Annotated in this window: 29 protein-coding genes, 3 tRNA genes and 1 pseudogene; 28 read left to right on the top strand and 5 right to left on the bottom strand. The window is 64.3% G+C overall.

Features of this window, described 5'->3' with window-relative positions:
- Positions 1-120 precede the first annotated feature (120 nt).
- The 7 genes from H582_RS0109340 (at position 121) to H582_RS0109310 (ending at position 7,820) form a co-directional block, all read left to right on the top strand.
- Positions 121-197: transfer RNA gene (locus tag H582_RS0109340), tRNA-Met, on the top strand.
- Between the two features lie 33 nt (positions 198-230).
- A tRNA-Asp gene (locus H582_RS0109335) sits at positions 231-307 on the top strand.
- Positions 308-314: 7 nt separating this feature from the next.
- A tRNA-Gly gene (locus H582_RS0109330) sits at positions 315-389 on the top strand.
- 641 nt (positions 390-1,030) lie between these two features.
- Positions 1,031-2,986: a glycosyl hydrolase family 18 protein gene (locus tag H582_RS0109325; protein WP_028598339.1), complete on the top strand. Its 1,956-nt coding sequence runs from the start codon at positions 1,031-1,033 to the stop codon at positions 2,984-2,986.
- 121 nt (positions 2,987-3,107) lie between these two features.
- A complete protein-coding gene (locus H582_RS26760; protein WP_052333102.1) occupies positions 3,108-5,570 on the top strand; it encodes a glycosyl hydrolase family 18 protein in 2,463 nt (820 codons plus the stop codon).
- Positions 5,571-5,671: 101 nt separating this feature from the next.
- The gene (locus H582_RS32350; protein ID WP_028598338.1) at positions 5,672-6,583 is read left to right on the top strand and encodes an NAD-dependent epimerase/dehydratase family protein; all 912 of its coding nucleotides are present in this window, start codon (positions 5,672-5,674) and stop codon (positions 6,581-6,583) included.
- A 121-nt stretch (positions 6,584-6,704) separates the two neighbouring features.
- Positions 6,705-7,820 (top strand): SPL family radical SAM protein, encoded by a 1,116-nt coding sequence (locus tag H582_RS0109310; RefSeq protein ID WP_028598337.1) that lies wholly within the window; start codon positions 6,705-6,707, stop codon positions 7,818-7,820.
- A gap of 28 nt (positions 7,821-7,848) precedes the next feature.
- Here the strand turns inward: H582_RS0109310 and H582_RS0109305 are convergent, their stop codons facing one another.
- Positions 7,849-8,082, bottom strand: a complete 234-nt coding sequence (locus H582_RS0109305) for a hypothetical protein (protein WP_028598336.1) — start codon at positions 8,080-8,082, stop codon at positions 7,849-7,851.
- A 115-nt stretch (positions 8,083-8,197) separates the two neighbouring features.
- Between H582_RS0109305 and H582_RS0109300 the strand changes: the two genes are divergently transcribed.
- The 11 genes from H582_RS0109300 (at position 8,198) to msrB (ending at position 22,518) form a co-directional block, all read left to right on the top strand.
- Entirely contained in the window at positions 8,198-9,142 is a 945-nt protein-coding gene (locus H582_RS0109300; RefSeq protein WP_028598335.1) for a helix-turn-helix transcriptional regulator, read from the top strand.
- 439 nt (positions 9,143-9,581) lie between these two features.
- Positions 9,582-10,019 (top strand): MarR family winged helix-turn-helix transcriptional regulator, encoded by a 438-nt coding sequence (locus tag H582_RS0109295; RefSeq protein ID WP_028598334.1) that lies wholly within the window; start codon positions 9,582-9,584, stop codon positions 10,017-10,019.
- Positions 10,020-10,050: 31 nt separating this feature from the next.
- A complete protein-coding gene (locus tag H582_RS0109290; RefSeq protein WP_028598333.1) occupies positions 10,051-13,242 on the top strand; it encodes an efflux RND transporter permease subunit in 3,192 nt (1,063 codons plus the stop codon).
- A gap of 173 nt (positions 13,243-13,415) precedes the next feature.
- Positions 13,416-14,420, top strand: coding sequence for an aldose 1-epimerase (locus H582_RS0109285; protein ID WP_028598332.1), 1,005 nt, complete (start codon positions 13,416-13,418; stop codon positions 14,418-14,420).
- Positions 14,421-14,520: 100 nt separating this feature from the next.
- Entirely contained in the window at positions 14,521-15,306 is a 786-nt protein-coding gene (locus H582_RS0109280; RefSeq protein WP_028598331.1) for an SDR family NAD(P)-dependent oxidoreductase, read from the top strand.
- A 68-nt stretch (positions 15,307-15,374) separates the two neighbouring features.
- The gene (locus H582_RS0109275) at positions 15,375-18,188 is read left to right on the top strand and encodes a CHASE3 domain-containing protein (protein WP_052333101.1); all 2,814 of its coding nucleotides are present in this window, start codon (positions 15,375-15,377) and stop codon (positions 18,186-18,188) included.
- Positions 18,189-18,292: 104 nt separating this feature from the next.
- Positions 18,293-18,595 carry a LapA family protein gene (locus H582_RS0109270; RefSeq protein WP_307719986.1) on the top strand — a complete coding sequence of 101 codons (303 nt, stop codon included), beginning with the start codon at positions 18,293-18,295 and terminating at the stop codon, positions 18,593-18,595.
- Between the two features lie 118 nt (positions 18,596-18,713).
- Positions 18,714-20,162 (top strand): nicotinate phosphoribosyltransferase, encoded by a 1,449-nt coding sequence (locus H582_RS0109265; RefSeq protein ID WP_028598328.1) that lies wholly within the window; start codon positions 18,714-18,716, stop codon positions 20,160-20,162.
- Positions 20,140-21,294: an alpha/beta hydrolase gene (locus tag H582_RS26755; RefSeq protein WP_052333100.1), complete on the top strand. Its 1,155-nt coding sequence runs from the start codon at positions 20,140-20,142 to the stop codon at positions 21,292-21,294. Before H582_RS0109265 ends, H582_RS26755 begins: the two co-directional genes overlap by 23 nt.
- Positions 21,269-21,496, top strand: coding sequence for a hypothetical protein (locus H582_RS0109255; RefSeq protein ID WP_127464505.1), 228 nt, complete (start codon positions 21,269-21,271; stop codon positions 21,494-21,496). Before H582_RS26755 ends, H582_RS0109255 begins: the two co-directional genes overlap by 26 nt.
- Before the next feature lie 59 nt (positions 21,497-21,555).
- The gene (gene msrB / locus H582_RS0109250; protein ID WP_028598326.1) at positions 21,556-22,518 is read left to right on the top strand and encodes a peptide-methionine (R)-S-oxide reductase MsrB; all 963 of its coding nucleotides are present in this window, start codon (positions 21,556-21,558) and stop codon (positions 22,516-22,518) included.
- Positions 22,519-22,641: 123 nt separating this feature from the next.
- Here msrB and H582_RS0109245 read toward each other — a convergent pair whose 3' ends face one another.
- On the bottom strand, positions 22,642-23,235 hold the full coding sequence (locus tag H582_RS0109245) for a TetR/AcrR family transcriptional regulator (protein ID WP_028598325.1): 594 nt from the start codon (positions 23,233-23,235) through the stop codon (positions 22,642-22,644).
- A gap of 245 nt (positions 23,236-23,480) precedes the next feature.
- Here H582_RS0109245 and H582_RS0109240 point away from each other — a divergent pair.
- From H582_RS0109240 to nrdF, 6 genes and pseudogenes are all read left to right on the top strand, one after another.
- A pseudogene (locus H582_RS0109240) lies at positions 23,481-24,983 on the top strand (YhgE/Pip domain-containing protein); the annotation flags it as partial.
- Between the two features lie 132 nt (positions 24,984-25,115).
- A complete protein-coding gene (locus H582_RS33330) occupies positions 25,116-25,757 on the top strand; it encodes a YhgE/Pip family protein (protein ID WP_373864124.1) in 642 nt (213 codons plus the stop codon).
- Positions 25,758-26,033: 276 nt separating this feature from the next.
- Positions 26,034-26,678, top strand: a complete 645-nt coding sequence (locus H582_RS26750; RefSeq protein ID WP_228551680.1) for a TVP38/TMEM64 family protein — start codon at positions 26,034-26,036, stop codon at positions 26,676-26,678.
- Positions 26,679-27,233: 555 nt separating this feature from the next.
- Positions 27,234-27,593 (top strand): class Ib ribonucleoside-diphosphate reductase assembly flavoprotein NrdI, encoded by a 360-nt coding sequence (gene nrdI / locus H582_RS0109230; RefSeq protein ID WP_028598323.1) that lies wholly within the window; start codon positions 27,234-27,236, stop codon positions 27,591-27,593.
- Positions 27,580-29,664 carry a class 1b ribonucleoside-diphosphate reductase subunit alpha gene (nrdE, locus tag H582_RS0109225; protein WP_028598322.1) on the top strand — a complete coding sequence of 695 codons (2,085 nt, stop codon included), beginning with the start codon at positions 27,580-27,582 and terminating at the stop codon, positions 29,662-29,664. The genes nrdI and nrdE overlap by 14 nt, the downstream gene beginning before the upstream one ends.
- An 81-nt stretch (positions 29,665-29,745) precedes the next feature.
- Positions 29,746-30,702, top strand: a complete 957-nt coding sequence (gene nrdF / locus H582_RS0109220; RefSeq protein ID WP_028598321.1) for a class 1b ribonucleoside-diphosphate reductase subunit beta — start codon at positions 29,746-29,748, stop codon at positions 30,700-30,702.
- 94 nt (positions 30,703-30,796) lie between these two features.
- Here nrdF and H582_RS0109215 read toward each other — a convergent pair whose 3' ends face one another.
- From H582_RS0109215 to metE, 3 genes are all read right to left on the bottom strand, one after another.
- The gene (locus tag H582_RS0109215) at positions 30,797-34,582 is read right to left on the bottom strand and encodes a DUF11 domain-containing protein (RefSeq protein WP_028598320.1); all 3,786 of its coding nucleotides are present in this window, start codon (positions 34,580-34,582) and stop codon (positions 30,797-30,799) included.
- 134 nt (positions 34,583-34,716) lie between these two features.
- The gene (locus tag H582_RS32795; protein WP_043111142.1) at positions 34,717-35,034 is read right to left on the bottom strand and encodes a hypothetical protein; all 318 of its coding nucleotides are present in this window, start codon (positions 35,032-35,034) and stop codon (positions 34,717-34,719) included.
- Positions 35,035-35,266: 232 nt separating this feature from the next.
- Entirely contained in the window at positions 35,267-37,585 is a 2,319-nt protein-coding gene (metE, locus tag H582_RS0109205) for a 5-methyltetrahydropteroyltriglutamate--homocysteine S-methyltransferase (protein ID WP_043111141.1), read from the bottom strand.
- Between the two features lie 256 nt (positions 37,586-37,841).
- Between metE and H582_RS26740 the strand changes: the two genes are divergently transcribed.
- The 4 genes from H582_RS26740 to H582_RS0109185 all read left to right on the top strand — a co-directional run.
- Positions 37,842-39,536 (top strand): PucR family transcriptional regulator, encoded by a 1,695-nt coding sequence (locus tag H582_RS26740; RefSeq protein WP_084136958.1) that lies wholly within the window; start codon positions 37,842-37,844, stop codon positions 39,534-39,536.
- A gap of 22 nt (positions 39,537-39,558) precedes the next feature.
- A complete protein-coding gene (locus H582_RS26735; RefSeq protein ID WP_052333099.1) occupies positions 39,559-40,797 on the top strand; it encodes an XdhC family protein in 1,239 nt (412 codons plus the stop codon).
- A 242-nt stretch (positions 40,798-41,039) separates the two neighbouring features.
- Positions 41,040-41,720 (top strand): nucleotidyltransferase family protein, encoded by a 681-nt coding sequence (locus H582_RS29945; protein WP_164820157.1) that lies wholly within the window; start codon positions 41,040-41,042, stop codon positions 41,718-41,720.
- 525 nt (positions 41,721-42,245) lie between these two features.
- The coding region (locus H582_RS0109185; protein WP_028598317.1) for a transposase at positions 42,246-42,427 on the top strand (182 nt) is incomplete at its 3' end.

The raw sequence follows: 42,427 nt of genomic DNA, 5'->3' as shown, positions 1-42,427 counted from the left end.
GTGCAGCTGACGAGTACTAATCGGTCGAGGGCTTATCCTACTTAGCAAGAACAGCCGGTCAGCACGGCATTTCGTTCGATCCAGTTTTCAGGGCGCAAGTCCTGAAGAGATGATCACTGGCGCGGGGTGGAGCAGTCCGGTAGCTCGTCGGGCTCATAACCCGAAGGTCACAGGTTCAAATCCTGTCCCCGCAACCAATCTCTTTCTACATAAGAACTGATTCTTCATTCGGAGCTGTGGTGTAGAGGCCTAACATGCCTGCCTGTCACGCAGGAGACCGCGGGTTCGAATCCCGTCAGCTCCGCCATTTATTTGCGGAAGTGGCTCAGCGGTAGAGCATCGCCTTGCCAAGGCGAGGGTCGCGGGTTCGATTCCCGTCTTCCGCTCCATTGAAATCAACTAGCTGCCCATGAGGCGGCTTTTTTTTGTCTACAACTAAAATTTCCCCCTCCTGGTTCTTTCAGACATGGAATCGGTTGATGCAGCCAAGCCAAACAGCTAGGCGTGGAGCCGTTTTCTCAAACTCCTTCTTATATTTATCTCCGAAATGATTCAATTCGCGTTATTTAAAGAATTTCACGTTCGCGCTACAATCTTTCCCCTATTGCCGCGCTTTGAGTGCCCGATTAGAAAAAAATTCCCCCGCCCGCTCTGATTTGTCCCCCTAGCGGATTCGCTGCTTTTCACCGACAATTAGAACTACCTTCACCGCTCCCTATGTCATAAAAACTACCCAAGAAGATGGACTGTAAGAACGGGAGATTTATGAGCTCCCGGATGCTTGAATCAATGCCGGGTTCGGCAAGCGACGGATCCGGCTGATTCCAAAAAGGAAGCGATACCAATTGCCGTTTCTCTACTTGCCGCTACGAGTTGTGGCTGCATCAATTGATTTTGAAATTACATGATTCGTTATGTTCATGAGAGGAATCAAGGTGAGGGAGAAGCTGGAGCACGGAGGTGGACTGGATTTTATCGCTCTTGTAAAACGCTTTCATAGATTGAAATTCATAAGGGAGGCAAGACATGAATGATCATCAAATCTCGTAAATTCCGCAGAAGCTATGCATTGGCAATGGTCGCGGCATTAGCCCTTTCGATTATCCCTTCTTTCAGTGCCGGAGTGAAGCAGGCCGACGCCGCATCAAACTACAAGATCGTAGGGTATTACGCCTCATGGGCGGCGTACGGCCGTGCGTACAACGTGACGGATATCGATGCCAGCAAAATGAATGTCATCAACTACGCCTTCGCCGATATTTGCTGGAACGGAAAGCACGGCAATCCAGATCCGACGGGGCCGAACCCGACGACCTGGTCCTGTCAGAATGAAGCGGGCCAAGCGATCAACGTTCCGAATGGTACGGTCGTGCTGGGCGATCCATGGATCGACGCTCAGAAGAGCTTCGGAGACGACAAATGGGACGACCCGATCAAAGGCAACCTCAAGCAGCTGTGGAAGCTCAAGGACAAAAACCCGGATTTGAAAACGGTCATTTCGATCGGAGGCTGGACGTGGTCGAACCGCTTCTCCGATGTAGCGGCCACCGCGGCGACTCGCGAAGTATTCGCGAATTCATCGGTCGACTTCATTCGCAAATACAAGATGGACGGCGTCGATCTCGACTGGGAATATCCGGTCAGCGGCGGCCTGGACGGCAACAGCTACCGGCCGGAAGACAAGCAGAACTACGTCCTGCTGCTCCAGAAAATCCGGGAGAAGCTCGATGCGGCTGAAAAAGCCGACGGCAAGGATTATCTGCTGACGATCGCTTCCGGAGCAGGCCCGACCTACGTCCAGAACAATGACCTGGCCGGAATTGCCAGCATCGTCGATTGGATCAACATCATGACGTATGACTTCAATGGCAGCTGGAACAAGACAAGCGGCCACAATGCTCCGCTGTACTATGATACGGCGGCCGCAACCAGCGGCTTGACGGATCCGCAGAACTTCAACATCGACAAGGCGGTCACGACCTACCTTGCCAAAGGCGTACCGGCAAGCAAGCTCGTGCTCGGCATGGCCTTCTACGGTCGAGGCTGGGGCGGCTGTCCGACGGCAGGAAATGGACAGTACCAAGTCTGCGCGGGCATTTCCTCTACGGGAACTTGGGAGAAGGGCAGCTACGACTTCTATGATCTGGAAGCAAACTATATCAACAAGAACGGCTACACGCGCTATTGGAATGATGCCGCTAAGGTGCCTTACCTGTACAATCCGACCAACGGCACGTACATCAGCTATGACGATGTTCAATCCTTCGACTTCAAGACGAGCTACCTGAAATCCAAAGGTCTCGCCGGCGCGATGTTCTGGGAGACGAGCGGCGACCGCAACAAGACGCTGCTGAACAAGCTGGCCTCCGATCTCGGCTATGCGGGCGCAACGCCGACGCCGGTACCGACGGCTACGCCGAGCGCGACGCCGACGCCAACCGCCACGCCGAGCGTCACGCCGACACCGACGACAAGCCCAAGCGCAACGCCTACGCCAAGCGCGACGCCGACTCCGGGCACGTGCACGGTGACGGCATGGAGCTCGACGGCGGTTTATACGGGCGGACAAAAGGCTTCCTACAACGGCACGATTTACGAAGCGAAGTGGTGGACCCAAGGCGATCGTCCGGATCTGAGCGGAGCGAACGGTCCTTGGAAGGCAGCCGGCACTTGCGGAACGACAAGTCCGACACCGAGCGCGACGCCTACGCCAACGCCGACCGCGACGCCTACGCCAAGCGCAACGCCGAAACCGAGCGCAACGCCGACGCCGACGGCAACGCCTACGCCAAGCGCGACTCCTACACCTACGGCAACGCCGACGCCGTCCGCAACGCCAGGCGCCTCTGCCTGGGCTGCAGGCGTAGCGTATAAAGCGGGAGATGTCGTGACTTACAGCGGCAAGACGTATGCCTGCCTGCAGCCTCACACCTCGCTCGCCGGCTGGGAGCCGGCTACGACTCCCGCTCTTTGGAAGCTGAAATAAGCTGTCCAGCCTGCAGCCCCTTTTCGCGGCATTCCGAACCGAACCTGGAATGGACGAAAAGGGGCTTTTTCAATGCTCAGCCTCAACGAATCTATCAATCCGCATGGAGGAATCGAATCGCATGAACGCCATGAGCTATCGCAAAGCTAAGCCGGCGGCCCGCCTGCTCGCCGCTCTGATGACCTTGATCGTCCTCGTTCCGCTTTATGGACCAGGCATCGCGCTGACGAAGGCCGCGGCTGGGACGGGCCCGTCGGCACCTGCCCCGGCAGCCGACCATCCCCGCAAGATCGTCGCTTATTTTCCGGAATGGGGAGACCAGGAAAACAAAGGCTTCTACACGGTCGACAAGATTCCGTGGGGAAGCATTACGCACATCAACTATGCCTTCGCCAAAGTAAACGCTCAGAACAAGATCGAAATCATGGACCGCAAGGCGGCTGTCGAGAAGGATTATCCGGGGCAGCTCGCCGAGCTTCCGTTCAAGGGACACTTCAACCAGCTCGTGAAGTACAAGCAGCTCTATCCGGACGTGCGCACGCTGATCTCGGTCGGCGGCTGGGCGGGCTCGGGCGGTTTCTACAATATGGCGAATACGGAAGCGGGCCGCGAGACGTTCGCAAACAGCGTCATCGACTTCCTGCGGACGTACAAGTTCAACGGCGTCGACATCGACTGGGAATATCCGTCGGGCACGGGCCAATCGGGCAATCCGAATGACTTCTCGGTCGCCGAGCCGCTGCGCAAGGTGAACTACGACAACTACATCCTGCTGATGAAAAAGCTGCGCGAGAAGCTGGATGCGGCAGGCGCTCAGGACAACCAGAAATACGATCTGACCGTCGCCGCGACGGCGTCGAGCTGGATTCTCGGCGGCATGAAGCTCGGCGAGGCGAACCAATATCTCGACTGGGCGAACCTCATGACCTACGACTTCCACGGCGCCTGGAACGGCTATGTCGGTCCTCATTCCGCCTTGTATCCGGACGCCCGCGACACGGAAACGGCCGCGCTCGGCACGCCGGTGCTGAACACGGACTGGGCGACCCGCTACTACCTCGGCACGCTGCCGCCGGAGAAGATCGTCATCGGCGTCCCGTACTATTCCCGCGGCTGGAAAAACGTGAACGGCGGCATCGACAACACCGGCTTGTACGGAACGGCGCCGACGACCGGAGGAGGGGCGGACGGCGAGTTCGGCATCTGGAACGATCCCGCGCCGGAGCAGCCGGCCGGAGCGAATCCGATCTGGCATATCCTCAATCTGCTCAAAGACCCGGCCAACAAGCGCTATTTCGACCCGGTGACAAAAACGCCTTACCTGTTCAACGCGAGCAAAAAAGTGTTCCTGACCTATGAGGACACGGAATCGCTCGGATACAAGCTGGACTACATCAAGGAAAAGGGCCTGGGCGGCATGATGTTCTGGGAGCTGACCGGCGACTACTCGCAGGCGGCCGACGGAACGTACACGTACGGCAATACGCTGACCGAATTCGCCTACAACAAGCTGAAGACGGCCGGACTGCCCGGAGGAGCCGCGAAGCCGCAGCTGCCTGCGCCGAAAAACTTCAGCATCGCGTTCAGCGGCAATTACGATCATCCGAACTACACATACTCGCTCAAGATCACGAACAACACCGGAGAGGATATCGCCGGGGGATGGAAGCTGGAGTTCGATCTGCCGACGACGACGACGCTGACCTCCGCGTGGGGAGCCGGTTCGGTCGAGCGGATTTCCACGGCGTGGGACTTCAACCGCTACCGTCTGACGGGAACGGCGACGCAGACGATCGCGAACGGCGCGACGCTGGACATTCCGGGCATGATGAAGCTGAACTTCTCCGGCGGGCCTCAGCGGGTGACGTTGAACGGAAGCTCCTCGAAAGCCGAGTATGAAAAGCTGTACGGCACGGCGCCGAGCCCGTCGCCAGGAGCGACGCCGACGCCATCGCCAAGCGTGACGCCGACAGCAACGCCGACGCCGAGCGCGACACCGACGCCAAGCGCAACGCCGACGCCGACTCCGGGCCTATGCACGGCGGCGGCTTGGAGTGCGACGACGGTGTATGTCGGCGGCCAGAAGGCTTCGTACAACGGTTCGGTCTACGAGGCGAAATGGTGGACGCAAGGAGATCGGCCGGATCTGAGCGGAGCCAATGGACCATGGAAGGCGGTAGGAGCCTGCGCGACGCCAGCGCCAAGCGCGACGCCGACGCCGAGCGCGACGCCGACGCCAAGCGCGACGCCGACGCCGAGCGCGACGCCGACGCCAAGCGTGACGCCGACGCCGAGCGCGACGCCGACGCCAAGCGCGACGCCATCGCCGAGCGCGACGCCGACGCCGAGCGCGACGCCGACGCCGACGCCAAGTGCTACGCCAACGCCGAGCGTGACGCCATCGCCGAGTACGGCGCCAACGCCGAGCGCGACGCCGGGAGCTGCGGCCTGGACGCCGGGCACGGCGTACAAAGCCGGGGACAAAGCAACCTACGGCGGCAAGACCTATGCGTGCCTGCAGCCTCATACCGCCTTGGCGGGATGGGAGCCGGCCACGACGCCCGCTCTGTGGAAACTGGCCTGAGCGGTCCCAATTGCAAGCTGCCCTGCCTCCATCGCCGGAGGCAGGTTTTTTTGCGCGTGGGAACGAATACGACAAGGGAGGCAACAGGAAAGGATGAGGACATGAGGATTCTGGTGCTCGGCGGAACGAGACTCATGGGCAAGCATCTGGTCGACGAGCTGCTGCGGGAAGGCCACGAGGTGACGGTCGGCTCCACCGGCAAGACGGAGGTGACATACGAGGGCGAGCCGGAAAGGCTGGTGTTGGATCGGGGCGAGGAAAGCTCGCTGCTGCCGGCCGTCCAGGGCCGGGAGTGGGATGTCGTCTACGACATGATCGGCTACTCGCCGGATGAGGCTCGGCTGGCATGCAAGGCGTTCGCCGGAAGGACGGGGCGGTTTGTTTTCGTCTCCTCGCTCGCGGTCTTCGAGCCGTCCGAACAGGCTCAGCGGGAGGAGGACTGGCTGCCGGAAGGCTATCCCGTGACCGGCACCGACCGCCACTCGCTCAGCTATGCGGAAGGAAAGCGCCAGTCGGAGGCGGTGCTCGCGGCTCAGGCGGACATGGAATCCCTCTTTGTACGGCCGCCTTTTGTCGTCGGGGAAGATGACTACACGCGCAGGCTGCACTGGCATGTGGAGCGGGTCGCTGCCGGCTTGGAGATCGGCATGCCTTCGCCGGACGCGAGGGTGCAGTTCATCCGCTCCGATGAGGCGGGACGGCTGCTGAGCTGGCTCAAGTCGGCGCCGCTGAGCGGTCCGGTGAACGCCTGCTCCGGAGGCAGCATCCCGCTGCGGGAGCTTGCCGGAATGATCGGCTCGGCGACCGGCAGGCAGCCGCGGCTGACGACGGAGGTGACGGAGCAGAACGGCTCTCCTTATGGAGTCGAAGGCTCTTGGTATATGGACGGCGGCAAGGCGGCAAAGGCCGGATTCCGGTTCGAGCGGCAGGAGGACTGGCTGCCCGGACTGATCGGGCGTCTGGCCGAAGAGCGGCTCGAGCGAGCCGGCCGCAGCGATTCCGGCCTGTCCTGATTTTGAGCGAGACGAGCTGCTCCGGCAGCTCGTTTTTGCGTTGAAGCGGGTTGCCGCAGCCGGAGGGGCGTGTTATACTCCACTATATAGAACAAATGTTCGCTTGTAGGGGGTGCAGGCCATGACGGCAGCAAAGGCGGAGCTGATACGAGTCAAGCAGCTGCTGACGAAGGTCAAGGAAGAGAAGATGCCTTTCCGCTGGTCGATCAATCCCTATCGCGGCTGCATGCATGGCTGCAGCTTCTGCTATGCCAGGGCGTTCCACTCCTTCATCGGCATGGGAGCGGACGAGTTCCAGAGCCGCATTCTCGTCAAAGAGAACGCCGCCGCCGCGCTCGAAGGGCAGCTGCACCGGATGGCGGCGCGGCATCGCTTCGACCTGGCTGCGATGGCGCGGGATATCGGGCATGTGGCGATCGGCACGGCTACCGATCCGTATCAGCCGGCCGAGGGCGCTCACCGAATTACCCGGGAGTGCCTGAAGGTGCTCGCCCGTTACCAGGTTCCCGTCTCGATTACGACGCGCTCGCCGCTCATCCTGCGGGATCTGGACCTGCTCGCGCAGTGCCGGGTGCTGTCGGTCAACATCAGTCTCCATACGCTGGACGACCGGCTCATCCGCAGTCTGGAGCCGGGCTCTCCGCTCTCAGCGCCGCGCCTGCAGGCGCTTCGCGAGCTTCGTGAGGCCGGCCTGCCGGCCGGCGTATTCGCCGCCCCGATCCTGCCGCTGCTGTCGGATTCCCGAAGCGCCCTGCAGGAGCTGATGCAGGCGAGCCGCGCTTGTGGCGCTCTCTTCCTGATGAGCTCGCTGCTGCGGCTGACGCCCGAGGTGAAGGGCTGGTACTACGGCGTGCTTCGCGAAGCGGCTCCGGAAGTGGTGCCGGAGTATGAGCGGATCTTCCAGGGAGCGTATGCCATTCGCAGCTACGAGGAAGAGCTGCGAGCGCGAGTCGAGGAGCTGAGGCTGCTTTACGGGCTGCCGTGCTCGCTGCCGGCCGTGGAGAAACCGGGGCGGTGGAGCGGGGAGGCCTGCGCCTGGCCGCCGGGCGGCGGCCCTACGGGCTGCGGCCCGGCGGACGGATGCGGTCCTACGGACGGCGGCCTCGCCGCGTTCGAGCCGCAGCGCAGCTCCGTTTCATTAGGGCAGCGGCTGGCCGCGCGCAGAGAAGACCCCGCGGCCGAAGCGAGCCGGGGGCCAGTCAAGGAAGTGCTGGAGCAGATGGCGCTCCCCTTTTAAGCTCGAGCCGGGGGCGAGGACAAGCGCCTCAGAAGCCCGTGCGATACTTCCGGGCGCTGGACGAGTCATCCTTCGTATGCGTCTTGTCCTTCTCATCCTGCTGCTCGATCGTCAGGTCCTCGACGGGGATGGGATCGACGTGCTGCTGGGCGGGATCCTGATCCATCAGGCTTTCTTTTTCCGTCGGGTACTGCTCGGGATGGTCCCGATCGGCCACGGACGGAGTCGTGGATCGGAGCGACTTGTCTTTCGGGTCGGTCATTTCGAGCACCTCTTTTCGATGTTGTCTCCGCTGCCGGATCGGCTAGGAGGGGGTTGTCTTCCTTACCCCAAAGCAAGGAAGCACTAACGCAGGTCGCCAAGGAGGCGAAAGAGAAATGAAGCTGGCGAGGCTGCTCGGCATCACGATGCTGCTGCTGGGCAGGCGCAGGGTCGGCGCCCAGGAGCTCGCCGAGCGCTTCGAGGTGTCGGTGCGCACGATCTATCGGGACTTGGAGGCGCTCTACGCGGCCGGCGTGCCGGTCGTATCCTATCCCGGCCTGGACGGCGGCTACGAGATTCTCCACACGTTCCGGATCGACCGGCAATACCTCAGCATGGAGGAGCTGCGCTCCATGCTGATCGCGCTCAAAGGCGTTCAGGCCGCGTGGAGCGAGCAGCAGCTCGGGCGCCTGCTCGACAAGGTCGGAGCTTTGCTCAGCCGTACCGAGGGAGGCGCCGAACGGGAGAAGGACGCCGGCCAGGTCGTGCTGGACCTTAATCCGTGGCGAGGCGGAAAGCGCGAGAAGAAAATGCTGGAGGAGCTGGGGCAGGCGCTGGAGCAATGCCGTGCGATTCATATGGCTTATATGAATTGGGAGGGCAAGGAGTCGGAGCGGGAGATCGAGCCGATCGGGCTGGTGCTGCGGGATATGGTCTGGTATTTGTACGGCTTCTGCCGGCTCCGGCAAGATTATCGGACGTTCCGGCTGAACCGCATCCAGCGGCTGGAGCCGCTGGAGGAGCGGTTCGAGCGTCATGCGATGACGATCGAGGAGCTGGACCGGCGCTGGGAATCGGATGGAGAGCAGCAGCTCGAGCTTCGCCTGCTGTTCCATCCCTCCGTCCGGACGCGCGTCCGGGACGAATATCCGCCGCAGGCGATCCGGCAGCGCGAGGACGGCTGGCTGGAGGTCGCCTGCACCCGCCACAAAGGCTATTGGCTGTACTCCCGGCTGCTCAGCTACGGTCCCCGCGTCAAGATCCTCGATCCGCCCGAGGTGGCGCAGGAGATGCTGCGCATGGCTCAGGACATGGTGGAGCTTTATGAGGATCGCTCCTGAGCGGCGGAGCGCCGCAAGTTCCGCGAAGAAAGGCATGGCAAAAGGAAGGTCGCGCAAAGCGAGGATTGCCGCGCGCCGCTTGAGAGATCGCAGGCATAGAAGGCGCGCGATGGCGCGCAGGACCTTGAGGCTGCGCGGGGATCCTGGGGCTGCGCGGGGATCCTGGGGCTGCGCGGGGATCCTGGGGCTGCGCAGGAATCGTGGGGCTGCGCAGGAATCGTGGGGCTGCGCAGGAATCGTGGGGCTGCGCAGGAATCGTGGGGCTGCGCAGGGACCTTGGGGCTGCATGACAAGCTGGCCGCGAGCAGCTAGGCCGCGAGCCGCTTGGCTGCGACCGGTTCGGCATGCCGCCTGTCGGTTTGACAGGCGGCTTTTTCTCGTGATAAAGTTCGATTATCTAATTGTTCTATATTCGAACTTGTACGAAAAGGAGAAGCGAATGCAGGAAACCAAGCTGAAGGAAATTATTGAGCGCTACGAAAGAGCGAGCTCTCAGGTCAACCGAAGATTCGGAGCGCTGATCCAGAACAAGCTGCCGGAAGGAATCACGCAGGAGCAGTTCGGCATCATCCGCTACTTGAGCGCGCATCCGGACAGCACCTCGACGGAGCTGGCGGATACGTTCTGCGTCGGCAAGAGCAGCATCACGTCCATCACGACGAAGCTGGTCGACAAGAAGCTCGTCCGCCGGCGTCCCGATGACCGGGATCGCCGGGTGACCTATCTGTCGCTGACGGAGGAGGGGCGGCTGGTCGCCGAGCAAGCGGGAAAAGTCATCGGCGAGACGCTTGGAGCCTATATTTCTCGCTTTACGGAAGAAGAAGCCATGCAGTTCATCGAGATGTTCGAGGATCTGGCGGCCAGGCTGAAGGACTAAAGAGAAAACAAGCCGGGAGAGGGCGTGGAGCATGAAAACGATTCTGAAATGGCGGTGGGCGGTCCTCGCGCTATGGATCGCGCTGGCGGCAGGCTTGATGCTGCTGGCGCCGGATATGCAGCAGCTGGTTCGGGAGAAGGGGCAGATCACGGTGCCGGACGGCTATTCGTCCTCGACCGCTTCGAAGCTGCTCAAGGAGAAGGAAGCGCAGAGCCGTGCGGCCGGCGACGCCGGAGACGAGAAGTCGGCCGTGCTCGTCTTTCACCGGGACGAAGGACTGAGTGATGCCGACCGGCAGGAGATCCGGAGCGGCCTCGCGGAGCTGAAGGGCAAGGAGAGCCTCGGCATCGCATCGGTGACGGGGCCGTTCGACCGGAAGGAGCTGGAGGATCAGCTCGTCGCCAAGGACGGCAGGACGATGCTCGCTCTCGTCTCGATCGAGGCGGACGGCAAGGAGCCGCAGGAGCTGCAAAGCCTGCTCGTCGAGGCGGCTTCGACGATCAAGGTCGAGCACTACTACACGTCGGAATGGATGATCAACGAGGATCAGATCCGCAGCTCGATGGAAGGACTCGCCAAGACGGAATATATTACGGTCGTGTTCATTCTCGTCATCCTGTTCCTCGTTTTCCGCTCGGCGGTCGCGCCGTTCGTGCCGCTCGTCGTCGTAGGGCTCAGCTACCTGCTGTCGCAGTCGGTCGTAGCCTTCCTCGCGGAATACGCCGGCTTCCCGCTCTCCACGTTCACGCAGATCTTCATGGTGGCGATCCTGTTCGGCATCGGGACGGACTATTGCATCCTGCTGATCAGCCGCTACAAGGAGGAGCTGGCGAGCGGCCTCGATCGGACAGAAGCGATCGTACGGACGTACCGGAACGCCGGCCGGACCGTGCTTATCTCCGGGCTCGCCGTGCTGATCGGCTTCGCCTCGATCGGGTTCTCGACATTCGGCCTCTATCGCTCGGCGGTCGCCGTCGCGGTCGGCGTGGCAGTGCTCCTGCTCGCGCTCGTGACGCTCGTGCCGTTTTTCATGGCGGTGCTCGGGAACGCGCTGTTCTGGCCGCAAAAAGGCTCGCTCTCGCATAGCGAGAGCCGGCTGTGGGGGCGGATGGGCCGCTTCTCGCTGCGCCGCCCGGTCTGGGCGCTGCTCGTGCTGGCGGTCGTCGCCGTGCCTCTGCTCCTCTCGTACCGCAACGCGATTTCGTTCAACTCTATGGAAGAGATCGGCGACAAGTACGATTCGGTCAAGGCGTTCAACCTGATCTCGGACAGCTTCGGGCCTGGCGACTCGATGCCGAGCACGGTCGTGCTGAGGGCGGATAAAAGCTTCGACGGCAAGGAAGGGCTGGCCGCGCTGGAGCAGGTCAGCCGAGAGCTGGCCAAGGTGCCGGGCGTCAAAAGCGTGCGCAGCGCGACGCGCCCGGCCGGCGAGCCGCTGCAGGAGCTGGAGGTCGCCTCCCAGGCGGGCACGCTCGAGAGCGGCATCGACCAGAGTACGGAAGGGCTCGACCGGATCGGCCAAGGGCTGTCCGAGGCGAGCTCGAGCCTGGCGGCCAACGCGCCCAAGCTGGAGAAGGCGGCGGCCGGAGCCGGCGAGCTGGAGCAAGGCACGGCGAGGCTGCAAGGCGGCGTAAAGGAGCTGGAGCAAGGCTTGCGCCGCATCCAGCAAGGCTTGCAGGACGGCTCCGTCGGAGCGAAGGAGCTCAGCGCCGGACTGAAGCAGGCCCAGGGCAGCGCCGTGCAGCTGGCTGAAGCGAGCGACCGGCTGCTGCAAGGCTATCGCGAGGCTGCCGGCGGGTTGGATCAGCTGCATGGCGCGTATGAGCGGCTGGCGGCGAGCCAGCGGCAGCTTGCCCAAGGGCTGGGCGGCGTGCAGCAGGCGTTCGAGGCGCTCGCAGAAAAGTATCCGGAGCTCGGCTCCGACGAGCAATACCAGGCGGCGCTCCAATCGCTCGCCGGACTGCAGGGCGGCGCCGAGCAGGCGGCTGCGGGGCTGGAGCAGGCCAATGCCCAGCTGGCCGGAGCGGCTGCCGGCATCGGCAAGGCGAACGGCGGCCTGGAGCAGGCAAGCGCCGGCCAGGCCGCGCTCGGCGGCGGACTGCGCGAGCTGGCCGCAGGTCTCGACGCGCTGCAGAAGGGCATTCAGCAAGCGGCGGACGGCCAGGGCCAGGCGATCGGAAAGCTGCCGCAGGTGGCGGCCGGCTTCGAGCAGCTGCAAGGCGGACAGCGGCAGCTGTCGCAAGGCTTCGCCGAGCTGAACGAGCAGCTCGGCCAGCTGACGAGCGGCCTCGACCAGAGCGTCGACGGCATCTCTCGGGTGAGCGGCGGCCTCGCGGAGGCGAAGTCGTATCTGACGGAGCTGTCGAAGTCGCCGAGCCGCAGCCTGACCGGCTGGAACCTGCCGGATGCGGCGCTTCAGGACGAGTCGTTCCGGCAGGCGGTGGCAACCTATCTTTCGCCGCAAGGAACGATGGCGACGCTCGACGTCGTCTTCGACTCCAATCCGTACGAGGAGCAGACGCTCCGCCGGATCCCCGAGCTGGAGGCCGCGATCGAGCGCGGGCTGGAGGGGACGGCTTACGCGGGAGCGCAGCATGCGATCGGCGGCATCACGAGCGTGCAGCATGACCTGAACACCATCTCCCAGGCCGATTACTCGCGCACGGTCGTGCTCATGATGGCAGGCATCTCGCTCATCCTGATCGCGCTGTTCCGCTCGCTTGTCATCCCGGCCTACATCATGGCCTCGCTGCTGCTTACCTACTACACGTCGATGGCGGCGGCGGAAGCGATCTTCAGCCGGGCGCTCGACTACTCCGGCATCAGCTGGCCGGTGCCGTTCTTCAGCTTCGTGCTGCTGATCGCGCTGGGCGTCGACTACAGCATCTTCCTGCTCGACCGCTTCCGCGAGTACCGGCATCTGCCGCCGCAGGAGGCGATCCTGCTGTCGATGCGCCATATGGGCTCCGTCATCCTGTCGGCCGCGGTCATCCTCGGCGGCACGTTCGCGGCGATGCTGCCGTCCGGCGTGCTGTCGCTGATGCAGATCGCAACGGTCGTGCTGATCGGCCTGCTCCTGTATGCCGTGCTGATCCTGCCGCTGTTCATCCCGGTCATGGTGCGCCTGTTCGGCGCGGCCAACTGGTGGCCGTTCATGGGCGGACGCGAGGAGCGGGAGCAGCCGCTGCCCGCGCCGGCGCCGAGCCTGTCGGCCGACCGCTAGTCCGTCTCCCGGCCGCTGCCGCGCTCGGCGCAGATCGCAGCCAATAGCCCCGAAGCTTCGGCTTCGGGGCTATTGCCGCGTTGCGGGGAGGACGGCGTCCGTCTCTTTTCATAGTAAATCGCGACGACGTTATGGTACTCTACTACTAGAGTAGAGAGAGGAGCGGTCGTGTCATGGCAACGAGCAGTGCGTTCGAAGGAATCTACCAGGGCCAGAGGGCGATCTATCTGAGGGCGGACGCCTATGAGGCGGTCATGCTGCCCGAGACCGGAGGCAACCTCATCGCCTTCCAAGACCGCATCACCGGCTGCCGGTTTTTGCGAGAGCCGTCGCAGGAGGAGCTGGCCCGCTTCCGCGAGAATCCCGTCGTCTGGGGAATTCCGGTGCTCTTTCCGCCCAACCGCTACGAGGACGGCCGTTTTCCTTGGCGAGGACGGATCTACCAGCTGCCGGTCAATGAAGGAGAGCGCGACAACCACCTCCACGGCTTCCTCCATGCGATTCCATGGGAGGTCGAGAGCTTCGGCAGCAAGGGCTCCGAAAGCTTCGTCACGGTGGCGGTCCGCATCGACGAGGATCATCCGGTCTATCGGCGCTTCCCGTTCCGCTTCACGATCCGCCTGCGCTATGCGCTGAGTCCGGACGGGCTGGCGCAGCAGGTGGCGGTGCGCAATGACGGCGACGAGCCGATGCCTTGCCTGCTCGCCTTCCATACGACGTTGAACGTGCCGTTCGCGCCCGGCAGCAAGGAGAGCGACTACAGCTTCAAGCTGACGGCCGGCCGCCGCTGGGAAATGAACGAGCGCATGCTGCCTACGGGAGCGTTCATGGAGCTCGCTCCGGAGGAAGAGGCGATGAAAGGAGCCGGAGCCGATCCGTTCTGGACCTCGCTCGATCATCACTATACGGCGGAGCCGCAGATGGGCCGCAACCGGATGGAGCTGACCGACCGCAAGCGCGGCATGACGCTTGTCTACGACGTCGGCACCTCGTACAAGCAGTGGATGCTCTACAACAACGGCGGCAGGGGCGAGTTCATCTGTCCGGAGCCGCAGGTCAATCTGGTCAACGCCCCGAATTCGAACTTGCCTGCGGAGGAGATCGGACTGTTCGGCCTGGAGCCGGGAGAGATCTGGGAGGAGCGGGCCCGCCTGTATGTGAAGTTGCGCCCTTCCTGAGCGGCAGGAAGCGCGAATGTCGATTTCCCGGGAAATGCCCCGGATCGGCTCGAGCGCGAGCCGGCCGCGAAGGAAGTTCATTCCGAAGGAGGAACCGCAAGTGAAGCTGAAGCTGGAAGGCAAGAAGGCGATCGTGACCGGAGGCAGCAAGGGAATCGGCTATGCGACGGCGCTGGAGCTGTCCCGCCAAGGGGCGAAGGTGGCGCTCGTCGCCCGGACGAAGGAGGAGCTTGAGGATGCGGCTGCCCGCATCGTCGCGGAGACGGGCGGCGAGGTGCTGGCCGTGCCCGGCGATGTCTCCCGGGAGGAGTCGGCTGCGGCAGCGGTGCGCGGCATCGCGGATCGCTGGGACGGCGTGATCGACATCCTGGTGAACAATGCCGGCACGGCCGCCGCCGCTCCGTTCGCGGAGGTCGGCCCGGCGGCGTGGAAGACCGATCTCGACCTGAAGCTGCTCGGCGCGGTGCATATGACGCAGGCGGCCCTGCCCGCCCTCAAGGCGGCAGGCGGCGGAGCGATCGTCAACGTGACGGCGATCGGCGGCAAGACGCCGCCGAAGGCATCGCTGCCGTCATCCGTCTCGCGGGCGGCGGGGCTCGCGCTGACCAAGGCGATGAGCCGCGACCTGGCGCCGGACGGCATCCGGGTCAACGCCGTCTGCATCGGGCTCATCCGCAGCGCCCAGATCGAGCGGCAGTGGCGGCGGACCAGCCCCGACCAGACGTGGGAGGAGTTCGCGCGCGATCCGCGCCACGACATTCCGCTCGGACGGATCGGAGACACGGAGGAAGCCGCCAATGCGATCGTGTTCCTCGTTTCCGGAGCGGCTTCCTATATTACAGGGACAGCCATCAACATCGACGGGGGCAAATCGCCCGTCGCGTGAGGCGTCCCGGATTTCATTTTCAAGCAGATGCGACTTGCCTCTGCAGCAGATAGGAGCTTGCCCATCCGATGGAAGTCAATCGCAGCGGACGGCCGGACCGACGGGGCCGATTCACGATCCGCTTCAAAATCATTTCCGGCTATGCGGTCATCCTGGCCTGCCTGGCCGTCTCGATCCTGATCGTCTTCCTGCAGCTGTCGGCGGTGCAGGAGGAGACCGAATATGTGACCGAGCACGACATCTCCGTCATGAATCTGACCAACGCGATCGAGAAAAACCTGCTCGACATGGAAACGGGACAGCGGGGGTTCATCATCACCGGGGAAGAGGCTTATCTCGATCCGTACCGCTCGGGCTTCTCCCAATGGCAGAACAACTACAGCGAGCTGCTGGCGCTCGTGAGCGACAATCCGAGCCAGACCAAGCTGCTGGAGCTGGCGAGAGGCTCGATCGAGCAATGGCTCGCCATCACGATGCCGGTCATCGAGGCCAAGCAGAACGGCGACGAGGCGAAGGTCGGCGATTTTTACGCGATCGACCGCGGCAAGCAGAACATGGATCAGCTGCGCGGCAGCTTCGACGCGTTCCGCCAGACGGAGCATAAGCTGGCGGGGCAGCGGCTGGAAAGGCTGGACCGGAGCAACAGCCTGCTGCGGACGACGCTGCTTTCCCTGTTCCTCGTCTCCATCGTCCTGTCGGGCCTGTTCGGCTGGCTGATCTCGCGCTCGATCGTGCGCACGATCGGCAGCGTCACGGAATCGATCGCCGGCATGGCGGATTCGCGCGGCAGGGACCTGGCTCAGCTCGCCAAGCGGATCGAGATCCGCTCGCGCGACGAGATCGCCGATCTGGCGGCCGCGACGAACCGGCTGCTCGACGAGGTCGAGGGCCACGACTGGAAGCAGCGGCAGGCGCTCGCGATCGGCTCCGCGCTGCAGCAGACGGGCGGCGCGGCCGAGACGCAGGAAGCGTTCCTGCGCTTCGCTGCCGAAGCGCTCCGGGCGCCGTTCGCGGTGCTGTACGCGGTCGAGTCGCTCAAGCCGAGCCGCCGGCTGCAGCTCGCCTGCTCCGTGACGGGCAGCGGCGACGGCGCGGCTGCGCTGCCGCCCGCCATCGAGCACGGCGAAGGCCTCGTCGGCCGCTGCTTCGCCGAGCAGCGGATGCGGCAGTATGACGTGCCGGAATCGTACGTGAAGATCGGCTCCGCCCTCGGCGAGGCGAGTCCGCCGCAGCTGCTGCTCGTGCCGGCGGTCTACGAAGGCCGTACGCTCGCCGTGCTGGAGGCCGCCCGCTTCGAGCCGTTCACGCCGCTGGAGCAGGACTTGGCGCTGGAGGCCGCCGAGCAGCTGGCCTTGGCGCTGCACCGCGTCCATACGGGCGAGGAGATCCGCACGCTGCTGCAGGAATCGCAGGCGATGACGGAGGAGCTGCAGCAGCAGGCGGAGGAGCTGCAGACCCAGCAGGAGGAGCTGCAGACCCAGCAGGAGGAGCTCGAAGCCTCCAACGAGCAGCTTATCCGGCAGGCGCGACTGTCGGAGGAGAAGTCTCAGGAGCTGCAGAGCATCCAGCAGGAGCTGACGCTGTATGCGGCGGAGCTCGAGCGCAGCTCGCGCTACAAGAACGAGTTCATGGCGAACATGTCCCACGAGCTGCGGACGCCGCTCAACAGCATGCTGATCCTGTCCCAGATGCTGGCGGAGAATCCGGGAGGCAACCTGTCGCCCAAGGAAGAGGAGTTCGCCAAGGTCATCCATACGGCCGGCGAGGATCTGCTGGTGCTGATCAACGATATCCTGGATCTGTCGAAAATCGAAGCCGGGAAGATGGAGATCAGTCTCGAGCCGCTCAATCTGAGCGAGCTTCCGGCGCTGCTGCAATCGAGCTTCCGCGCGCATGCCGAGCGGAGCGGGCTCGAGTACGCCGTCATCCGCAGGCTGAACGTGCCGGACATGATCGTCAGCGACGAGCAGCGGCTGATGCAGATTCTCAAAAATCTGCTGTCCAATGCGTTCAAGTTCACGAAGCAGGGCGGCGTGACGGTGACGATTTCGCGGGCGACCGAAAGGGAGGTGCTGCAGCATCTGCCATCCCATGCGGGACGTCAGGTCGTGGCGTTCGAGGTTCGGGATACGGGCGTCGGCATCGATCCGTCCAAGCTCGACCTGATCTTCGAGGCGTTCCGCCAGGCGGACGGCACGACGAGCCGGCAGTTCGGCGGCACGGGCCTCGGCCTGTCGATCTCCCGCCAGCTGGCGAGCCTGCTGCAGGGCTGCCTCTTCGTCGAAAGCCAGCCGGGCCTCGGCAGCGCGTTCACGCTGCTCTTGCCGAGCCTTGGCGAGGCCGTCCGCGCGGAGGAGCCCGGCCGGGCTTCCGGCTTGCTGCAGGAGGCGGCAGGTTATTTGGACGAGGAAGCGGCGGCCGGCCGTTCCTTGGAGGAGATGCTTGCCGAGCGGCTCCGCCTGCCGTCGTCCGAGGCGGAGCCGCCGAGGCGCGGCAGCCGGTACGGAGGCCGGCGCGTGCTGATCGTCGACGACGACATCCGCAACGTCTACAGCCTGACGAGCTTCCTTGAGCAGCAAGGCATCGAGGTGCTGACGGCGGCCAACGGCCGCGAGGCCCTTGACGCGCTGGCGGCGTTCGGCTGCGATCTCATTTTGATGGACATGATGATGCCGGTGCTGGACGGGTACGATGCGATCCGGGAAATCCGCTCCATCGAGGCGCATCGCAGCTTGCCGATCATCGCGCTCACGGCGAAGGCGATGCCGCAGGACCGGGAGCTGTGCCTGCAGGCGGGAGCGACCGATTATATCACCAAGCCGCTCCATCTGGAGCAGCTCAGCTCGCTGCTCGAGGTATGGCTGCCGCGGCGCAAGGTTTGACCCCGGGAGGCCGGGGTAAAAAAGGTTGATTAAGGATACAATGCGGATAGGGTGGTTGAACGATGAGAACGCAGGGGTTGCTTATTTCGGGTCTTGTCTTCGCTTTGCTGATAGCCATTTTCGCGGTCATTAACGTCGATCCCGTTCAGGTGAACTTCCTGTTCGCGCAGACGAACCTGCCGCTCATCCTCGTCATTCTCGGCTCGGCGCTGCTGGGCGGCGCGAGCGTGGGCCTGTTCGGCATCATCCGCTCGTTCAGGCTGCAGAAGCAGCTCAAGGCGCAGCAGAAGGAGCTGGACGGACTGCGGGCGCAAGCGCGCCTGGAAACCGCGCCTGTGCTTGCGGATGATCCGCTGCCGGCAGGCTCCATCGAGGCGGGGCCGGCGGCACGGCCTTCGGCCGAGTAACGGACGAAACGACGAGCTGCGCCCTGCGAGGCGCAGCTTTTCCCTTTTATGACGCGGACGGCGCGTGCCTGCGGCGGCCGAGAGCCGCGGGATGCCGATGAAAAGGAGGACGACACGGATGGAGACGGCGAAGCTGGCGCTGCATACCGACAAATATCAAATCAATATGATGTATGCCCATTGGAAGATGGGGACGCATGAGCGCAAAGCCGTGTTCGAGATGTACTTCCGCAAGCTGCCGTTCGGCAACGGCTATGCCGTCTTCGCCGGGCTGCAGCGGATCGCCGACTACATGCTCGGCCTGAGCTTCACGGAGGAGGAGCTCGCCTACCTGGAGGAGCAGGAGGAGCGGTACGAGCCGGAGTTCATCGAGGAGCTGCGGCGGTTCCGCTTCAGCGGCAGCATCGACGCCGTGCCGGAGGGCACGCTCGTCTTTCCGAACGAGCCGCTCGTGCGCGTGGAGGGACGGATCTTCGAGGCGCAGCTCGTGGAGACGGCGATCCTGAACATGGCGAACTACCAGACGTTGATCGCGACCAAGGCGTCGCGCATCAAGCAGGTCGCAGGCGCCGACGCGCTGCTGGAGTTCGGCACCCGCCGCGCCCAGGAGCTGGACGCGGCCGTATGGGGAGCGCGCGCGGCTTACATCGCGGGCTTCGACGCGACGAGCAACATGCGGGCAGGCTGGCTGTTCGGCATCCCGGCCAAAGGCACGCACGCGCATGCCTGGGTGCAGGCGCATGAGTCCGAGCTGCAGGCGTTCGAGCGTTATGCCGACGCGCTGCCGGACGGCGTGACGCTGCTCGTCGACACCTACGATACGCTCGGCAGCGGCGTGCCGAACGCGATCGAGGTAGCTCGGCGGCTGCGCGCCAAAGGGAAGGAGCTGCAGGCGATCCGGCTCGACAGCGGCGACCTCGCCGTCCTGTCCAAGGAGTCGCGGCGCCTGCTGGACGAGGCGGGCTTCCCGGACGTGCGCATCGTCGCCTCCAACGATTTGGACGAGAACATCATCCTCAACCTCAAGGCGCAAGGAGCGGCGATCGATACATGGGGCGTCGGCACGCAGCTGATCACGGCGGCGGACCAGCCCTCGCTCGGCGGGGTGTACAAGCTCGCGGCGATCGACCGCGGCGCCGGCTATGAGCCGGTCATCAAGCTGTCGGGCAATCTCGACAAGGTGACCAATCCGGGGTCCAAGACCGTGTACCGGCTCCTCGACCCGGCGACGGGCTGCGCGGTCGGCGACTACATGGCGCTGAGCGCGGAGGCGGCCCCGTCCGGAGAGCCGCTCCGCCGCATCGACCCGGCTCATCCGTACGTGAAGTCGGTGCTGACCCGATACGAGCCGGTGGAGCTGCTGCAGCCGCTGCTGCGCGAAGGGAGTCTCGTGCGCGAGCTGCCGGATCTGGAATCGATTCGGCGCTACCACCGGGAGCAGCTGGCGCTGTTCCGCCAGCCGCATTTGCGCAAGCTGCATCCGGAGCCGTATCCGGTATCGTTCAGTCCGGAGCTGTGGAAGCTCAAGACGGAGATGATCGAGCGTGTCCAAGACAGGAAAGAGTGAGCAAGAGCGGCCGCCTGCCGGCCGGCTGGCGCTGCCGCTGCGGCTGCTGCTGGCGGCCGTGCATGCCGGCGCTTGGATGACCGGACGGCCGCTCGCGGGCATGCGCGGACGGATGGCCGCCTTCATGCGGGCGATGGATGCCGTCGCCTGCCTGCGCCTGCCTGGCCGGGTCGACTCGGGGGACATCGACCTGCAGGCGGAGGACGGCCGCTTCATCCCGGCGCGCTGGTACCGGCCGGAGATCGAAGCGGGCGAGAGCGGCCGGGCGGAGCCGCTGCCGGTCATCCTGTATTACCACGGAGGGGGCTTCGCGCTTGGCGGCCACCGGCTGCGGCATCGCTACAACCGCGCCTGGGCGCAGCTGAGCGGCTGCCTCGTGCTGTCGGTCGGCTATCGGCTGGCGCCGGAGCACGGCTTCCCGAAAGGAGCCGACGACGCCTACGAGGCGCTGCTCTGGGCATCGCGCGAGGCAGGCTCGCTCGGCGGCGATCCGGCGCGGCTCGCCGTGGCGGGCGAGAGCGCCGGCGGCAACATCGCGGCGGTGACCGCGCTGCGCGCCCGCGACGCCGGCGGTCCGCCGATCCGGGGGCAGGCGCTGCTTTATCCCGCGGTCGACCTGACCGGGCGGGGCGGTCCGGGGGCTGCGAGCCAGCCGTCGCTGCGACAGAACGGCCGGCAGTACATGCTGACGCTGCGGCTGCTGCGTCAATTCGCCGACGGCTACGCGCCGGCGGAGCTGCGCGCGCAGCCGCAAGTATCGCCGCTGCTCGCGCCGGATCTCGGCGGACTGCCGCCGGCGCTCGTCGTCACGGCGGAGCTGGATCCGCTGCGGGACCAGGGCAGGCTGTACGCCGAGCGGCTGCGCGCCGCGGGCGTGCCGGCCGAATACCGCTGCTATGCGGGCATGATCCATGATTTTACGGCGATGATGCCGGGCTGGCTGCCGGAAGCGGAGCAGTCGCTGCGGCAGGCGGCCGGGTTTTTGAACGATCGGCTGCGCCTTCCCGCGCATGGCGGCAGCCGTGCGGAAGCGTCCGTCTCCGACGATCCAGACGGAGGGATCGGGAGCGCAGCGGCGGGGCAGCAAGGAGAGGAGACAAGAGAGCATGAGCATGGGCAACCATTCGGCTGAGGGCGGTTCGCAGGAGGAGCTGATGCAGCTGCGGGCGCGCTGCGCGGAGCTGGAGAGCCGGCTGGCCGCAGCCGAGGCGGAGCGCGAGCGGCTCGCGGCGGAGACGGCGAGGCTCGCGGCGGAGGCGCAGCGGCTGCGCCGCAGGCTGGGCGGAGCGGAGAGCGCGATGCATTCGCGGCTGAAGGACGCGCTGCGCGAGTAGCGGCTTGGACTTCGGTCCCGGACGTCCGCTATAATAGAAGTCTGAGGAGGGATGGCAATATGGCAAACAACAACGAGCAGCTGGCGACATTCGCCGGCGGCTGCTTCTGGTGCATGGTATCGCCGTTCGAGGAGCTGCCGGGCATCATTCGCGTCGTCTCCGGCTATACGGCCGGCCACGTGGAGAATCCGACCTACGATCAGGTGTGCGAAGGCAACACCGGCCATACGGAAGCCGTGCAGATCACGTACGATCCGGATGTCTTCCCGTACAGCAAGCTGCTGGATATCTACTGGCAGCAGGTCGATCCGACCGACGCGCTGGGACAGTTCGCCGACCGCGGCGATTCGTACCGGCCCGTCATCTTCTACCATACGGAGGAGCAGCGCAAGCTGGCGGAGGAATCCAAGCGCGCGCTGCAGGAAAGCGGCCGCTTCGACAAGCCGATCGTCGTGACGATCGAGCCGGCCGCTCCTTTCTACGAGGCGGAAGACTACCATCAGGACTACCACAAGACGCATCCGTTCCGCTACAAGATGTACCGCAGGGGCTCCGGCCGCGACCAGTTCATCGAAGAGCACTGGAAAATGGACAAGAACGAGGACGAGCTGCGCGCCCGGCTGACGCCGATGCAGTACGAGGTGACGCAAAACAGCGGCACCGAGCCGCCGTTCCAAAACGAGTTCTGGGACCACAAGGAAGAGGGCATCTACGTCGACATCGTCTCCGGCGAGCCGTTGTTCAGCTCGCTCGACAAGTACGATTCCGGCTGCGGCTGGCCGAGCTTCACGAAGCCGCTGGCCAAGCCGAGCATCAAGGAGAAGACGGATACGAGCCACTTCATGGTCCGCACCGAGGTGCGCAGCGCCGGCGCCGACTCCCACCTGGGCCATGTGTTCGACGACGGCCCCAAGGATCAGGGCGGCCTGCGCTACTGCATCAACTCCGCCGCGCTCCGGTTCGTACCCGTGTCGCAGCTGGAGGACGAAGGCTACGGCGAGTACCGGAGCCTGTTCCGCTAAGCGTTTTCGATCCGTCAAAAAAAGCTGCCTTCCGCCATTACGGCGGGGGCAGCTTTTTTGCGCTTGAAGCAGAGGGGAAAAAAGGCGGTGATAGATGCCCCTGAGCGGGTCAGTCAATACGTCCTAAAGCGGCGAGCCGCTCTTTTGCGAGATGCCGTCCAGGAAATACAGCTCGAACAGGCGCATGACGTCCTCCTCCTGGAACGGCCTGCCCGAGACGGACGGCCAGTCCACGACGAGCGTAATGAACAGCTTGACCAGCACATACGCCGTCAGCTGCGGATCGCAGGGCTTGATCTCGCCCTTGGCGACCGCGTCCTCGACATGCCGCGCGACGAACTCCAGCAGCGCCTCCTCCATCATGCGGATGCCGAAGCCGGCGGCGGCCGTGCCGATCTCCTTCATCTCCAGCGACAGCCTCGTGAACAGCTCATGCTCCCGTCGAAAGTTGAGCACGTCGAGCAAGGCGCGGTGCAGATTCTCGGCGAACGGCTTGGCCGGGTCGACCGCCTTTTCGGCGAGCTGCACGATCTCCTCCACGAACGCGTTCATGATCTCTTCGAACAGCTGCTCCTTGTTGTCGAAAAAGGTGTAGATCGTTCCTTTCCCGACGCGCGCGATCTTGGCCACCTGGTCCATCGTCGTCGCCTTGTAGCCGAACAAGGCGAATGACCTGGCGGCGGCCTGGACGACCTCGGCTCTCCGATCGATCGACATCACGTGCAGACCTCCCGTATATGACTCTAGAACGAAAATGGTTCTTCTGGTCATTTTGATCGTAGCATAAGGTTTTTATACGGTAAACTGCCGTTTCGGGTTTCAGAAATGAAATCGCTTCAAGGGAAAAAAGCGGACAGGCGGCCGAAAAGAGCCGGTTGCATGTTGAAAACAAGCGTGATAAAGTAGGATTCTGACCAAATGACCAAAATAGATTTTTAGTCAGAGAGGAGAAGGGAATACCCATGAAGGCTGTGAAAACGATCGGCCACGACTTGAAAGAGATGTTCAAGAAGCCGATGCTCGCCATCTCCTTCGTCGCCGTCGCGTTTGTTCCTATCCTTTATAGCGGCTTTTTGATCGAGGCTTCCTGGGATCCGTACGGCCATCTGGACAAGATTCCGGTCGCGGTCGTGAACGAGGATCAAGGCACCGTATACGAAGGAGAGCGGATGGATGTCGGCCAGGAGTTCGTCGACGAGCTGAAGAAGAACGGGAAGTTCGCCTGGAGCTTCGTCACGCCGGAGCAGGCGGCGCAGGGAATCGCCGGCAACGACTATTATATGGCGATCAAGATTCCGAAGGACTTTTCCGCGAAGGCCGCCACGTTGATGGACGATCAGCCGCAGCAGGCGGAGATCGTCTTCGAGCCGAACGGCGACTACAACTTCATCGCGGGCCAGATCGGCTCGACGGCGATGAAGGACGTCCGCGCGGAGTTGAATGCGAGCATCACGGAGGCGTATGCGCGCAGCATGCTGTCTCAGGTGAAGGAAGTGTCGGAGGGCTTCGCGGAAGCGGCGGACGGAGCCGGGGAGCTCAAGGACGGAGCCGGCAAGCTGGACGAGGGCGCACGCGCGCTCCAGGAAAATCTCGCCAAGCTTGCCGAGGGCACCGGCAAGCTCAAGGAAGGGGTATCGCCGCTCGTCGGCGGAGCGCTCAAGCTCAAGGACGGCACGGCGACGCTCGCCCAGGGCAGCGGCTCGCTCGCCTCCGGCCTGGCGCAGCTGCAGCAGGCGGGCGGACAGCTGGCCGATGGCGCCGCCGCTGCCGACAATGGAGCGGCTCAGCTCGAGCAAGGGCTGGCGGCAACCGCCACAGGCGCGGCCAAGCTGCAGCAAGGGCTGCAGCAGTCGGAGCAGGGCAGCGCTAAGCTGGCGGACGGCCTCGAGCAGTCTGCGGCCGGCAGCGCCAAGCTGGCCGATTCGCTGGCGGCTGCGGAGGAAGCCGGCGGCAAGGTGTCGTCCGGCGCGGCCGAGCTGAGCGCCGGACTGGAGGCGCTGCTGCAGGCGAACCCGCAGCTGGCGGAGTCCGAGCAGGGCAAGCAGCTGCTCGCGGCGAGCAAGCAGCTGGCCGAGGGCAGCAGCCGGCTGAGCGCGGCCCAGCAGCAGCTGAGCGCGGGCGGCCGCCAGCTGGCGGACAGCCAGCAGCAGCTGGCGGCTGGCGCGGCCTCGCTGCATGACGCGCAGAGCCAGCTGCTGCAGGGCAGCGGCGAGCTGAGCGCGGGGCAGCAGCAGCTGCTCGCCGGCGCGAAGCAGCTGCACGCGGGCACGACGCAGCTGAGCGGCGGGCTGCAGCAGTTCGGCGCCAAGCTGGGCGAGGCTGCGAGCGGCAGCGCCGAGGTCGCCGGCGGCGCCAAGACGCTGAGCAGCGGCGCGACGCAGCTGACGAGCGGCATCGGCCAGCTGGCCGAGGGCGTCGGCACCGTCGCCGGCGGCGCGGTTCAGCTGGAGGACGGAGCCGTCCGGCTGCAGGACGGCACGCTCAAGCTCGTCGACGGCTCGGGCGAGCTGCAGAGCAAGCTCGGCGAGGCGGCCGACAAGACCGCTAGCGTCCACGACGGCGACGACACCGTGTCGATGTTCGCCGATCCGGTCCGCATCAAGGAAGACGACAGCCGCAAGGTCGAGAAATACGGCCTCGGCATCGCTCCGTACTTCATCTCGATCGCGCTGTTCGTCGGCGGCCTGTTCTTCACGACGGTCATCTCCTCGCGCGACTCGTTCCAAGCGGATGCGACGCGGCTCGGCCGCTTCCTCAGCCGCACGGCGACATACGTGCTGATGAGCGTCAGCCAGTCGCTGGCGGCGGTGCTGATTCTGCTGTACGGGCTGAAGCTCGACATCGGCAACGTGCCTCTGTTCATCGCCTTAGTGTTTGCCGCGAGCCTGACCTTTACTCTGATCATCCAGGCGCTCGTCACCTGGGGCGATCAGGTGGGCCGCTACGTGGCCGTCATCATCATGATCCTGCAGCTGACGTCCAGCGCGGGCACGTTCCCCAAGGAGCTGCTGCCGGACTGGATGCAGGCGGTCCATCCGTGGCTGCCGATGTCGCACAGCATCGCCGGCCTCAAGGCCGCCATCTCCAGCGGGGATGTCGCGGTCGTCTACGAGCAGCTGAGCTATCTCGGCATTTATGCCGCCATTGCGCTCGCCTTTACCGGCCTGTACTTCGCGGTGAAGGCGCGGCGAACCGCGGAGGCTACGCCTCTGGAGCGGGATGGAGCGCTGCAGGCTTGATCTTGAGAATAGCGTCCAAGTCGGGTTGATGAAGCCGGCTTGGATGCTTTTTTCATCAACGGCCTGGAGCTGTTGCTAGCGGCCGTCCTTCCGATCAGGACGGCCTCTTTTTTTTCGCTCGACAGGGATGCCCGCATCCCCGTCGAATGGAGGAGGAGCAAGCGCGCCGGGCTCTTCTCGGGCTTGGAAATCCATGTATTTGTGCGGAGGCGTCCGAATAGACTACACTTACTAAAGGCAGCGGCTGAAAAAATGAGCGGATGAGGAGGAGGAGCCATGCTGGATCGCATGAACGGCTGGATCGATTCGCTCGTCGCCGCGAGCGGCTTGGGCGGACCGGCCATCCTGCTGCTTACGATTCCGCTCGCCGTGCTGCAGGGGCTGTTCGGCTTCTTCCCGTTCGCGACGATCATCCTCATCCATATCTCGATCCTCGGCATCGCGGGCGGCCTGCTCGCCAGCTGGCTCGCCGGCACGGTGGCCGCGCTCGTCGTCTACCTGCTGTTCCGCTACTTCTTCTACGGCAAGGTGCAGCGGCGCTTCCAGGCGCGTCTGGAGCGCTACGAGCGCTATCAGGCCGCGCTCGACGAGTACGGAGGCTGGATGGTCATCCTGCTGCGCACGATCCCGGTCATGCCCAACAACCTCATCTCGTTCATGTCGGCCATCGCGCCGGTCAAGCTCCTGCCCTATCTCTGGTCGTCGATCATCGGCAACCTGTCCCATATATGGATGTTCGGGCTCATCAGCAGCTCGCTCATTTTCCCTGGCCACGACCTGCGGCTGCTGATCGCCGCCTACCTTGCGTTCCTTCTGATCCTCTCGATCGCGTTCGCCGCGGTGCGGATTCGGAAGGCGTTCCGAAGACGAAAAATTTTGCGGATGGGCGGAGAGAACCCATCCACAAATATCCCGCTCTAGCGTTGTGGATAAGCTTGGGATAAACGAGAAAGAGCCCGTCGGACGGGCTCTTTTTTGCTTATTCACAGCTGTGGGCAACCGCCTGTTTCAAGCCCCGGATCTGGAGGGTAATGCCCGTCCATCGGCTTGACAACCACAATATATTGAGGTAAATTTAACTCCTAGCCTCTACATATGGATAATCAAGCACGAACTAGACAGGCTGTCAAGTCCCAAAAATAGCCTTTAGCCGGACGCCCGCAGGCATCCCCGGCACGCGTCGGACCGGAAGCGCCGGACGCGTCCGGGCAGCCGCTTTCCGCCCGAAGAGGCGGGGGAAGAGCAGGACGGGCGCAGCCATGCATCGACAACTTAGGCAAGGCCCGGACGGAGAGAGCACCCAACGAGTGACAGCTCCGATCGGGTTGTTTCGGCTGTTTCCGCAAGCCGCCTTGGCCGCTGCTTCGCCGTCGGAGCCCTGGTTTCTCCAGCTGGAGGAGCTACTAGATCTAGTAGCAGGGCTTTGCCGGCGAATTCGCCCCGAGACAGCCACAAAAGAGAGAAGGAGTGGACCGCATGCTCATCGCCTACACGTCCCGCACGGGCAACGTGCGCAAGTTCGTCAGCAAGCTCGGCTATCCGGCCGTGCAGATCAGCGATTCGACGACGATGGACGAGCCTTTCGTCCTGGTCACCTATACGACGGGATTCGGCGAGGTGCCGCCGGCGGTCGACGCCTTCCTCGAAAAGAACCGGACTTATCTGCGCGGCGTGTCGGCCAGCGGCAACCGCAACTGGGGAACCTGCTTCGCCGGCAGCGCGGACAAAGTCTCGGAGCGGTACGAAGTGCCGGTCATCTGCAAGTTCGAGCTGTCGGGGACGGCTCGGGATGTCGAACAATTCATGCGGGAGGTGCAGCCCCTTGCGGCATATTGAGCTGAACAACGAGATCATGAAGCGCGGAGCGGACGGATTCTTCAAGCTGGAAAAGGATAAGGAAGCCGTCGCGGCGTTCATGGAGGAAGTCCGGGCCAAAAGCCCTTCCTTCGCGAGCCATAAGGAGAAAATCGATTACCTGATCGAGAACGACTACTACGAGGACGTATACAAGCACTATTCCGAGCAGGAAGCGGTCGCCGTGTTCGAGCTGGCGCACAGCCTCGAGTTCGAATTCCCTTCCTATATGGCGGCATCCAAGTTCTACACGGACTACGCGATGCGCAGCAATGACCGCAGCCAGTTCCTCGAGCACTACCCGGACCGCGTCGCGATCACGGCGCTGCATCTCGGACGCGGCGACGCCGAGCTCGCCAAGTCGCTGGCCGTGTCGATGATGGAGCAGCGCCTGCAGCCGGCGACGCCGACGTTCCTCAATGCCGGCAAGAGCCGCCGCGGCGAGATGGTCAGCTGCTTCCTGCTGGAGATGGACGACTCGCTCAACTCCATCAACTACAACCTCTCGACCTGCATGCAGCTGTCCAAGATCGGCGGCGGCGTGGCGGTCAACCTGAGCAAGCTGCGCGGACGCGGCGAGCCGATCAAGGGCGTCGAGGGCGCGGCCAAGGGCATCATGCCGGTGCTCAAGCTGATGGAGGACGCCTTCTCCTACGCGGACCAGATGGGCCAGCGCAAAGGCTCCGGAGCGGCGTACTACAACATTTTCGGCTGGGACATCATGGAGTTCCTCGACAGCAAGAAGATCAACGCCGACGAGAAGACGCGCCTGAAGACGCTGTCGATCGGACTGATCGTGCCGAACCGCTTCTACAAGCTCGCCGAGGACAACCAGCCGCTGCATGTGTTCGCGCCGTTCTCCGTGTTCAAGGCGTACGGCAAGCATCTCGACGACATGGACATGGACGAGATGTATGACGAGCTGATGGCCAACCCGGCCGTCCGCAAGAAGCTCATCATGGGCGCGCGCGACATGCTGGTCAAGATCGCTACAATCCAGCTGGAGTCCGGCTATCCATACATCATGAACAAGAGCAACGCGAACCGCTTCCATGCGCTCAAGGATATCGGCAGCATCAAGATGTCCAACCTGTGCACGGAAATCTACCAGCTGCAGGAGACGTCGGAGATCGGCGACTTCGGCGAGCCGGATACGATCCGCCGCGACATCAGCTGCAACCTGGCCTCGCTCAACATCGCGAACGTCATGGCGCACGGCAAGATCCGCGAGACGGTGCAGGAGGGCATCGCCGGCCTGACGGCCGTCAGCGACATGACCCGCGTCTCCAACGCGCCGGGCGTCGTCAAGGCCAACGAGGAGATGCACTCCGTCGGCCTCGGCGCGATGAACCTGCACGGCTATCTGGCCAAGATGAAGATCGCCTACGAGAGCCCGGAAGCCCGCGACTTCGTCCGCACGTTCTTCATGATGATGAACTTCTACTCGCTCGACAAGAGCGCCGACATCGCCGCCGAGAAGAACGAGCGCTTCCGCGACTACGACCGCTCGGAGTATGCCAAGGGCACCTACTTCGACCGTTACCTGGCGACGGACTACCGTCCCGTGACGGACCGCGTCAAGGAGCTGTTCGCCGGCATCGAGATTCCTTCGCCGCAGGACTGGGCGGAGCTGAAGGCCAAGGTCGCCCGCCAAGGGCTGTACCACGCGTACCGCCTGGCGATCGCGCCGACGCAGAGCATCTCCTACGTGCAGAACGCGACTTCGAGCGTCATGCCGATCGTCGAGCCGATCGAGACGCGCACTTATGCGAACTCGACGACCTATTATCCGATGCCGTTCCTGTCGCAGGACAACTTCTTCTACTATAAATCGGCCTACGCGATGGATCAGTTCAAGGTCATCGACCTGATCGCCGAGATTCAGGAGCATGTCGATCAAGGCATCTCCGCCGTGCTGCACGTCAACAGCAGCGTGACGACGCGCGAGCTGGCCCGGTATTACCTGTATGCGGCCAAAAAGGGACTGAAGTCCCTCTATTACACCCGCACGAACCGGCTCGGCGTGGAGGAGTGCGTCAGCTGCGCGGTCTAATTTAAGGAGGAACCACCCATGAAACCGATCGATCTCGCCACGCCGGCAGCTCCGGCCTCTGGCGCCGCCGCTGCCGCGCCGCTGCGCGCCGTCAACTGGAACCGTCCCGACGACGACTTCACAGCGACGTTCTGGAGCCAGAACCTGATGCAGTTCTGGACGGACGAGGAGATTCCGCTGTCCGACGACAAGATGAGCTGGATGTACCTGAACGATCAGGAGCGCGACACGTACATGAAGGTGCTGGGCGGCCTGACGCTGCTCGATACGGTGCAGGGCGGCGTCGGCATGCCGAGCCTCGTCGAGCATGTCGAGGGGCTTCAGCGCAAGGCGGTGCTCGGCTTCATGGGCATGATGGAGCAGATCCACGCCAAGTCGTACAGCAGCATCTTCACGACGCTCGCTTCGACGGAAGAGATCGACGCCGTATTCCGCTGGGTGGAGAAGCATCCGCAGCTGCAAAAGAAAGCCTCCGTCATCTCCGGCTACTACCGCAGCATCGAGTCGCCGCGCGACTTGTACATGGCGATGGCCGCTTCCGTGCTGCTCGAGAGCTACCTGTTCTACAGCGGCTTCTTCTATCCGCTCTATCTCGCCGGCCAAGGCAAGATGACGAGCAGCGGCGAGATCATCGACCTGATCCTGCGCGACGAGAGCATCCACGGCCTGTACGTGGGCGTGCTGGCGCAAGAGGTGCATGCGTCGCTGAGCGAGCAGGAGCAGGCGGAGACGCTGCAGGAGCTGGACCGGCTGCTGCGCGAGCTGCATGCCAACGAGGAGCAGTACACGGACGAGCTCTACGTCGGCATCGGCCTGCAGGACGAGGTCAAGAAGTTCGTGCGCTACAACGCCAACAAGGCGATGATGAACCTCGGCCTGGAGCCGATCTTCGAGGACGAGGACATCAATCCGATCGTGCTCAACGGCATCAGCACCCGGACGAAGCAGCATGACTTCTTCTCCAAAAAGGGCAACGGCTATGTCCGCACGCTCAACGTCGAGCCGCTGCGCGACGAGGACTTCCTCTTCGACTTCTAGATTCGGACTCAAACAAACGGCAAGCCCCCCGGAAAAGCGCGCCTAGCGCGGTTTTCCGGGGGGCTTTTTTGCGGACTGGAGCCGGTCGGCAGCGTTATTCCTCTTCTTCCTCGATCAGCACTTGAACGGTGTTGGAGAGGGCCACCTGCGGAAGACGGCTGCCGTTCGGCAGCAGAAGCTCATAGCCGGCCGAAGCGGAGTTGACGACGACCGGGATCGGCGGCGCGAACGCGGCGAGCACCTGGAAGGCGACGATGACGGTGCTTCCTGCTGGAACGGCGCCGATCGGGATGCGGGACGGCGTCAGCTCGGGGGGCAGAGCCGTGCCGCCGACGGTCAGGCTGCCGGGCACGAATTGAAGTCCCGCGGCCAGAGCGTCGTAGACGATGACATTTTCGATCGGCTGCGTGTTGGGATTGAGCACGGCGAGCTCGAAGCGCACGGAGCCGCCGACCGTGACGGTCGAGACGCTGGCTCGCTTGACCAGCGAAGCGAGCGCCAGCACGGGCACGGTGACCGGATTGGTAGTGATTGTCTGCGTGAAGATCCGTCCATTCGGCAGGATGAACGTCAGATCGAGCCGCGCCTGGTTGACCAGCACGCCTCCGGGAGGGAAAGAGACGACCTTGAGCTTGAACGTTACGGTCGCCGTGCTGTTCGCCTCGACCGTGCCGACGAAGGCTCTCGTCTGCGTGTTCGCCCCTGGCACCGGCACGCCGTCGAGCTGAAGGCTGTTCTCGACAAAAACGCTGCCTTCCGGGAGATGGTCGCTCCAGATGATGTCTGCGTTGTAATTGCCGGTAATGGTGATGTCCACCTCATACAGCACCTCGTCGCCGACGAAGGCGAACGGAGTCAGCGCCCGCTTGATCGCCGTGACGGAAGGATTCGCGACCGAGACGACGACGAGGTTGGAGAGCGAGGCAACCGTCGTGCCTCCTGAGGTGAAGGTGGCCGTCGCGACATCGTCCACATCGTAATCGGGCTCGTTCAGCGAGACGACCTCTTCCACGAACGTCAGCACGGCTTGCTGGCCGGGAGCGAGCGTGCCGAGGCTGACTCCTGCGGCGATGTTCCCGGCCGACGGCACGCCGTTCACGGCGAGGCTGCCCGGGACGAAGACGGCTCCGGGCGTCGTGTCGTCGGTGACGACGACATTCGTCGCCGGCCCGGCGGAAACGTTCTCCACGACGATCGTGTACGTGATGCGGTCCCCGACGAGCGCATAGGTCTGGGAGGCGGACTTGACGACCGAGAGCTGCGGATTCGTCTCCAGAATCGTGACGAGGTTGGACAACGCCGTGCCGGAGCCGGTCGCGCCGGAAGGGGAGCTGAACGTGAAGGCGGCCGAAGCCTGATTGTCGAACTGTCCGTCCGGCGGCGATGACGTCAGCAGCACGTCGTAGCTGACGGAAACCGTTCCGCCCGGAGCGACCGTGCCGGCCGCGATGCCCGTCGTCGGATCGGCTCCCGGAACGAGGATGCCGTCGACCCGCGCCGTATCGGGCACAAAGGAGCTGTAGGCGTTCAACGGGTCGACGATCGTGACGGCCGCAGCGACGTTGCCCGTATTGGTCGCCGTGACGGAGTAGGAAACGACATCGCCGACCGCGGCGACCGTGACGGACGCCCGCTTCGTCAAGCCGATGACCGGCTGCAGCACCTCCAAGTCGACCGGATTGGACGCGGAGCTGTTCGGCGCGCCGAAATACGTGAACGCGAGCGAGGCTTCGTTCGTCAGCACCGGAGGCTCCGGAGCGGAAAGGACGAGGAGCTGGAACGTCACCGTCGCTGTCGCGCCGGAGGCAAGCGTGCCGAGCGGGATGCCGGAAGCCGGATTCGCGGCTGGATTCGGCACGCCGCCAACGACGACGCTTCCCGTCACGAACGCGTAGCCGTTTGGAATCGTGTCCGTCAGGACGGCGTTGTCGATCGGACCGATGCTCTCGTTGGCGACGGAGACGGTGAACGTGACCGTCTGGCCGATGATCGCGCTGCTGGCGTCGGCCGATTTTTCGACGGGCACGATCGGCGGGTTGACCGGAGCGACGACCGGAATGACGACTGTGTTCGACGGCGTCTCGCCTGTCAGCGTGCGGCCGTCCGGCGGCTGGTACGTGTAGTCGGCGGTCGACTGGTTGACGAGCGTGCCGGCCGGCGGGATGGAGGTCGCCTGCACTTCGAACGTAACGACGGCGGACTCGCCTGGACCGACAGGGCCGACCGCGATGCCGGTGACCGGGTTTTCGCCCGGAGCGGGGACGCCGCTTATGGTGACGCTGTTCGGCACATAGGTCGATCCCGCCGGAATCGGATCGACGATCGTCACGTTCGCCGCGATGTTGCCGCTGTTTTCAACTAGCAGCGAGTAGGTCACGATGCCGCCGAGCGGAACGGGGGACGGGCTGCCGCTTTTGACGAGCGTAAGGATCGGCTGATAAACGGGGATGCGCACGATGTTGGACGGCACGAACGTGGAGATGACGGGCGAGTCGGGCGTCGGCTGATACGTATAGGCGACGCGGCCTTGATCGTCCAGCGTCCCGCTGAACGGCACCGCCGTCACTTTGTACTTGAACGTGATGACGGCCGTGGCACCGGGAGCGAGCGAGCCGACGGTCACGCCGGTGTCGGGATCGGCGCCGGGCAGAGGCGTGCCGTTCAAGGTGACGCTGCCGGCCACGAAGGAGGAGGCGGTTTCGTCGATGCTGTCGGTTACTTGAACGTTGGTTGCCGTCACGCTCCCAGTATTGCGCACGGTCAGCGTGTAGGTGATGGTGTCGCCGACGACGGCGTCTGCGGCCGACGCTGACTTGACGATCGTCAGGATCGGCTGCGTGATGTCGATCTGGATGCCGATGGAGTCGACGAGATAGCCGTCTCCGCTCGTCGTCAGCTGCAAGACGGCGGAGGTCTGGGCGTTCAGCAGCGTGCCGGCCAGGCTGACATTGGTCACGTCATAGCCTTGCCGGCCGGCCGGGATGTTCGAGCCGGGATTGCCGTTGATCTGGTTGCGCGTGCCGAACGTGCCGGAGGTGTCGAGCAGACCGGCGTCGTTATTGATCTGCGAAGCGAAAAAGTTGTTGGCGAAGTTGTTCGGACCCGACAGCGTCGTCAGCGTCGCGGCCGTCGGCCCGAACCGGGCCTGGTCGCCGTTCTTGTTGGCGTCGCCTTCCTGGGCGCTGATCGCGGCTCTGGCGTCCAGCGGGCCTTGAAAAGGAGTGGCGAAGCCGGTGACGACCGTGCTGACCGGTCCCGATGTCGACAGGATGACGGCCGCGCCGACGCGGATCGACAGATTGCGCAGCGGCATCGACGGATCGGCGTATGCGACGGCGAGCGTCCACATGGCATGATTGGACGTCGGATCGGGCACGACGATCGTGCCTACGACTCCGCTCGTCGTATACGCGCCTGCTCCTGCCGTCTGCACGATCGAGGTGACGTCGGCCGAACGGACGTAAGCGTAGCCGGGAGGATAGGGAGGGCTGTTGGACAGCAGCACCTCGAACGCCGTCGCCGGGTCCGGAGCGATGCTGGCCGATCCGAGCGGCGTCGTCAAGGTGACCGGATCGTTCAGGAACGAGCTGAGATTGACGCCGTTGTTGATGTACATGCCGCCCCAGATGAGCTCGGCATAAAGCACGCTGCTCCTGGCAGGAAGATTCAGCAGCGCCGTCGAGCTGTTCTGCTGGAAATTCGATGTCGTCCCGGCCGGGTAAAGGCCGAATTTCTGCGTGGTGTCGATCGTCGTAAAGGCGCCGATGCTGTCCACGGTGCCGGGCACTCCGACCGTGTTCGACCGGCTGAGGCCGAGCGTGTTTCCCGTATAGGTGATCGCTCCATTTTGGTTCAACAGGAATCGGTTGACAAAGGGCATTTTTGAAATCCTTTCCGCCGCTGCTCGCCGGCATGAAGTCACCCCTCACATCTATGCCGAAACGAGCGAATTATGCGGAAAATCAAAAAAGCTCCCCCGATGCCCGGTCGGGAGAGCGGATTCAACAAGCTGGATTACTTGAGCTCGATGATTTCGTTGATGTTGCGGATTTTCAGCGCATCGGCGATGGAGCTCAGATGATAGATGTTGATCGTGCCGCGCTGCAGATGGCAAATTTCCGTGATGACATTCGGACGCACGCCGGCCAGACGGGCCAGCGCCCCTTTGGTCAGCGGCTTGTACAGCCGTTTTGCGTCGCTGGCCAGCTCCGCGTAGGCACGGATGGGAAGAAGCGTGTTCGTCGACTCGTCGATGAAGTACTGGCGAATCAGCGTTTCCAGATTGCTTTGGATGCGATGGGTCGCTTTGTCATACGTACTGGTTGTGCTCATAGCAAACTCCCTTTCCTTATTATGTAAGTCCAATGACCTAGTTGATTGTTATATCGGATGAATAACGGGAGATTTGCACTATTTTTATCATCATTTTTAAGTTTTCTTTCGTTCTTACCGATTTTGCTTTCCTCGAAAAGCGAACAAAAAGAGACCGCCGACCCACCCGATCGAATCGGGGAGGACGACGGTCCGTCTCAGCTTGATTTCCAGCTGACGAGGATGGCGGCGATCAGGTCGAGCTTGCCGCGAGCCGCTTGGACGAGCGGATCTCGCGCGCGGCGGCGACCATATTGTGGAGGGAGGCGGCGGTTTCTTCGCGGCCGCGCGTCTTGAGGCCGCAGTCCGGATTGATCCAGAACAGCTCGGGATCGAGGCTGCGCAGGGAGCGCTCGATCATCGAGACCATCTCGGAGACGGACGGCACGCGCGGGCTGTGGATGTCGTAGACGCCGAGGCCGATGCCTTTTTCATAGGTGTTCTCCTCGAAGCTGTGGATCAGCTCGCCATGGGAGCGGGACGTCTCGATCGAGATGACGTCGGCATCCAGGTCGCGAATTGTATCAATGATATCAGAGAACTCGCAATAGCACATATGGGTATGGATCTGCGTCGTATCCGTCACGCCGGTCGTAGCAAGGCGGAAGGCGTCGACGGCGGCGCGCAGCTCCTCGGGCCAGCGGCTTTTCTTGAGCGGCAGCCCTTCGCGCAGCGCCGGCTCGTCGACCTGGATCATGCCGATGCCGGCGTTTTCCAGCTCGGCCACCTCCTTGCGGAGCGCGAGCGCGATCTGCAGCGCCACCTCGCTGCGCGGCAGGTCGTTGCGCACGAACGACCAGTTGAGGATCGTGATCGGGCCGGTAAGCATGCCTTTGACCGGCTTGCTCGTGAGCGACTGCGCATAGACGGTTTCCTGGACCGTCATCGGGTCGACGAAGTCGACGTCGCCGTAGATGACCGGAGGCTTCACGCAGCGGGAGCCGTACGACTGCACCCAGCCGTTCGACGTGAAGGCGAAGCCGGCAAGCTTCTCTCCGAAAAATTCGACCATGTCGGTGCGCTCGAACTCGCCGTGCACGAGCACGTCGAGGCCGATCTGCTCCTGCAGCGAGATCCAGTCCTGGATCTGATCGCGGATGAACGTCTCGTAGGAGGCTTCGTCCAGCGTGCCCTTGCGCCACTTGGCGCGGGCGGAACGGATCTCCGCCGTCTGCGGGAAGCTGCCGATCGTGGTCGTCGGCAGCAGCGGCAGCTGCCAGCGCTTCTGCTGCTCGACGCGGCGCTCGGCGAATGCGCTCGTCCGCTCGGAGCGCTTGCCGCCGTGCTGCTCTACGCTCGCTCGCACCGACGCGACGCGACGCTCCGGCAGCGCGTCGAACGCGGCGAGCGCTTCACGGCTGGCGGCGAAGCCGGCAGTCACCGTCTCGTCCTGCTCGTCTGCTGCGAGCGAGGCGGCAGAAGCGAGCAGCGCCAGCTCGGCGAGCTTCTCGTCGGCTCCGGCCAGCGCGCCCTGCAGCGCCGGATCGAGCTTCGCTTCGCCGGCCAGGGAGACCGGCACATGCAGCAGGCTGGACGACGGCTGCAGCAGCAGGCGCTCGGCCGGCACGACGGCTTGCAGCTGGCGGACGAGCGCCAGCGCCGCGTCGAGATCGGCGCGCCAGATGCCGCGGCCGTCGAGGATGCCGGCGGCGAGCGTCAGCTCTTGCGGGAAGCCATGCTCGGCGATCGCCTGCAGGTTGCGGCCGCGGTCATGGACGAAGTCGAGGCCGATGGCGGCGACCGGCAGGCTCGTCAGCGCCTTGTAGTCGTCCGGAGCGTCGAAGTACGTCTGCACGATCAGCTTCAGCTCGGGAGCGGCCTTCGCCAGCTCGGCGTAGATGTGCTGCAGTCGCGCCGCGTCGCCTTCGGCGAGATCGCCGCAGACGACCGGCTCGTCGAGCTGCGCCCACGCGGCTCCGGCCTCCTGGAGCTCGGCCAGCACCTGGCCGTACAGCGGCAGCAGGCGGTCCAGCCAGGCGTCCGTCTCGGCAGCGGCGTAGCCTTTGGACAGCTTGAGGAACGTCAGCGGTCCGATCAGCACCGGCTTGCCGTCGATGCCGAGCTTCTCCTTGGCTTCGCGGTACGCCTGCAGCGGCAGGTTGGCCGTCAGGGCAGGCTCGGCGCCGCCGAGCTCGGGCACGATGTAGTGGTAGTTCGTGTTGAACCACTTCGTCATCTCGCAGGCCGTCGCCGAAGCGTTGCCGCGAGCCATCGAGAAGTAGAGCGCGAGCGGCACCTCGCCGCCCTCGTAGCCGTAGCGCTGCGGCACGATGCCGAACATCGCCGCCGTGTCCAGCACGCGGTCATAAAACGTGAAGTCGCCGACCGGAATCAGGTCGAGGCCGGACTGCTGCTGGCGGCGCAGCCGCTCCAGGCGGATCGCCTCCATCTCCTGCTGGAACTGCGGCTCCTCGATCTTGCCGGACCAGAACGCCTCCAGCGTCTTTTTCCATTCCCGATTCTCCCCGATATTGGGATAGCCGAGGCTGCTGCTCTTCACCGTGCTGCCCATTGCTTCCAACCTCCTGTTGCAGGCCGTTCGCCTGTCTCGAATATAGGCTTCATTATGCCGAAGCGGCGGCGATCTGCCTAATTGCAAATAGGAATAGCTGGTTATAGCCTGCGGTTAGGAGCCCGAATGGATTTCCGCTAAAAAACCATTGTTGCCTTGCCCTCGGAAGCCTATAATGTTAGATAATCTAACATTAGAATGGATCTCGCGGCCGGGAGAGGGCGACCGGCCAGGCAAGAACGAGGAGGCGGCAAGCATGCATATGACGGTCGAAGAGGCGATGTCCGTATTTCCGCTGTCGGAGGGCAGGCTCGTAGCGGGAGCCGCAGGCAAGGGACGGATCGTGAAATCCGTCAACGTCATGGATGCGCCGGACATCTGGGATTGGATCAAGGAAGGCGAGATGCTGCTGACGACCGGCTACCTCATCAAGGACGACCCGGAGGGCGGGGCGGGGCTGCTGCGCCAGCTCGAGCGCCGCGGCTCGTCGGGACTCGGCATCAAGCCGGGACGCTTCTGGCCGCAAATTCCGGCGGAGCTGATCGCGGCCGCCGACGAGCTCGGATTCCCGCTCATCGAGCTTCCGTACGCCTACACGTTCTCGGATCAGATGAACGGGCTGTACCGGGCGGAGATGCAGCGCAGCACGACTGCCCTGCAGGCGGCGCTCGACAAGCAGAAGCAGCTGATGCGCTTCGCCATGCAGAGCGATCCGATCCGACATCTGCTTGACGAGATCGCCGGCGTCGTCGGCTATCCGCTCGCCGTCGTCGACCGCAGCGGCGAGATGATCTACAATTCCAGCCGCGTCGAGGCGGCGGCGCTGCTGCAGGGCTGGCCGTGGACGGCGGGGCGCCATCCGTGGACGAAGGGCGACGGGTGGCATTGCTGCCGGATTCCGCTGGAGACGGAAGGCGGCGCCGGGCAGGACGTCCAGGGCTTTGCCTGCTTCGTGACGGAGGAGCCCTTTTTCACGACGCTGGAAGAAAGCCTGTTCCATCAGGCGGCGCAGCTGATCGCCTACCAGCTGGAAGCGCGGCACGCGGCCGCCGGCAGCGCGGCGCGCAGCTACGAGGCGCTCGTCCGCAGCTATCTGGAGGGCGGCATCGCCGCGTCGGAGCTGGCGGCGCACGGAGGTACGGCGGAGTCGGCGGCCATCTCCGGCGCGTATGTGCCCGTGCTGACCGATGCGGGCTCGGCGCCGGACGAGGCGGCGTGGGAGGCGCGCCTGGAGCGGACGCGGCTCGAGTATGCCCGGCATCCGCAGCTCGGGCGCTGCGGCGCGCTCCATGTGCGGCTTGAGGAAGGGCTGCTCTCGCTGTTCCCGGAGCCGGCGGCGGGCGAGCAGCTGGAGGCGCAGCTGGCCGCATGCGCGGCGAGCCTGCGCAAGGAATCGGGCGGCGCGGCGCGAGTCGTCGTCGGCAGCCGCCGCATCGGGGAAGCCGCGCTGGCCGGCGCCTGGACGGAGCTCAAGGAGGCGCTGCGCATGGCGCGCCGCTGGGGCGTGTCCGAGGCCGTCGTGCCTGCCCGGCGGATGGAGCTGGCGGCCTTGTTCGAGGACGTGCCCGCAAGCCGCATCGCCGCCTACTGCGACCGGGTGCTCGAGGGGCTGCTGCGCAAGGAGCCGGAGTACAGCCAGGAGATGCTGCGCACGCTCGAGGTGTATCTCGAGCAGGACGGCCAGCTGGCCGAGACGGCCAAGAAGCTTTATATCCACCGCAATACCGCCTCGTATCGACTGGAGCGGATCAGCGACCTGCTCGGCGTCGACCTCAAGAAGACGGACGACCTGCTGCGGCTGAAGCTGGCGTTCCGGCTGCGCGGCTTCGGCGCGCTGCCGGCGTCGGCTGTGCCGAGCAAGGCGGCCCGGGCGGAGGCCGAGACGGCGGCGGGGGATCATCCGGCTGGTCATGCGTCCGGCCGCGCGCCTGGGCGGCGCAAGGCGACCTAGAGCGCAGAGAGGGGGAGCAGGCATGGATGCAGGACGGGTTTTGGAAGGCTGGAACGGATCGGAGCCGTTCGTGCTGGCGACGATCGTGGAGGCGGCCGGCCATTCGTATCGCAAGCCGGGCGCGTGCATGCTGCTCGGCCGCGATGGGCGTCGCCGCGGCAGCGTCAGTCCCGGCTGCCTGGAGGCGGATCTGGCTCAGCGCGCCGAGATGCTGCTGGATGAGTCGGAGCGCGGCGCAGGCGGGGAGCCGAGCTGGCAGCGGGTGCTTTACGACATGAGCTCGCCGGACGATCTGCTGTGGGGCGAGGCGACCGGCTGCGGCGGCTCGCTGACGGTGCTGCTGGAGCGGATCGAGGGCGAGCTGGCGGACGTGCTGCGGCAGGCGGCGGGACTGCAGGATGACCGGTGGCTGGAGCGCCGCCTGCATCCGGGACGCATCGGCTACCGGCTGCTCGATCAGCCGCTCTGTCCGGCGGAGGCAGGCGACGAGAATGTCGTCCGTTATGTGACGCATCTGGCAGCGCGCCCGCGGCTGATCCTGTTCGGCGCCGGAGACGACAGCATCCCGATCGCCGAGCTGGCGCTGCGCGCGGGCTTCCGCGTCGTCGTCGCCGACTGGCGGGAGGGGATGTGCGCGCCGGGGCGGTTCCCGGACTGCGAGCTGCGCATCGGCTCGCCGGCAGAGCTGCTGGACGCGCTGCGCATCGGCACGGCCGACTATGTGCTGCTGTGCAGCCATCGGCTCCGCTTTGAGCGCGAGCTGCTGGAGCGCCTGGCGGCGGCGCCGCCGCGTTATGCCGGCGTGCTCGGCTCCCGCCGGCGGATCGCGCTGCTGCGGGACGGCCTCGATTATCCGGGCTTGATCTCCGGTCCGGTCGGGCTCGACATCGGCGGCGACGGCGCCGAGGAGATCGCGCTCAGCATCGCGGCGGAGCTCGTTGCCGTGCGGCGGCGCGGCGCGCTGCCGCAGCTGGCGCTGACGCGGCAGCCGGCCGCGGCCGTGCCCTTGGAGCGCATGCGCGAGGAAGGCAAGGCGGCTGCGAGCGTCGCGCTGGCGGGAGGGAGCGTGAAGGCGGCTGCGGGCGTCGCGCTGACGGGAGGGAGCGTGAAGGCGGCTGTGGGCGGCGCTGACGTCGGGACGGCAGCGCTCGCGAGCGGCAGGAGCTCCGACGCGGCTTATTCCAACGGTAGTGCCGGGCTCCTGGCGGATAGCTGCCTGCTGCAGCCGGGTCGCGTCATCGCCGAGGGAGGCGGCGGCTGATGGCGACGGCGGGACAGATCGGACGCGGGATCGGAGCCGGAATCAGCAACGGGCCGACGAGCGGAAGCGTGGTCGGCACCTGGAGCGTAGACGGGATCGGAACCGGTACAGGAAACGAGCGCGGAATCGGGAACGGGATCGGGACCGGTAACGGAATCGGCAACAGGATCGGCAACAGGATCGGTAACAGGATCGGAATCCAGGCAGAAGGCCCCGGCCAGGTGGAAGGAGGCAAGCCGCTTATGCGAGCGGTCGCGATTTGCCTGGCGGCCGGCGCAGGCTCGCGCATGGGCGGGGCCAAGCCGGCCCGCGAGCTGGCGCCGGGCGTCAGCCTCGGCTCGGCGGTGCTGAGCGAGCTGGCGGCGAGCGGAGTCGAGCGGGTGGTGGCCGTGCTGCGTCCCGGCGACGACGGGACATGGCTTCCAAGCGGAGCCGGGGCGGCGCGGCCCGATCCGGCCGGCTGCTGGCCGCCACTCGAGCGGGTGACATGTCCCGACGCGGATCAGGGCATGGCGCATTCGCTTCGTTGCGGCCTCGCAGCCGCTCTCGGCAGCAGCGGCGATGAGCCGAGGCTAGACGCGGTCCTGATCGCGCTTGCGGATCAGCCTTTCGCGGACGCCGCTTTGATGCGGCGCCTCCTGGCTCGTCTGGCGGAGCGTCCAGAGCTGGACTGGACGGCTTGCGCCGGCGCCGACGGATTGCCCGTGCCTCCTGTCGCGCTTCGCTCCACGATGTTCGACGCCGTCTGGCGCTTGAGCGGCGATCAAGGCGCCCGCAAGCTCCTGCGGGACACAACGTTCCAGGGCGATGCGCTCCACGATGTGCCGGAGCAGATGCTGCTCGACGCGGATACGCCGGAGGAGCTGAAGCGGCTGCGGCAAGCCTGGGAGCAGATGTACTCAAGCCGCAGCGGCATCGCCTGAGCGATCGCAACGGAACTACAAGACGTTCTTAGTCGGGCAGAGGCTGTTTTTGCTCGTCCATGAAGCGGTAGAGCGCGATGTGGCGGAACGAAGCTGAGGCTTTCATGCACCGGTTCAGACGCAAAGACTCCAACAAAACGAAAAACGTACATCCTCCAAACAGCCGCGGTCGCCGGGGCTGTTTTTGCGTTGACGCTATATCTATCCAGCGATGTAGTTGCGCGGAAAATCCGAGTAACTGTGCTCGAACAGGTGTCCCGACGCCGGAGTTGCGCGGAAAATCCGAGTAACTGTGCTCGAACAGGTGCCCCGACGTCGGAGTTGCGCGGAAAATCCGAGTAACTGCGCTCGAACAGGTGTCCCGACGTCGGAGTTGCGCGGAAAATCCGAGTAACTGCGCTCGAACAGGAGTTAAGTCCATATAATTGTGTAAAATGCTCCTGACCATAAAAAGAAAAGCCATGGTAGGACTCTCGGTTAGAATGGAAGTTGTCGAGACCAACATTCCAAGGAGAGTGCCTACACATGACTCAATACCAGATTACCGTAGATCAGGACATTTTGCACCAGCTGTTTATCGGAACCGATCGGGACGCGGGAGTGGCCCGCTTGTTGGAGACGGTGCTGAATCAGGTGCTGACAGCCCAGGCGACAGATCAGCTGGCGGCGCAGACGTACGAGCGCACCAGCGAGCGCAAGGGCTATCG

Origin of the sequence: Paenibacillus pasadenensis DSM 19293, assembly GCF_000422485.1 — a bacterium.
GTDB lineage: Bacteria > Bacillota > Bacilli > Paenibacillales > Paenibacillaceae > Paenibacillus_O > Paenibacillus_O pasadenensis.
Note: the sequence above shows the minus strand (reverse complement) of the source record. Positions and strands in the feature narration are given on the sequence as shown.

Excerpts from the sequence above, each read along its gene's own strand:
- H582_RS0109325 (WP_028598339.1), top strand. The coding sequence starts at position 1,031 with ATGATCATCAAATCTCGTAAATTCCGCAGAAGCTATGCATTGGCAATG.
- H582_RS26760 (WP_052333102.1), top strand. The coding sequence starts at position 3,108 with ATGAACGCCATGAGCTATCGCAAAGCTAAGCCGGCGGCCCGCCTGCTC.
- H582_RS32350 (WP_028598338.1), top strand. The coding sequence starts at position 5,672 with ATGAGGATTCTGGTGCTCGGCGGAACGAGACTCATGGGCAAGCATCTG.
- H582_RS0109310 (WP_028598337.1), top strand. The coding sequence starts at position 6,705 with ATGACGGCAGCAAAGGCGGAGCTGATACGAGTCAAGCAGCTGCTGACG.
- H582_RS0109305 (WP_028598336.1), bottom strand. The coding sequence starts at position 8,082 with ATGACCGACCCGAAAGACAAGTCGCTCCGATCCACGACTCCGTCCGTG.
- H582_RS0109300 (WP_028598335.1), top strand. The coding sequence starts at position 8,198 with ATGAAGCTGGCGAGGCTGCTCGGCATCACGATGCTGCTGCTGGGCAGG.
- H582_RS0109295 (WP_028598334.1), top strand. The coding sequence starts at position 9,582 with ATGCAGGAAACCAAGCTGAAGGAAATTATTGAGCGCTACGAAAGAGCG.
- H582_RS0109290 (WP_028598333.1), top strand. The coding sequence starts at position 10,051 with ATGAAAACGATTCTGAAATGGCGGTGGGCGGTCCTCGCGCTATGGATC.
- H582_RS0109285 (WP_028598332.1), top strand. The coding sequence starts at position 13,416 with ATGGCAACGAGCAGTGCGTTCGAAGGAATCTACCAGGGCCAGAGGGCG.
- H582_RS0109275 (WP_052333101.1), top strand. The coding sequence starts at position 15,375 with ATGGAAGTCAATCGCAGCGGACGGCCGGACCGACGGGGCCGATTCACG.
- H582_RS0109265 (WP_028598328.1), top strand. The coding sequence starts at position 18,714 with ATGGAGACGGCGAAGCTGGCGCTGCATACCGACAAATATCAAATCAAT.
- H582_RS0109255 (WP_127464505.1), top strand. The coding sequence starts at position 21,269 with ATGAGCATGGGCAACCATTCGGCTGAGGGCGGTTCGCAGGAGGAGCTG.
- msrB (WP_028598326.1), top strand. The coding sequence starts at position 21,556 with ATGGCAAACAACAACGAGCAGCTGGCGACATTCGCCGGCGGCTGCTTC.
- H582_RS0109245 (WP_028598325.1), bottom strand. The coding sequence starts at position 23,235 with ATGTCGATCGATCGGAGAGCCGAGGTCGTCCAGGCCGCCGCCAGGTCA.
- H582_RS26750 (WP_228551680.1), top strand. The coding sequence starts at position 26,034 with ATGCTGGATCGCATGAACGGCTGGATCGATTCGCTCGTCGCCGCGAGC.
- nrdI (WP_028598323.1), top strand. The coding sequence starts at position 27,234 with ATGCTCATCGCCTACACGTCCCGCACGGGCAACGTGCGCAAGTTCGTC.
- H582_RS0109215 (WP_028598320.1), bottom strand. The coding sequence starts at position 34,582 with ATGCCCTTTGTCAACCGATTCCTGTTGAACCAAAATGGAGCGATCACC.
- H582_RS32795 (WP_043111142.1), bottom strand. The coding sequence starts at position 35,034 with ATGAGCACAACCAGTACGTATGACAAAGCGACCCATCGCATCCAAAGC.
- metE (WP_043111141.1), bottom strand. The coding sequence starts at position 37,585 with ATGGGCAGCACGGTGAAGAGCAGCAGCCTCGGCTATCCCAATATCGGG.
- H582_RS26740 (WP_084136958.1), top strand. The coding sequence starts at position 37,842 with ATGCATATGACGGTCGAAGAGGCGATGTCCGTATTTCCGCTGTCGGAG.
- H582_RS26735 (WP_052333099.1), top strand. The coding sequence starts at position 39,559 with ATGGATGCAGGACGGGTTTTGGAAGGCTGGAACGGATCGGAGCCGTTC.
- H582_RS29945 (WP_164820157.1), top strand. The coding sequence starts at position 41,040 with ATGCGAGCGGTCGCGATTTGCCTGGCGGCCGGCGCAGGCTCGCGCATG.